This window comes from Sphingobium ummariense RL-3, from assembly GCF_000447205.1.
In the GTDB taxonomy this organism is placed as follows: Bacteria; Pseudomonadota; Alphaproteobacteria; order Sphingomonadales; family Sphingomonadaceae; genus Sphingobium; species Sphingobium ummariense.
Map to the genome: position 1 here is coordinate 1 of NZ_AUWY01000054.1, position 40,568 is coordinate 40,568.

Annotated in this window: 42 protein-coding genes and 2 pseudogenes; 27 read left to right on the forward strand and 17 right to left on the reverse strand. The window is 67.8% G+C overall.

Features of this window, described 5'->3' with window-relative positions; translation table 11 throughout:
- The 3 genes and pseudogenes from M529_RS50245 to tnpA all read left to right on the forward strand — a co-directional run.
- Positions 1–205 (forward strand): hypothetical protein (locus M529_RS50245; protein ID WP_040600474.1); only part of this gene is annotated, 205 nt, incomplete at its 5' end.
- A 5-nt stretch (positions 206–210) separates the two neighbouring features.
- Entirely contained in the window at positions 211–873 is a 663-nt protein-coding gene (locus tag M529_RS31470) for a hypothetical protein (protein ID WP_031294683.1), read from the forward strand.
- A gap of 151 nt (positions 874–1,024) precedes the next feature.
- Positions 1,025–1,443: pseudogene (gene tnpA / locus M529_RS31475) on the forward strand (IS200/IS605 family transposase).
- A 257-nt stretch (positions 1,444–1,700) separates the two neighbouring features.
- Here tnpA and M529_RS0124385 read toward each other — a convergent pair.
- A complete protein-coding gene (locus tag M529_RS0124385) occupies positions 1,701–2,156 on the reverse strand; it encodes a peptidylprolyl isomerase (RefSeq protein ID WP_031294684.1) in 456 nt (151 codons plus the stop codon).
- Positions 2,157–2,327: 171 nt separating this feature from the next.
- Between M529_RS0124385 and mgtE the strand changes: the two genes are divergently transcribed.
- From mgtE to M529_RS31490, 3 genes are read left to right on the forward strand one after another with little or no spacing between them, the layout of a single operon-like run.
- On the forward strand, positions 2,328–3,767 hold the full coding sequence (gene mgtE, locus M529_RS31480) for a magnesium transporter (protein WP_021317236.1): 1,440 nt from the start codon (positions 2,328–2,330) through the stop codon (positions 3,765–3,767).
- Between the two features lie 23 nt (positions 3,768–3,790).
- Positions 3,791–4,195 (forward strand): DUF1489 family protein, encoded by a 405-nt coding sequence (locus tag M529_RS31485; protein ID WP_021317237.1) that lies wholly within the window; start codon positions 3,791–3,793, stop codon positions 4,193–4,195.
- Between the two features lie 29 nt (positions 4,196–4,224).
- Positions 4,225–4,410, forward strand: a complete 186-nt coding sequence (locus M529_RS31490; protein ID WP_021317238.1) for a DUF4169 family protein — start codon at positions 4,225–4,227, stop codon at positions 4,408–4,410.
- A gap of 23 nt (positions 4,411–4,433) precedes the next feature.
- Here the strand turns inward: M529_RS31490 and M529_RS31495 are convergent, their stop codons facing one another.
- The 4 genes and pseudogenes from M529_RS31495 to M529_RS31510 all read right to left on the reverse strand — a co-directional run bounded on the left by M529_RS31495 (position 4,434) and on the right by M529_RS31510 (position 8,035).
- The gene (locus M529_RS31495; protein WP_021317239.1) at positions 4,434–5,831 is read right to left on the reverse strand and encodes a UdgX family uracil-DNA binding protein; all 1,398 of its coding nucleotides are present in this window, start codon (positions 5,829–5,831) and stop codon (positions 4,434–4,436) included.
- Positions 5,832–5,838: 7 nt separating this feature from the next.
- A complete protein-coding gene (locus tag M529_RS31500; protein ID WP_021317240.1) occupies positions 5,839–6,303 on the reverse strand; it encodes a hemerythrin domain-containing protein in 465 nt (154 codons plus the stop codon).
- A gap of 61 nt (positions 6,304–6,364) precedes the next feature.
- A complete protein-coding gene (locus tag M529_RS31505; protein ID WP_152522552.1) occupies positions 6,365–6,700 on the reverse strand; it encodes a hypothetical protein in 336 nt (111 codons plus the stop codon).
- 55 nt (positions 6,701–6,755) lie between these two features.
- Positions 6,756–8,035 (reverse strand): annotated as a pseudogene (locus tag M529_RS31510) (putative DNA modification/repair radical SAM protein).
- 104 nt (positions 8,036–8,139) lie between these two features.
- Between M529_RS31510 and M529_RS31515 the strand changes: the two are divergent.
- A complete protein-coding gene (locus M529_RS31515; RefSeq protein WP_031294686.1) occupies positions 8,140–9,297 on the forward strand; it encodes an FAD-dependent oxidoreductase in 1,158 nt (385 codons plus the stop codon).
- Between the two features lie 30 nt (positions 9,298–9,327).
- Positions 9,328–12,942 (forward strand): hydantoinase B/oxoprolinase family protein, encoded by a 3,615-nt coding sequence (locus M529_RS31520; protein WP_021317243.1) that lies wholly within the window; start codon positions 9,328–9,330, stop codon positions 12,940–12,942.
- Here the strand turns inward: M529_RS31520 and M529_RS31525 are convergent.
- From M529_RS31525 to M529_RS31540, 4 genes are read right to left on the reverse strand one after another with little or no spacing between them, the layout of a single operon-like run.
- Positions 12,926–14,473, reverse strand: coding sequence for a C1 family peptidase (locus tag M529_RS31525; RefSeq protein WP_021317244.1), 1,548 nt, complete (start codon positions 14,471–14,473; stop codon positions 12,926–12,928). The genes M529_RS31520 and M529_RS31525 overlap by 17 nt on opposite strands.
- Before the next feature lie 13 nt (positions 14,474–14,486).
- Positions 14,487–15,401 (reverse strand): hypothetical protein, encoded by a 915-nt coding sequence (locus M529_RS31530; RefSeq protein WP_021317245.1) that lies wholly within the window; start codon positions 15,399–15,401, stop codon positions 14,487–14,489.
- Positions 15,402–15,460: 59 nt separating this feature from the next.
- The gene (locus M529_RS47670; protein WP_021317246.1) at positions 15,461–17,059 is read right to left on the reverse strand and encodes an SUMF1/EgtB/PvdO family nonheme iron enzyme; all 1,599 of its coding nucleotides are present in this window, start codon (positions 17,057–17,059) and stop codon (positions 15,461–15,463) included.
- Between the two features lie 17 nt (positions 17,060–17,076).
- Positions 17,077–17,610, reverse strand: coding sequence for a hypothetical protein (locus M529_RS31540; RefSeq protein WP_021317247.1), 534 nt, complete (start codon positions 17,608–17,610; stop codon positions 17,077–17,079).
- 329 nt (positions 17,611–17,939) lie between these two features.
- On the opposite strand from M529_RS31540, the gene M529_RS31545 reads away from it, so the two are divergent.
- Positions 17,940–19,511 carry a caspase family protein gene (locus M529_RS31545; protein ID WP_236617660.1) on the forward strand — a complete coding sequence of 524 codons (1,572 nt, stop codon included), beginning with the start codon at positions 17,940–17,942 and terminating at the stop codon, positions 19,509–19,511.
- 9 nt (positions 19,512–19,520) lie between these two features.
- Here the strand turns inward: M529_RS31545 and M529_RS31550 are convergent, their stop codons facing one another.
- The gene (locus tag M529_RS31550; RefSeq protein WP_021317249.1) at positions 19,521–20,282 is read right to left on the reverse strand and encodes a class II aldolase/adducin family protein; all 762 of its coding nucleotides are present in this window, start codon (positions 20,280–20,282) and stop codon (positions 19,521–19,523) included.
- A 226-nt stretch (positions 20,283–20,508) separates the two neighbouring features.
- Between M529_RS31550 and rpsU the strand changes: the two genes are divergently transcribed.
- Both rpsU and M529_RS31560 read left to right on the forward strand, forming a co-directional pair.
- A complete protein-coding gene (gene rpsU / locus M529_RS31555) occupies positions 20,509–20,715 on the forward strand; it encodes a 30S ribosomal protein S21 (RefSeq protein WP_004208618.1) in 207 nt (68 codons plus the stop codon).
- Between the two features lie 73 nt (positions 20,716–20,788).
- On the forward strand, positions 20,789–21,340 hold the full coding sequence (locus M529_RS31560) for an FKBP-type peptidyl-prolyl cis-trans isomerase (RefSeq protein WP_021317250.1): 552 nt from the start codon (positions 20,789–20,791) through the stop codon (positions 21,338–21,340).
- Between the two features lie 52 nt (positions 21,341–21,392).
- Here the strand turns inward: M529_RS31560 and M529_RS31565 are convergent, their stop codons facing one another.
- From M529_RS31565 to pyrE, 5 genes are all read right to left on the reverse strand, one after another.
- Positions 21,393–22,484 (reverse strand): AI-2E family transporter, encoded by a 1,092-nt coding sequence (locus M529_RS31565; RefSeq protein WP_021317251.1) that lies wholly within the window; start codon positions 22,482–22,484, stop codon positions 21,393–21,395.
- Between the two features lie 22 nt (positions 22,485–22,506).
- Positions 22,507–23,394: a signal peptidase I gene (gene lepB, locus M529_RS31570; RefSeq protein ID WP_031294695.1), complete on the reverse strand. Its 888-nt coding sequence runs from the start codon at positions 23,392–23,394 to the stop codon at positions 22,507–22,509.
- A 46-nt stretch (positions 23,395–23,440) separates the two neighbouring features.
- Positions 23,441–23,842, reverse strand: a complete 402-nt coding sequence (acpS, locus tag M529_RS31575) for a holo-ACP synthase (protein WP_021317253.1) — start codon at positions 23,840–23,842, stop codon at positions 23,441–23,443.
- 142 nt (positions 23,843–23,984) lie between these two features.
- The gene (locus M529_RS31580; protein ID WP_021317254.1) at positions 23,985–24,719 is read right to left on the reverse strand and encodes a pyridoxine 5'-phosphate synthase; all 735 of its coding nucleotides are present in this window, start codon (positions 24,717–24,719) and stop codon (positions 23,985–23,987) included.
- Positions 24,720–24,723: 4 nt separating this feature from the next.
- The gene (gene pyrE, locus M529_RS31585) at positions 24,724–25,305 is read right to left on the reverse strand and encodes an orotate phosphoribosyltransferase (protein WP_021317255.1); all 582 of its coding nucleotides are present in this window, start codon (positions 25,303–25,305) and stop codon (positions 24,724–24,726) included.
- A 283-nt stretch (positions 25,306–25,588) separates the two neighbouring features.
- On the opposite strand from pyrE, the gene coxB reads away from it, so the two are divergent.
- From coxB to M529_RS31635, 11 genes are all read left to right on the forward strand, one after another.
- Positions 25,589–26,617, forward strand: a complete 1,029-nt coding sequence (coxB, locus tag M529_RS31590) for a cytochrome c oxidase subunit II (protein WP_021317256.1) — start codon at positions 25,589–25,591, stop codon at positions 26,615–26,617.
- A gap of 15 nt (positions 26,618–26,632) precedes the next feature.
- Positions 26,633–28,315, forward strand: a complete 1,683-nt coding sequence (gene ctaD / locus M529_RS31595; RefSeq protein WP_021317257.1) for a cytochrome c oxidase subunit I — start codon at positions 26,633–26,635, stop codon at positions 28,313–28,315.
- Between the two features lie 86 nt (positions 28,316–28,401).
- Positions 28,402–29,310 carry a heme o synthase gene (locus tag M529_RS31600; protein WP_021317258.1) on the forward strand — a complete coding sequence of 303 codons (909 nt, stop codon included), beginning with the start codon at positions 28,402–28,404 and terminating at the stop codon, positions 29,308–29,310.
- Positions 29,307–29,441, forward strand: coding sequence for a hypothetical protein (locus tag M529_RS50540; protein WP_021317259.1), 135 nt, complete (start codon positions 29,307–29,309; stop codon positions 29,439–29,441). Before M529_RS31600 ends, M529_RS50540 begins: the two co-directional genes overlap by 4 nt.
- Positions 29,441–30,016, forward strand: coding sequence for a cytochrome c oxidase assembly protein (locus tag M529_RS31605; RefSeq protein WP_021317260.1), 576 nt, complete (start codon positions 29,441–29,443; stop codon positions 30,014–30,016). The genes M529_RS50540 and M529_RS31605 overlap by 1 nt, the downstream gene beginning before the upstream one ends.
- 35 nt (positions 30,017–30,051) lie before the next feature.
- Positions 30,052–30,882: a cytochrome c oxidase subunit 3 gene (locus tag M529_RS31610; protein WP_021317261.1), complete on the forward strand. Its 831-nt coding sequence runs from the start codon at positions 30,052–30,054 to the stop codon at positions 30,880–30,882.
- Between the two features lie 14 nt (positions 30,883–30,896).
- On the forward strand, positions 30,897–31,418 hold the full coding sequence (locus M529_RS31615; protein WP_236617659.1) for a DUF3291 domain-containing protein: 522 nt from the start codon (positions 30,897–30,899) through the stop codon (positions 31,416–31,418).
- 22 nt (positions 31,419–31,440) lie between these two features.
- Entirely contained in the window at positions 31,441–31,806 is a 366-nt protein-coding gene (locus M529_RS31620) for a DUF983 domain-containing protein (RefSeq protein WP_021317263.1), read from the forward strand.
- A complete protein-coding gene (locus tag M529_RS31625) occupies positions 31,803–32,441 on the forward strand; it encodes an SURF1 family protein (protein ID WP_021317264.1) in 639 nt (212 codons plus the stop codon). Before M529_RS31620 ends, M529_RS31625 begins: the two co-directional genes overlap by 4 nt.
- Before the next feature lie 44 nt (positions 32,442–32,485).
- Positions 32,486–33,886, forward strand: a complete 1,401-nt coding sequence (gene thrC / locus M529_RS31630) for a threonine synthase (RefSeq protein ID WP_021317265.1) — start codon at positions 32,486–32,488, stop codon at positions 33,884–33,886.
- 6 nt (positions 33,887–33,892) lie between these two features.
- Complete coding sequence (locus tag M529_RS31635; protein WP_021317266.1) at positions 33,893–34,762, forward strand: class I SAM-dependent methyltransferase; 870 nt, start codon at positions 33,893–33,895, stop codon at positions 34,760–34,762.
- Between the two features lie 190 nt (positions 34,763–34,952).
- Here the strand turns inward: M529_RS31635 and M529_RS31640 are convergent, their stop codons facing one another.
- Positions 34,953–35,699 (reverse strand): hypothetical protein, encoded by a 747-nt coding sequence (locus M529_RS31640; protein WP_021317267.1) that lies wholly within the window; start codon positions 35,697–35,699, stop codon positions 34,953–34,955.
- A 157-nt stretch (positions 35,700–35,856) separates the two neighbouring features.
- On the opposite strand from M529_RS31640, the gene M529_RS31645 reads away from it, so the two are divergent.
- Both M529_RS31645 and rarD read left to right on the forward strand, forming a co-directional pair.
- Positions 35,857–36,078 carry a hypothetical protein gene (locus tag M529_RS31645; RefSeq protein WP_021317268.1) on the forward strand — a complete coding sequence of 74 codons (222 nt, stop codon included), beginning with the start codon at positions 35,857–35,859 and terminating at the stop codon, positions 36,076–36,078.
- 41 nt (positions 36,079–36,119) lie between these two features.
- On the forward strand, positions 36,120–36,989 hold the full coding sequence (gene rarD / locus M529_RS31650) for an EamA family transporter RarD (RefSeq protein WP_040600481.1): 870 nt from the start codon (positions 36,120–36,122) through the stop codon (positions 36,987–36,989).
- A gap of 9 nt (positions 36,990–36,998) precedes the next feature.
- Here the strand turns inward: rarD and M529_RS31655 are convergent, their stop codons facing one another.
- Entirely contained in the window at positions 36,999–38,330 is a 1,332-nt protein-coding gene (locus tag M529_RS31655; RefSeq protein ID WP_021317270.1) for a dihydroorotase, read from the reverse strand.
- Positions 38,331–38,402: 72 nt separating this feature from the next.
- Here M529_RS31655 and ygfZ point away from each other — a divergent pair, with 72 nt between their 5' ends.
- The 3 genes from ygfZ (at position 38,403) to crcB (ending at position 40,533) form a co-directional block, all read left to right on the forward strand.
- Complete coding sequence (ygfZ, locus tag M529_RS31660; protein WP_021317271.1) at positions 38,403–39,140, forward strand: CAF17-like 4Fe-4S cluster assembly/insertion protein YgfZ; 738 nt, start codon at positions 38,403–38,405, stop codon at positions 39,138–39,140.
- Positions 39,137–39,907: a glutaminyl-peptide cyclotransferase gene (locus M529_RS31665; protein ID WP_021317272.1), complete on the forward strand. Its 771-nt coding sequence runs from the start codon at positions 39,137–39,139 to the stop codon at positions 39,905–39,907. Before ygfZ ends, M529_RS31665 begins: the two co-directional genes overlap by 4 nt.
- A 242-nt stretch (positions 39,908–40,149) precedes the next feature.
- Positions 40,150–40,533 (forward strand): fluoride efflux transporter CrcB, encoded by a 384-nt coding sequence (gene crcB / locus M529_RS31670; protein ID WP_021317273.1) that lies wholly within the window; start codon positions 40,150–40,152, stop codon positions 40,531–40,533.
- Positions 40,534–40,568: the final 35 nt, after the last annotated feature.

A 40,568-nucleotide genomic window follows, 5' to 3' on the forward strand; every position in this document is an offset into this window, starting at 1 on the left:
CGGCGGGGATCGCATGGGCCAGCCCCCTGCAGGTCAGCCCAATGTGTCGCGCGGCAACCGCTACACCCAGCCGAGGCAGGCTCCCGCGCGGCGGGACTGGGGCGCGCGCCCCGCGCCTGGCGCCAGCGTGAGGCAGGCGCCGGCCACGCGCGGCGACGGCCCCCGCGGCCGCGGCTTTTCGGGCGGACGGAGCCGGCCGGACTGATGCGGATGGCAAGGGGGACCATCGCCGCGCTGGCGGCGCTGATGCTGCTTCCCGCCTGTGACGGGCGGGAGGAGAGCGCGATCGACAATCTCGCCAACGGGGCCAATCCCACGCAGGTCGAGAATAATCTGAAGGCGGAGGCGCAGGCGGTGCTCGAGCCGCTGGTGCCGCCCGCGCCCGGCATGCCCGGCGGACTGCCGGTTCCGACCGAACCGATGGGCGAGGGGGCGATCGACCCGAGAGGCGCGCAGGGCGCAGCGCAGGTCGTGGAAGGCTATTATGGGCTGCTGGAGGAACGGCGCTTCGACGATGCGCAGGACCTGTGGAACCAGAAAAGCGCGATCGGCATGGAGGACGACGACCGATTCGCTGCGCGCTTCCGCGGCTTCAGCGAGATCCACGCGAATATCGGCGCACCCGGACCGGTAGAGGGCGCGGCGGGATCGCTCTATGTCACGGTGCCGGTTCAGGTCTTCGGACGCCTCACCGCGACCGGCAAGCCCTGGTATGCGCTGCGGCAGGTGACGCTTCGGCGGGCCAACGATGTCGACGGATCGACCGAGGAGGAACGCCGCTGGCACATCGAATCGATCGGGCCCTATCAGCCGCCCGCGCAGGCGCCGCTGCAGGCGATTTCCGCCACGGACGGAATGGCCGCGAAGCGGTGATGGCGGGTTTTAGAGTCCCCTTGAGGGAGGAACCCCTCCGACTTCAGTCGGATGCTGGCTTCAGCCACAGACTCGGCCAGTAGCCTGTACCCTCGGAGAAAAATGAACAGCCCAAAGGGCGAGGGTTCATTTTTCTCCGAGGGTACAGGCTATGGGCTACAGCAGCGGTTGTCACACGACATTTCATCATCGCTACCATCTGGTCTGGGCGCCGAAATATCGGTTCAAAGTGCTGCATGGCGAGGTGCGCTTGCGGGTCCGGGAGATCATTCGACAGGTTTGTGCCGAAATGGGCGTGACGATCGTTCATGGCGTACTGTCGCGCGATCATGTCCACATGTTCGTGGAAATCCCTCCGCATGTCTCGGTCAGCGACTTCGTTCGCCGTGCCAAGGGGCGATCGTCGCGCAAAATCCAGCAGGAGTTCGAGCACATCCGCAAGCGCTATTGGGGCCACGCTTCTGGCAGCGCGGTTACTTCTCCACCACGTCCGGCAACATCACCGATGACATCATCCTGCGTTACCTCGACAAACATGGCCACAAGAACGGCTTCAGCCCCTCGCCATGATCCTACCGGCGTCAGCCGGTCAGTCATTCAGCCGGAGCGGCCAAAGAAAACCGTTCGGGCTGAGCTTGTCGAAGCCCCGTACTTTTCTTCAAGGCGCTGGATCTGAAGAAGAAGGGAAGCCCTTCGACAAGCTCAGGGCGAACGGAGGATGGGTTCGCTCCCCACCCTAAGCCGCCCCAAATGAAAAGCCCCGCCTGACCCGGATGGGTCAGGCGGGGCTTTCCTCGATACGGTTCCTGACGCGCAGGTCCGAAGCCTTATGCCACCGTCGCCTTGACGATCTTGCCCGGCATGCGGGGCGGCTCGCCCTTGGGCAGGGCGTCGACATATTCCATGCCCGACGTCACCTCGCCCCAGACGGTGTACTGACCGTCGAGGAAGGTCGCATCATCGAAGCAGATGAAGAACTGGCTGTTGGCGCTGTTGGGGTTCGACGCGCGCGCCATCGAGCAGACGCCGCGGACATGCGGTTCGCGGCTGAATTCGGCCTTCAGGTCGGACTTTTCGGGATGGCCGCCCATGCCGGTGCCGGTCGGATCCCCGCCCTGCGCCATGAAGCCGGGAATGACGCGGTGGAACACGACGCCGTCATAGAAGCCTTCCTTGGCATTCTCGACGATACGCGCCACATGGCCGGGCGCGAGGTCCGGGCGCAGCTTGATCACGACGTCGCCGCCGCTGTCTAGAGTAAGGGTAAGCGTCTCGTCGGCCATGATGATCCTCTCATGTCGGGAAGGAATGTCAGCGACCATATAGAGGCTGCTGCGCGCGATGGAAGCGCTACCGACCGGAACGCCGCGGAGTTCCGGTCGCGCATATTGCATTTCCATGCTGCATGGGCGAAAGCAGCCGGATGATACAGGATCCGGACAGTTGGGGACGCCATGAGCGAGCGAGCCGATACGGCCGAACCCCGGCCGGACGAAGAGCGGATTGACGACCTCCCGCTGGAGGAAGCCGAATCCAGCCATGACGAGGACGACCGGCTTAAGCCCGAATTCGTCGCCGCCGTGCGCGAGGCGGCGGAGGAAGGCGATGGCGAGCGCGCGCGCGAGCTGGTGTCGCCGCTCCATCCCGCCGACATCGCCGACCTGCTGGAACTCGTCCCGTCGGAGGAGCGCGGCGCGGTGGCGGCGGCGCTGGGCGACCTGGTCGGCGCCGAGGTGCTCTCCGAGCTCAATGACTATGTGCGCGACGACCTGCTGGGCGCGCTGGCGCCGCGCCAGGTTGCCGAGTTCGCAGCCGAGCTGGACACCGACGACGCGGTCGCGATCATCGAGGACCTGGAGGAGGAGGACCAGCAGGCCGTCCTCGACGCGCTCGACCCGGAGGATCGCGCCGCGATCGAGAGCGCGCTGTCCTATCCCGAGGAGTCCGCCGGCCGCCTGATGCAGCGCGACCTGGTCGCGGTGCCCGAGCATATGACGGTCGGCCAGGTCATCGATTATCTGCGCGACAATCGCGACCTGACGAGCGACTTCTGGGAAATCTTCGTGGTGGACGAGCAGCACCGGCCGATCGGCACCTGCCAGCTGTCCTGGATCCTCACCTGTCCGCGCGCCATCGCCATGGCGGACCTGATGAAGCGCGAGCAGACGCTGATTCCGGTCGATATGGATCAGGAGGAAGTGGCGCTGCGCTTCCAGAAATATGCGCTGATCTCCGCCGCGGTGGTCGATGCCAGCGGGCGGCTGGTCGGCATGATCACGGTGGATGACATCGTCCACATCATTTCCGAGGAAGCGGGCGAGGACATATTGCGCCTGTCGGGCGCGGGCGAGGGCGACATCAACGAGCCGGTGATGGACAGCTATCGCGCGCGCGTGCGCTGGCTGCTGACCAACCTGCTGACCGCGCTGGTCGCGTCCACGATCATCGGTATCTTCGAAGGGACGATCGAGAAGATGGTGGCGCTCGCCACGCTGATGCCGATCGTCGCGGGCGTGGGCGGCAATGCCGGCAGCCAGACCATGGCGGTGACCGTGCGCGCGCTCGCCACCAACCAGATCACCGGGACCAACACCCGCCGCACCATATTGCGCGAGATTCGCGTCGCGCTGCTGAACGGGGCGACGGTGGCGCTGGTGCTGGGCATCGGCGTGTCGCTGGTCTTCTGGAATGGCCATCTGGGCGTGGTGATCGCGGCGGCGATGATGACCAATATCGTGACGGCGGGCCTGGCGGGGGCGGCGGTGCCGCTGGCCTTCGACCGGCTGAACCTCGACCCGGCGGTCGCCTCCTCGATCTTCGTCACCATGATCACCGATTCGATGGGATTCCTCGCCTTTCTCGGCCTCGCGACGGCGGCGGGATTGACCGGCTGAGCTTGCGCCCCATCTAGGCTGCGATGCCCCTTCACCTCACCAAGATCGCCTTCCGCAGCGAAAGCCCCGACAGCCTGCGCGCCTGGCTGGAAAGCCATGCGGACGAGGGCGAGGCGCGGATGACGACCCGCTACCTGCCCAAGCGGGTCGAGGAGCTGGCGGGCGGGTCGCTCTACTGGATACACGGCCATATGCTGGTCGGCCGCAGCCCGATCCTGGGGTTCCAGGAGACCGGGCAGGGCCGTTACTGGATCCGGCTGGAGCCGCGCCTGATCGCCGTGCGCTCCATGCCCAAGCGGGCGCATCAGGGCTGGCGCTATCTGGCGGAGGAGGACGCGCCGCCCGATCTCGCGGCGGGCGAGGTCGACGACCTGCACGCCATGCCCAAGGTGCTGCGCGGCGAGCTGGCGCGGCTGGGGCTGGTGTAGCGTCCGCCTTCGCCGCTATAAGGCCGGCCATGGCGGACATCATCAACCTGCGGATGGCGCGCAAGGCGAAGGCGCGGGCCGATGCCGAAAGGCAGGCTGCCGCCAATCGCGCGAAGTTCGGCCGCAGCAAGGCGGAACGCCAGCAGACCGAACGGGAGGCGGCGAAGCTGGCCAAGGCGCTGGACGGCGCCGAGCGGGACCGCGGCGACACCTAGAGGCTGTTTGCGCTGCTGCGAACTCACGCCAACGCTTTTGCGCGCTCGCCGATCGTTCGCAATTCCTCCACGAACCGTGCCCGCTCCTCTGCCTTGCGCGCCGGATCCGGCAGGCGCAGCAGGAAGCTGGGATGCACCGTCACCCAGCCTTCCGCGCCACTTTCGAGCGCGATCGGACTGCCGCGCGTCTTGCCGATCGTCACCGCCTTGCCCAGCAGCGCCCGCGCCGCCGTTGCGCCCAGCGCCACGACCAGGCGCGGCCGCAGCAGGTCGATTTCCTGCGTCAGCCACCAGCGGCAGGCGTTGATCTCGGGCGTCTCGGGCGTCTGGTGGATGCGCCGCTTGCCGCGCCGTTCATGCTTGAAATGCTTGACGGCGTTGGTGACATAGGCCCGGCCGCGGTCGATCCCGGCCTCCTCGAGCGCCCGGTCGAACAATTGCCCGGCGGGGCCGACGAAGGGGCGCCCGGCCAGATCCTCCTGGTCGCCCGGCTGCTCGCCGATAAAGACCAGCGGCGCGTCGAGCGGGCCTTCGCCGAACACCGTCTGCGTCGCGTCGAGGTAGAGGGGACAGCGGGTGCAGCCCATCGCCTCCTCGCGCAGGGCGGCCCAGGCCGTCGCGGCGTTGCCGGGCCGTGCGGGCGGAGCGGGGGACGCCGCGATCATGGCTGCCTCGCGGCCCTGCGCCCCTGCCACAAGGCCGGGGATGAGCGCCGCTTCGGGTAGGTTGCGCCAATATTTGCGCGGCATTTCCGACAGCATGGCGCCGACCTTGAGCCGGGCGGGGTTGAAGATCGCGGCATAATAGCCCTTCCAGATGTCCTCGACCGGGTCTTTCGCCGGCGCGTCGCCGCGCGTGGCGCCCGGCCCCTCCGTCAACGTCTCGCCGTCCCAATGGATGCTGAGCTCCGGCGTCAGGATCGACCAGCGCATCGAGGCGAAGCGGCGGACGAAGAAGCCGGCATTGGCGCGGACGATATGGTGATCGGGTTCGAACCAGGCGACGAAGCGTGATCCGCCATCGTCCTCCACCTCGCGGAAGCGGACGAAGGCGCGCATCTTGTGGATGTCCCGCCGCACCGCCTTCGCCAGCTGCTCCACCCGCCGCAGCAGCGGATCGGCGCGGTCCTCCATCATGCCGGGCCGCGCCCTGACCGCGATCAGCAGCGCATAGAGCAGCCCGAACCGTTCAGGGTCACGATGCAGGATCGCGCTCTCCGCAAGCTCGACAAAGGGGCGCGGCACCGAAAAGGCCGCCGCTCCGGCGGGCGGCGGTGGCGCATCCGTGGCGAAGAGATCGTCCGCCTCGCCCCGCACCTGCCAAGCTATCGCGCCGGGCTTCACCCCCGCCAGGGCGAAGCCGCGCGCTGCCTTACGCCAGCCCTCGAAATCGTCGGGCGCGTCGAGCAGCGCGCGAACCATTCGGCTCCTAGTCCTGCTGTGCTGCCCGCTCCAGTTCGGCGGGCTTGCGGCGCGCGAACACCGCCGCGAGCTTCTGTTCCTCTGCGTCGCTCAGTTCCTTCGCGGCGTCGGGGAACATTTCCTCCTCTTCCTCCTCGATATGGTGGAGATAGCGCTTTTTCAGCTGGGAAAAGGTCTCGCGCCATTCCGGGCCGTTGAAGGCCTGATCCTCCATCTCCTCCAGATAGTCGTCGATCTCCTTGTGCTCGGAGACGCTGTGCTGCGCATCCTCGCGCAGGTCGGGGCGCGCCAGCATCGTGGCGTAGAGCGTCTCCTCCTCCGCGGCGGCATGGGCCGTCACCTCGACCCGGAACTGCTCGAACAGCTTTTCCAGCCGGTCCGGCTCATCGGCGGCATCGTCCATCTTCGCCAGCAGCTGGCGGTGGGCGTCATGATCCTGCTTCAGGCGATCGAAAATCGTGGCGTCGGCCATGGGCAATGCTCCTCAGCTTGTGGAGGAGACAACGAGGCCGCGCTGATTTGGGTCCGGCCGGTCAGCCGAACAGTGCGCGGAAGATGATCGCCACCGGAATCCAGAGCAGCGCGCCCAGTATGCTGGCGCCCCATATCTGCAGCAGGTCGCGCCGGTAGCGCAGCGCGAGGCCGCTGCGTGACAGGTCGCTCGCGTCCAGCAGCTCCCAGCGCCGCTCCAGCCCGCGCGCCGCGATGGCGAAGCCGCCGATCGCGACGACGATGCCGAGATGGAGGACCAGCGATCCCCCCATCCTGGCCACGATGCCGATCTGCAGGAGACAGAAAATGACGAGCGCTGCCGCGAGATGCGAACTGATGCGCTTTGCGAAGCCGATCCGCCGACCGGCCGGTTCCATGGTATAATGCGTCGCCAAGACCCAGACCCCCTTGAAGACTGCTGCACGCAGAATTTCACGAAGATGTCACAGGATCAACCGGAAATTGCGCGAACAGTTCCAGTTGTTGGTCCGGGGGCGTGGGCCGCAGCGCCAGGTCTGCCCGATCGGCGAGTTGCACCGGGCGCCAGTCTGCTGCAACCAGGAAGGGCCTGATCCGGGCAATGGAGCTGGTGAGCCGCGCGACGTCGTCCAGCCGCAGCCGGCGGTGCCGGCGGCTGGCAAGGATGCGGCCCACCGCTTTCACGCCCAGCCCCGGCACGCGCAGCAGCAGCTCGCGCGGCGCGCGATTGACGTCGACCGGAAGGCGTGGCGGTGGCGCAGCGCCCAGGCGAGCTTCGGATCGATGTCGAGCGGCAGGCAGCCCGTCGCGGCATCGGTGGCGGCGGCCACCTCGCCGGCGGAATAGCCGTAGAAGCGCATCATCCAGTCCGACTGGTAGAGGCGATGCTCGCGCATCAACGGCGGGCGTCGCAGCGGCAGTACTGCGCTGGCCGAGGGGATGGGGGAAAAGGCGCTGTAATAGACGCGGCGCAGGCGATGGCGATCGTAGAGCAGGCTGGCGCGGCCGATGATCGCGCGGTCGTCCGCCCCGTCGGCGCCGACGATCATCTGCGTGGATTGTCCGGCAGGCGCGAAGCGGGGGGCGTGGCGGTAGCGCTTCCTTGCGTCCGTCCCGTCCTCGATCGCGCTCTTCATCCGCGCCATCGCGCCTTCGATGCGGCCGCCATCCTTTTCCGGCGCCAGGCGCTTCAGTCCCGCCTCGCTCGGCAGCTCGACATTGATCGACAGCCGGTCGGCATAAAGTCCGGCTTGCCGCGCCAGTTCGGGGTCGGCGTCGGGAATGGTCTTGAGGTGGATATAGCCGCGGAAGTCATGCTCCTCCCGCAGCGCGCGCGCCACCGCGACGAGCTGCTCCATCGTATAGTCGCAGGACCGGATGATGCCGGAGGAGAGGAACAGTCCCTCGATATAGTTGCGGCGATAGAAGCTGAGCGTGAGGTCCACGACTTCCTTCACGGTGAAGCGCGCGCGCCGGACGTCGCTCGACCGCCGGTTGATGCAGTAATGGCAGTCGAAGATGCAGCTGTTGGTCAGCAGGATCTTCAGCAGCGATATGCACCGGCCGTCCGGCGCATAGGCATGGCAGATGCCCATGCCCTCGGTCGACCCGATGCCGCTGCGCTTTCCCGACCGGCTGTCGCGCTTCGTCGTGCCGGACGAGGCGCAGGAGGCGTCATATTTGGCCGCATCGGCCAGGATTTCCAGCTTCTGCCGGGTGGAAAGGGAGGACATGAGTTCATGATATGTTCCTCCCCTCCTCTTGTCCATCCGCCTGAAGGAAAGGTGGAAAATCGCCGGTCGCTCGTCCTATCATTGCTGCAACAGGGAGGCACGGCATGGACAGACGGTCATTTCTGACTCGGGGCACGGCGGGACTGGGGGCGTTGTCGCTGATGCCGGGCGGCCTTGCCTCGGCAGCGGAGGCGTGGCGTGCGCCCGGCCCGATTCGTGCGACCCCCGATCGCCTGTTCCGCATCACCGTGTGCCTGCGCCCCTTCCGCGCCGCGGGGCCGCGGATCGAAGTCGAGCAGGTCGGGCGCAAGCGGGTCGTCCACAATTACGGCCATGGCGGCAGCGGCTGGTCGCTGTCCTGGGGGTCGGCGGAAGTGGCGGTCGCGATGGCGCTGGCGGACGGGGTGCGGGAGGTCGCGGTGATCGGCGCGGGCGCGCTCGGCCTCACTGCCGCGCTGACGGCGCAGCGCGCGGGCGCCGCCGTCACCATCTACGCCAAGGAGCAGTTCCCCCATGTCCGTTCCGCCCGTGCGACCGGCACATGGTCGCCCGATTCGCGCGTGGCGATGGAAAAGGCGGTCGATGCCGGCTTCGGTGACCGCTGGGAACGCATGGCCCGCACGTCCTTCTCCATGTACCAGAGCCTGCTCGGCCTGCCGGGCGACCCGGTGGAATGGACGGATCGCTACACCCTGTCAGACACGCCTTCGGCGCCCCGGCGCGCCGCGCCGACTGTGGAGCGGCCCGACGATTTCCTACATCTGGAGGATCGACTGGCCGACATCAGCCCGCGTCCGGTCGAGCTGGCGCCGGGCACGCATGGCTTCGCCGCGCCCTTCGTCCGCCGCAACAGCTCGCTGACCTTCAACGTCGCCGACCTCGCGCATCAACTGATGACCGACTTCCTGATCGCGGGCGGCCGGATCGTGCCGATGGAGTTCCACGAGCCGGGTGATCTGTCCGCCCTGAAGCAGAAGGTCGTCATCAACTGCACCGGTTATGGCGCGCGGGCGCTGTGGCGCGACGAGAGCATCGTGCCGGTGCGTGGGCAGATCGCCTGGCTGATCCCCGAGCCCGGCGTGACCTACGGCGTCTATTACCACTCGCTCTCCATGCTGGCGCGCCGCGACGGTATCGTGGTGCAGGAAACCGGTGCCGACGAATGGTTCGGCTATAATGATGCGAACGAAGAGCCCGACCGCGCCGCCGCCGAAGCCTCCGTTCGCCAGCTGGCCGGATTCTGGGCGCCAGCCGCCTTGTAAAGACGCGGCCGCGCCGTCATCAGGGGCGCCATGACCTGGCAATTCTGGATCGACCGTGGCGGCACCTTCACCGATGTGGTGGCGCGCGACCCCGACGGCGCGCTGCATACGGCCAAGCTGCTGTCGAGCGATCCGGGCCGCTATGCCGACGCGGCGGTGGAGGCCGTACGCAGGCTGACCGGCGCGGCGGATGGTGCGATCCCGGCCTGCACGCTGCGCATCGGCACGACGATCGCGACCAATGCGTTGCTGGAGCGGAAGGGCGAGCCGGTGCTGCTGGCGACGACGCGCGGCTTCCGCGACGCGCTGCGGATCGGCACGCAGGAACGGCCGGAGCTGTTCGCGCGGCACATCGTCCTGCCCGACCCGCTGCATGCCGATGTCGTAGAGATCGACGAGCGGATCGACGCCGAGGGCGAGGTCGTCCGGCCGCTGGACCATGTGCAGGCGCGGGCTGTGCTGCGCGCCGCCTTCGACCGGGGGCTGCGCGGCGTCGCGATCGTGCTGATGCACGGATACCGCCACAGCGCCCATGAGCAGGCAGTGGCGCAGATCGCGCGGGAGATCGGCTTTACCGAGGTCGCGGCGAGCCACGCCACAGCGCCCCTGATCAAGCTGGTCGGGCGGGGCGACACCACGCTGGCCGACGCCTATCTGTCCCCGACGCTGCGGCGCTATGTCGACGGGCTGGGCGCCGCGTTGGGCGAGGGCGCCGACCTGCTGTTCATGCAGTCGAACGGGGGCCTGACGCGCGGCGACGCCTTTCGGGGCAAGGATGCGGTGCTGTCAGGCCCGGCAGGGGGCATCGTCGGGCTGGCGCGGACGGCGGAGCAGGCGGGCTTCGGCCAGGTGATCGGCTTTGACATGGGCGGCACATCAACCGACGTGTCGCATTATGCCGGCAGCTATGAGCGCGACAATGAGGCGCGGGTCGCCGGGGTGCGGTTGCGCGCGCCGATGATGCGCATCCACACCATCGCGGCGGGCGGCGGGTCGGTGTGCAGCGTGGTCGACGGCCGCTTCCGCGTCGGGCCGGAATCCGCCGGGGCCGATCCCGGCCCGGCCTGCTACCGGCGCGGCGGGCCGCTGACCGTGACCGACTGCAACCTGCTGCTCGGCAAGGTCCAGCCCGCTTTCTTTCCCGCCATCTTCGGACCCCAGGGCGACCAGCCGCTGGACCGCGCCGCCGTGGAGGCGCGCTTTGCCGACCTGTGCGCGGAGGTCGAGGCGCAGACCGGCCACAGCATGACACCGCAGCAGGCAGCCGAGGGTTTCATCGCCGTGGCCGTCGCCAACATGGCCAACGCGATCAAGCGCATCTCCGTCGCGCGCGGGCATGATGTGACCCGCTACACGCTCGCCAGCTTCGGTGGGGCCGGGGGGCAGCATGCCTGCCTGGTCGCCGACGCGCTGGGCATGGACCGGGTGATGATCCATCCGTTGGCCGGCGTGCTTTCGGCCTATGGCATGGGCCTGGCCGACCGGCGCGCGGTGGTGGAGCGGACCTTGGCGATCCCGCTGGAGCCGGCCCATGCCGAGGCGCTGGATGCTGCGCTTGCCGCCATGGCCGACGCGGCGAAGGCGGAGCTGCCCGAGGCCGACCGGATCGAGACGGTGCTGCGTCTGCGCTATGCCGGCGCGGACAGCCTGTTCGACGTGCCGCTGGGCAATCTTCCCGACATGCTCGCAGCCTTCGCCGCGCAGCATCGCGCCCGCTTCGGCTATGAGGGCGCGGGGCAGGTGGTCGCCGACATGGCGCGGGTGGAGGCGATCGCTCCGACGTCGGAGGAAATGGGTCCGGTCGCCGCTTTCGCGCCCGTTGCCGCTCCGCCGCTGGCCGAGGTCGACTTTGCGTCCGCCGGCGCCGTGCTGCGCGCGCCGCTGTTCGACCGGGCGGGACTGGCGCGGGACAGCATCATCGACGGGCCGGCGCTGATCGTCGACCCGGTCTCCACGACGGCGGTGGAACCAGGCTGGCGAGCGCAGCTCGACGCGATCGGCAACCTCATCCTCACCCGCCATGCGCCGCGCATGATCACGGCGGTACAGGACGGCACCGCCGCGGATCCGGTGCGGCTGGAGGTGATGAGCGGCCTCTTCATGGCGATCGCCGAGGAAATGGGTGCCGCGCTCCAGCACAGCGCCTCCTCGGTCAACATCCGCGAGCGGCTCGATTTCTCCTGCGCCTTGTTCGACGCGCAGGGCAATCTGGTGGCTAACGCCCCGCACATGCCGGTGCATCTGGGCAGCATGGGCGAAAGCATCCGCGCGGTCATGCGCCGCCGGGGCACGGGGGCGGACGGCGCGCCGCTCGACGGGCGCGGGATGCTGCCCGGCGACGTCTATGCGCTCAATGCGCCCTATGACGGCGGCACGCATCTGCCCGACGTCACCGTGGTCATGCCGGTGTTCGCCGACGGATCGGCCGCGCCCGACTTCTATGTCGCCGCGCGGGGCCATCATGCCGACATCGGCGGCATCACGCCCGGGTCCATGCCGCCCGGCAGTCGCACCTTGGCTGAGGAAGGCATCGTCCTCGAGAATGTGCTGGTCGTCGACCGGGGCACGTTCCTGGAGGCCGACGTCCGCGCGTTGCTGGCGAGCGGTCCCTGGCCCGCGCGCGCCATCGACCGCAACATCGCCGACCTGTCGGCCCAGATCGCCGCCTGTGCGAAGGGCGCGTCGGAGCTGCGCCGCATTTGCGCCGATTATGGGAAGGAAATCGTCGCCGCCTATATGGGCCATGTGCAGGACCATGCCGAAGCGGCCGTGCGCCGCCTGATCGGCCGCCTGTCCGACGGCACCTTCGCCTATCCGATGGACAATGGCGCGGTCGTCCGGGTCGCTGTCCGCATCGACCGTAAGGCCGAGGAAGCGACGATCGACTTTGCCGGCACCTCCCCGCAATTGCCGGGCAATTTCAATGCGCCGCTTTCCGTGGTGCGCGCCGCCGTGCTCTATGTCGTGCGTACGCTGATCGACGAGGCCGTGCCGATGAACGACGGCTGCCTGAAGCCCGTCACCATCCTCGTCCCCGAAGGGTCCATGCTGCGCCCCGATCCCGATGCCGCCGTGGTGGCGGGCAATGTCGAGACCAGCCAGGTGGTGACGGACGCCCTGTTCGGCGCGCTCGGTGTGATGGCGGGATCGCAGGGCACGATGAACAACTTCACCTTCGGCAACGACCGGTATCAATATTATGAGACGATCGCGGGCGGGTCCGGCGCGGGTCCGGACTTCGACGGCACCGCCGTGGTCCAGACCCACATGACCAACAGCCGCCTGACCGATCCGGAGATATTGGAGACCCGCTTCCCCGTGCTGTTGGAGGAATTCTCCATCCGTGCCGAATCGGGCGGGGAAGGGGCGCAGCGGGGCGGCGACGGCGCGACCCGGCGGGTCCGCTTCCGCGAGGCGATGACGGCGGGCATCCTCGCCAACCGGCGCACCGTCCCGCCCTTCGGCATCGCGGGCGGCGCGCCGGGAGCGCCCGGTCGCAACTGGGTGGAGCGCGCGGACGGCAGCGTCGAAGCGCTGGGCGCCACCGCCACGGCAGAGCTTCAGCCGGGAGACGCCTTCGTCATCGAGACGCCTGGCGGCGGCGGCTTCGGCGCGCCGTCCGGACGCTTCAGTCGCGGGTCTTGAGCCGCACCAGCGCGGCCGAGACATTGTCGTCGCGACGGGCGGCGAGCCGCGCGCGCAGCCGCGTCAGGAACTGGCGCTCGGTCCCGTCGATCACCTCGCCGTCCGCGAACAGCGGCCGGGCGGAGGCGATCGCGATCAGCAGCTCGTCGCCATAGGGCGGCGCCACCGCGAAGCGCTGCTCGGTCCTGCTGAGGCCGATCGTCATGCGCCGTTCGCCCTTGCCGTCGGGCTCCGGCCGGCCGCGCCGCAGCTCGACCGCGCTGCCGTCCGCCTGCAGATAGATGATGCTGAGCCAAGGCCGTTCCGCCGTGGTCGTCGCGCTGACGCCGAACAGGTCGCCTTCCCGCATCGCCACCGGATCGCCCGGCCGGGTGTCCCCGGTGGCCGAGAGGGTCGCGATGGCCGTGCCCGGCCGCGCCATCGACGGCGCCAGCGTCAGCGCCGCCTCGCACTGGGGCCAGGGCAGGTGGCGCACCTGCCACCGGGTGGCGGGATCCGCCTTCAGCGCCAGCGCGTGCAACGCTTCGACCGCGGAAGCGTCGCCGGAAAAGCCGGACACGAGCATGCCCTGCGCCGATGGCGTCACCGTCACCGCGCCGCAGGGCATGGCCGACACGGCTTCGGCGAAGCGTTGCTGGTCGCTCTTGGGCGGCGGCGGCAGTTCGGGGGCGGGTGCCGCGGGCGCTTCCAGCGAATAGGCCTCGCCCGCCATCAGCTTGAAGGTGTCGTAGTCCATCCAGGCATAGCCCTTGTCGCCCCAGACCGGACCCCAGCTGTTCATGATGCGTAGCGCCTGGCGGTCCTCGTCATAACCGACGATCGCCATCGCGTGGTACAGGGCTTCGGGTTTTTCGGCCCGGCGATAGATGCCGTCGCCCCGGAACGCCTTGAAATCGGTGGGCGCGGGCATGGCGAAGATGACCGGCGCGCCGCGCGACAGCGCGCCCTTCACATCGTCCAGGATGATCGGCGTGCGCCAGTCGTCCTTGACCTCGCGGTCCACCGCCCGCCAGTCGAGCAGGCGATAGTTGCTCGCCCGCGTCTTCAGCTCCTCGGGCGCTGGGATGGCGCATTTGCTGATGTCGTCGGGGAAGTCCGCGAGGCTCACCGTTCCTTCGTTCTGCAGCAGGGTCAGCGCCTGGACGATGGAGATGGTACCGGTGCAGGGCGAACCGGGTGGGCGCAACCGGTTATAGACATAGGCCGGGCTCATCTGGTCCGACGGGGAAGCGGGCTGCACGTCCCGGTCGCGGAAATTGAGGAAGGTACGGGCCGCATAGGTCGTCGCCCAGGCGACGCAATTGGGCTGACGCCCCTGCGACCCGGGCGGCGGATAGGCGTTGGACAGGTCGACCCGCTTGGGAAGATAGGCGCGGAAGCGCGCCTGCTTGGGCAGCTTCGCATAGGCTTCGGGCGACACCGGCTCCGCGCCGGTCATGAACACCGGTTCCTCGGCCGGCTGCGCACTCAGCGGCATGGCGCATAGCGCCAGCAACAGCGGCGCTCCCCCGTTCAGCAGACGACGCTTCATGGCTCCCCCTCCGTCAGAAGCGATATCCGACCGTGAGCGTCACCGCGTCATAGTCGAAATCGTGGGAGAAGCTGTTCGTGCCGTGGGTGTAGATCAGGCCGATGCGCAGCTGCTCGGCGCGGCCCCGCTGCTCGGCCTCGCGCGTGCGCACGCCGATGCTGATCGCCGCCTCGTGCACGTCTTCATAGGATTGCGGGTCGTCGGTGAGCTTGGTCCAGACATAGCTGACGCGGAGCGACCCCTGCCGCCCGCCGAACATCCGCCCCTTGAACGGCAACTGGTAGGCGAGGCCGTTGCGGAAGGTGACGACATTCTCCTTCACATAGACCGCCGGATCACGGCCCAGGCCCCAGTCGGTCGTGGTCGACCAGGCGACCATGTTGCCAATCGTCAGGTCGCCGCGTCCCACCTGCGCCAGCTTGTAGCGACTGGTGGCGGACAGCGTCAGGATGTCGCTGCTGGTCGATCCGAAGCTGGCGCCCGCGTCGGTCACGCCATAGGCGATGCGCGGCGTGATCAGCCAGTTGGGCTGCACGGGCAGCTCGATCCCGGTCGACAACGTCCCCATCGTCGCGGTGCCGACGTCATTGGCGTGAAGGATGTTGAGCACGGGATCGACCAGCACCCGCGCCCGGCTGCCCTCGAAGGGCCGGAACGCCTTCTGGTAGCGCAACTCGTAGCGCTGTCCTTCCTGCCCCGCCGAGCCCCAGTAGGTGAAGGCGCCGCCGATCGTGTCCGCGTCGCCCTCCATGTCGAAGCCGGACGAATCGACCGTCTCCACCGGATCCAGGTCACTGAGGTTGAGCGCGGTGCTGACCGCTGTGTGCTGCAGGCTGTTGGGACTACCCACCGTTGCCAGATAGGGCGCCGCACCCGCCGTTGCGGGCAGGATGGCCAGCGTCGCGCCGGCCGTCAGAAGCATCTTCATTTCATTTTCCCCCATTTTATCGGACCCTCACCCTCTTCGGGTCCGCATTCCCCTCATCGTCAGGACGCGTTGCCCGCCTCGTCCGCCTCCAGGTCGCGCACAACGCGCAGTCCCGCATCCTGCCGTCGCTTTCCCGGCGGCAGGGTGAAGCGGTTCGCCGACCGCAGTTCCCCCGGCGCGCTCTGGAAGGATCCGCCGCGGATGATCCGCGCGCGGCAGGACGGGTCGGTGCATCCCGACGTCCATTCCCACACATTGCCCTGCATCTGGTTGAGACCGAAGGCATTGGGCGGATAGCCGCTCACCACCTCCGGGTAACCGCGATAGGGCGCCGTGTCCGACCCCCGATAGCTCGCGGTGTGATCGTAATTGGCCTGGGACGGGCCGATGTCGTCGCCCCAGGGAAAGGCTGTCTGCGCGCCACCGCGATCGGCATATTCCCATTCCTGCTCGGTGGGCAGGCGATAGGCGCGGCCCGACTGAACCGATATCCAGGCGAGGAAGGCCTGCGCATCCTCATAGCTGATGTCCGTCGCGGGGATCAGCGGGTTGGGATTTTCCTTCGCCCAATTGCCCAGTTTCGGACAGGCATTGTCCCTCACGCAGGCGGACCATTCGGCGACGGTCACCTCATAGACGCCGATGGCGAAGGGGCGGTCGATCTTCACGTCCGCCTGGACGGGCTCGTCGCCGCCGCGCCCCGGTTCGGACGGGGGCGAGCCGTAGGCAGTGATTCCGGCGGGAATCGCACGCATCCACGGGCAATTGGCGCAATCGTAGAAGCGGTCGTTCGAGGACCGGTCGCAGGAAATGAAGCAGGGCGGCGCACCCTGGAGGCCATAGTCGAAGGTCGGCTTCTGGAAATTCTTGCCGGAGGAGAGCGCCACCCGGTCCGACACGCGCTTCAGCGCATCGGCGATGTTCTGTTGCGGCCGGCGCATCTCCTCTGCCAGCACCTTGGAGAAGATGCCGTCGTCGAAGGCGACCTGATCGGGGCTGGTGGAGAAGGCGACCAGATAGCCCTGGTCCGGCCGAATCGCGGCCTGCGGCGCGCGCACCATGCGACGCAGCCCCTTGCTGCCCGCCAGTTCGCCCACCGCGCCGGCATCCACCCCCGTTTCCGTCGCGATCGTCTGGACGAGGGCGGGGGGTGGCGCCGACAGCACGTTGCGGCACATGTCGAGCACGATCAGCACGGTCTTCGCACCCGATTCCAGCAGGTTGCGGGTCAGGGCCGCGCGGGTCAGGGTTGCGGTCTCCGCGCTCACGTCGCGGCTGGCATCGACCGGCAGCAGCATCACGTCGCCATAGCTGCCCAGGGCCGCGCCATGACCGGAGAAATAAAGCGTGCCGAACGCCTTGGGGCCGGCTGCTGCCAGCTTCTCGCGGAATTGCGCGATCGCCTGCAGCATCGCCTCCCGCGACAGGTCGCGGCGGACCTGCACCGGCCCTTCGCCCGACGCATCGACGAAGCCGGTGGCATTGAGCGCCGTCGCGATCTTCTCGCCGTCGGCATAGGTTGCGCCCAGCCGGTCGAAGGACTGGTAAGCGCCGTTGACGATCACCAGCGCCAGGCGAGGCTCGTCCGCCGCCCTGGCCTGGCCGGCGAGCAGCAGGGCGCAGGCAAGCACGAGCAGGCGGAAGCCCCCGCGTCGCAATAAGCCGGGCACCCCTGTCATTTCTTGCTTTTGCGCGGGGTGAACTCGACCTGGGTGACGACCTGGTCCAACGCATCGACATGCAGCACGGCGTCATATTTGCGTGCCGCCTTGTACGGTTCGGCGGGGCCGCCGCCGAACAGCTTGGCGAAGAAGCCGCCGAAGCCGCGCCCCTTCTGGCAATAGGGGCTGACGCTGACCGATCCGCCGCTCTGCGCGACCTCGTTCAGCCACGCGCCGAGCGGCGCGGGCGCCTCCTTCGCGGCGGGATAGGGCGTGTCCATGTCGACCACCACGGCCCGTGATCCGCGCAGCTTGGTGCGGAGCATCCGGTCGAAACCGGCGGGGTCGCCGAAGCGCAACGCCGGTTTCGCCACAGGGCGGTCGCAGGGCTTGAGGACCGAGGGGGTCGCCGCCGGCGTGCGTGTGGGCGCGGTCCCGCCCGTTACAGCCGTTCGGGCCGGTTCAACGGCCTGCGCGCTGGCAGGAGTCACCTGCGGCGGGTGGGCGATGGGCGCTGGCGACGGCGGTTCCGCTGCGATGATCCGCACGCCGCGTCCGCTGGCGCTGGTGGACGGCTTTTCCGCCGGATCGGCGGCTTGCGCCCAAGCGCCGGGTGACGCGGAAGTCCATGAAAATACAACAGAAACAATAGACAGGGTCAGCAACCGAGTGCGCCCCGATCCACTCCGAGTCTTCATATAGTTATTGCCCCCTACAGCATGCTCTGATTATGGTCATTCGTCTGGGGAGGCAACAGAAAAGCGTGGGGGAACAAATGCCAGTAGTCCGATGGGGGCGATGGGTCACAGTAATTTACACCCTTCTTCTATCGTTTCTTAACCCAGGTTATGCGCTGGCGGAAACGCGTGCCTTGCTGGTGGGCGCGTGGAAGTTCGGATCGGCGCAGATCATGGACCTCGCCGGTCCCGAAAACGACCTGCAGGCGATGGAGATGCTGGTCCGGGGCCAGGGCGCCACCGACGTCACCGTGTTGCGGAACGAGGGGGTGAGCCGCACCACGGTGGAAACGGCGCTCCATGCGCTGGGCCTTCGCTCGAAGCCGGGCGACTGGATCTTCTTCTACTATACCGGCCATGGCGCGCTGGCCGATGCGGCGGTCAAGAACACGCGCGACGGTGACACCGATCAGTTCGTGCCGCTTCCTGGCTTCGACCCCGATCGCGAGGATCCGGAACGCTACATCGTCGACAAGGACTTCTACAGCTGGCTGGCTCGCTATGTCCCGCGCGGGGTGCAGGTGCTGATGATGGCCGACACCTGTCATTCGGGCACCATGCACCGATCCGCCGACCCGCGCGCGATGGGCATGACGCCCCGGCTAACGCTGGGCAGCCGCACCATCGCCTTGGGCGCCCGGCCGGCGCCCCGATTCGCGAGCGTGCTGGCCAGTGCGGACGGCACGGCCAGCACAGTGGACAGGGACGACCTGCCCAACCTCTTCTTCATCGCCGCCGCCCGCGACGACCAGATCGCCTGGGAAGACAGCCTGCCGGCGGCCGGCGCGCCGACGCGCGGCTTCCTCACCTGGTCCTTCGAGCAGGGGATGACCACAGCCGGCGCGGACGGCCGTACCCTGGCGGCGGATCAGAACGCCGACGGCACTGTATCGATGGGCGAGCTCGGGGCCTATCTCAACCAGCAGGTGCGGATGCTGAGCGGGCAGCGGCAGGAAAGCAACATTGTGATCCCGCCCGGCCGGGAAGGGCAGGGCCTGTTCGCCACCGCCCCGCCACCTCCCACCCCGCCCGTTCCGCCGCCGCTTCCCGGCCTTTATGTCGCAGACCTCAAGGCGCGCGCCTCCGTGACGGGCGACCACCCCTGGCGCATCCTGCCAGACGGCAAGGGCGCGGATTTCGTGTGGGACGCGGCGCAGCAGACCATGCTCCGCCGGACCGGCGATGTCGTGGCGCAGAATGTGAAGGGCGCGGCGCAGGTGCGCGGCGTGATCGACAAATGGGGCGCGATGCAGGCCCTGCGCCCCTTCCTGACGGAGGAGCGCGCCCGGCTGATGATCGGCCCGCTGGAAAATGGCGCGCGCTATCCGTCCGGCGCGCCCGTCACCCTCGCCCTCGTCCAGCGCCCCCCGCAGGAGGACGCCGCCCCATCGGACCGCTATGCCACCGTCTTCAATGTGGCGTCCGACGGCACCGTGCAGCGGCTTTATCCCGTAACGCCGGCCGACGGCGACGGGAAGCTGGCGCCGGGCCAGTCGCTGCCGCTGCTCGAAAGTCAGGTGGTGGCGCCCTATGGCGCCGACCATGTCGTGGCGCTGCTGACCCCGCAGCCGCCCGAATCGTTCCGGCTGCTGCTGCGCACCGTGGAGAACCAGCGGTCGGCCATGCGGCTCGTCGATCCGATCAAGGTGCTGCTCGCAGCGCCCGGTCGCCAGGCGAGCCTGTCGATCGGGGAACTTTATACCGGCAACTGAGCGGCTCCCTTATTCCTTCCAGCCCGGATCGATCCGGTCGATCACGCGCACCATTGCCTCGAAATCGGGCACCCCCGGCCCCGTCGGCAGCTGCATGCCGGCCAGGTCGCGCTGGTGCACGGCGATCACCTCGTCCGGGATATCGACGGGCGTGCCGGCCGACCCGGTCGCAACCTGGATCTCGCAGGCGCGCTGGAGGATCCAGTACATCAGGAAGGCGGCGGGCAGGGTCGGCGCCATCACCAGCGCGCCGTGGTTGCGCAGCATCATCACCCGCCGCTGGCCGAGATTGGCGATCAGCCGTTCGCCTTCCTCCGGCCGGATCGTCACCCCTTCGAAGTCATGATAGGCGATCCGCCCCGCAAAGGCCGCGGCGTAGAAATTGGTGGGACGCAGCCCCTCCCGCGTGGCGCTCACCGCCATGGCTGCCGTGGTGTGGGTGTGGATGATGCAATGGGCGTCGGGCAGGTGGCGGTGAAACACGCTGTGCTGGACGAATCCCGCGCGGTTGACCGGATAGGGACTGCCGTCGAGCACATTGCCGTCGAGGTCGATCTTCACCAGGTTCGACGCCGTCACTTCCGAATAATGCAGGCCGAACGGGTTGATCAGGAACGCGCCCTCCTCGCCTGGTACGCGCAGGGTGATGTGATTGTAGATCAGTTCCGACCAGCCCATATGGTCGAAGATGCGATAGCAGGCGGCGAGCTGGCGGCGTGCCTCGCGTTCCTGCGCGGACGGCTGGGCATGATGCTGTATGGCTGTGGCCATGGCGATCCTCCTTTGTCTTTATGCGACGGGAGTATCGCGCCGCACGCCGCGCAAGTCGAGCGAAATGGCTTTGGGGTTGAATTCGCGCGACTCTGCTGTTAGGGCGCGGGCCGCACGGCGCAGGATGACCTGCGACGACTCATGGCTATTGTATTTCGGTAGGCCCGTCGGGAAGGGCGTTCGTCCCCGGCGCACCGCCCGTATTCGACTGGAGATTGACTGGCTTATGCAAATCATCGTTCGCGACAATAATGTCGACCAGGCCCTGCGCGCGCTCAAGAAGAAGCTGCAGCGCGAGGGCGTGTATCGCGAGATGAAGCTGCGCCGTCATTACGAGAAGCCGTCGGAAAAGCGTGCCCGCGAGAAGGCGGCGGCGGTTCGCCGCGCGCGCAAGCTGGAGCGCAAGCGCGCCGAGCGCGACGGCGTCCGTTAAGGACATCCTGCCGGGGCGCGGTGCGTCCCGCGCTTCCTGTCGAGCCTGACTCCATCCTTCCGAGGCGTATCCCATGTCCACGACGGCCGTTCCCCTTCGTCCTATCGCCAAGGGGTCGCTGACGCGGCTCTGGATCGGCGTCGCCGCCGTGGCGCTCGCCGCCGCCGGTCTCGCCTGGGCGGGGCAGCAGGGCGTGAAAATGTCGCCCGCGGGTTTCCTGGCGCACAACAGTGGCGAGGCAGGCGTGATCACGACTCCGTCGGGCCTGCAGTACAAGGTGCTGGAGGAAGGCGAGGGGCCGAGCCCCACGACCGCCGACGTCGCGCTGGTGGGCTATAAGGGCACGCTGCTCGACGGCACGGTGTTCGACGAGAACCCGCAGGCGCCGATGCCGGTCGACGGTGTCGTGCCGGGCTTCTCCGAAGGCCTGCAGAAGATGAAGAAGGGCGGCAAGTACCGCCTGTGGATCCCGCCGCAGCTCGGCTATGGCGAGCAGGCGACCGGTCCGATCCCGGCCAATTCCGTGCTGGTCTTCGACATCCAGCTTCACGACTTCAAGTCGCGCGCCGACATCATGCGCATGCAGCAGATGATGCAGCAGCAGGGCGCCGTCCCCGCGCAGTGATCGTCCCTGAAGGGGAGCATCGAGGGGTCCGCCTTGCGGACCCTTTTTTGCGTCAGGGCCGGCCCGGCGCGACCTCGATCAGGCTGCTCCCCTCTCGTTCCGCCTCCAGTGCCTTGGACCGTTCCTCCAGATAGACCTTGAGCATCGCGACGATGGGGTCGGCCAGGAACAGGCCCAATATGCCGAACAATGCCCCGAACAGGATCTGCGCGCCCAGTACCAGCGCGGGGGCAAGGTCCGTGGCACGCTTCGCCACCATCGGCACGATCAGATAGCCGTCGATGATCTGCACGGCGAGATAGACGCCGAACGCGTAGAGCCCCGTGTCCGACCCGGCGGAAAAGCCGACCAGCACGATCAGCACGCCCGAAATGATCGACCCGATATTGGGCAGGAAGGCGAACAGCCCCGTCAATATGCCCAACAGCGCCGCCATCGGCACGCCGCCCGCCCAGAGCAGCAGCCAGGTGCCGACCCCTTCGACCGTCATGCCGACGATCCGCCCGAACATCAGCCGCCGCAGGGTCCACGCCATGCGGTCGGCGATCCGGTAGAAGCGGGTGCGCCTTCCCATCGGCAGCATCCAGGCGACGCCGCGCTCGTAGAGCTTGGGCTCCACCGCGATGAAGATGGCAAGGACCAGCATCATGACCCCGCTGGTGACGACGCCCACGACCGTCCCGACCGCCGCGGTCACCCGTCCCAGCGAACTCATGGCCTGCTGCGCGAGGCTCTTCAAATCCCCCGGGGTGGTTGTGACGCCGATCTGTTGGAGCCAGCCGCCGATGCGGCTGACCTGCGCCTCGACGATGACCCGCATTGCCTGCGCCTGCGCCCCCAGGCTGGAACCGGTCAGGTAGAAGGTGTAGGCGAGGAAGGCGAAGGCGGCGAACAATATGATGGCGAGGCGCCACCCGCGCCCCACCGGCAGCACCCGGCCCAGCAGGCGCGTGCCCCCGTCCATCATCGACGTCAGCACCAGAGCGCCCAGGATCAGCATGATCGGCTGGGCCAGCAGCACGACCAGCGCGACCGCGATTCCCATGCCGATCCACACGCCGGCGCGCTTCATTTCGTGCTGGACGAGGGGGCTGCGCAGTTCGCTCGGGCCGGGTTCCTCGATATGGATATGCTTGCCGCTCAAGCCCCGGCCCCGCTGATGACTGCTAGGATGCGGGGGTAACGCTCGCGGGTCTCAGGCTGTTCCCCGCGCGGCCGCCGCGCAGCGAATGGAACCAGCTGATCGGGTTCCAGGTCGCGTCGCCGTCCAGGCTGAAGGTGATGAACTCCGCGCGCCCGCCGATCGCCTCCCACGGCACCGGGCCGCCCAGGCCGTTTTCCTCCAGCGGCGCGCGGCTGTCGGCGCTGTTGTCGCGATTGTCGCCCATCAGGAAGACATGGTTTTCCGGCACGCGCACCGGACCGTACCAGTCGAGCGGGCTCGGCCCCATGTCGATCGTGATATAGGTCTTGCCGTTGGGCAGCACTTCCTGCCGCACGGGAAGCTCGCAATAATCCTTGCCGTCCTTGCCCGTGACCCGGGCGCCGGGGAACTGGAGCGGCGGGCAGGGGGCGTTGCCGTCCACCGGGATGCGCATCGGCTTCAGCGCCTTCTGCGGCACGGGGACGCCGTTCAGGATCACCTGTCCGCCGCGCACCTCGATCACGTCGCCGGGCAGGCCGATCACACGCTTGATATAATCCTCGCGCCGGTTGGCGGGCGATACGATGACGATGTCGCCGCGTTCGGGCAGATGGCCGAAGATCCGGCCCTTCAGGAAGGGCAGGGGGTGGAAGCTGGGCGAGACATAGGACCAGCCATAGGGGAATTTGCTCACCACCAGCCGGTCGCCCTTCAGCAGCACGGGCATCATGGATTCGCTGGGGATGTAGAAGGGCTTGGCGACGAAGCTGTGGAAGGCGAGGACGGCGAGGATCAGGAGCAGGATGCTCTTCGCCTCCTGCCACCAGTTGACGCCCTGCTTGGGCGCATCGGCCTCGGGCGTGGGCGTCGTCGAGGCGGGATCGGTTTCGGACATGGGGGCTGCCGTCATGATGGGCCTTGCAGGATAGGGAATGGGACGCGCGGTGCAACCGCCCTTACAGCGGCAGCGCCTCTATGATGACGAAGGCCTGGGCCCATGGATGGTCGTCGGTGAGCGTCAGGTGAACGACGGGGCGGTACCCGGCGGGGACCAGCGCCTCCAGTGCGGCCAGCGCGCCGCCCTCCAGCGCCAGCGTCGGAGCGCCGCTGCGCGCGTTCACGACGCCGATGTCCTTCATGAAGACGCCGCGGTTGAAGCCGGTGCCGACGGCCTTGGAAAAGGCCTCCTTGGCAGCGAAGCGCTTGGCGAGCGTGCCCGCCTTGGTGAAGGGCCGGCGGTTCGCCTTGGCCCGCTCGACATCGGTGAAGCAGCGCCGCTCGAACCGCTCGCCGAACCGGTCGAGCGAATTCTGGATGCGCTCGATATTGCAGAGGTCGGAGCCGAGACCGATAATCACGTGGTCATCCTCCCCTGCAAGGGGAGGTGGCAACCCGAAGGGTTGACGGAGGGGTGTCCCCCTCTCGATAGGGCGACACGCACCCACCACCCGCTGCGCGGGCGGTCCCCCTCCCCTTGCAGGGGAGGATGTTGGAGAAGATTCACCGCGCCAGATCCATCTGCCGCCGCATTTCGCGGATGCTGCCCTCCAGGCCGCCGAAGATCGCTTCGCCGATCAGGAAATGGCCGATATTGAGTTCGGCGATCTGCGGGATGGCGGCGATCGGCGCGACATTGTCGAAGGTCAGGCCATGGCCGGCGTGGGGCTCTATGCCGTTCTTCGCCGCCAGCGCAGCCGCATCGGCGATTCTGCGCAGTTCGGCGGCCCGGGCGGAGCCGTCGAGATGGGCGTAGGCGCCCGTGTGGAACTCCACCACCGGCGCACCCAACCGGATCGCGGCGTCGATCTGCGCGGCGTCGGGTTCGATGAACAGGCTGACGCGCACACCCGCCTCGCCCAGCGCGGCCACGATCGGGCGCAGTGCATCGAACTGGCCGGCGGCGTCCAGGCCCCCCTCGGTCGTGCGTTCTTCCCGCTTCTCCGGCACGATGCAAGCGGCGTGCGGCCGATGCTTCAGCGCGATGCCGAGCATTTCCTGTGTCGCCGCCATCTCCAGGTTCAGCGGTACGGTGAGAGCCGCCATCAGCGTGGCGATATCCTCGTCGCGGATATGGCGCCGGTCCTCGCGCAGATGTGCGGTGATGCCGTCCGCGCCCGCTTTCACCGCCAGCAGCGCCGCCTCGACCGGATCGGGATGGGCGCCGCCGCGCGCGTTGCGGATCGTCGCCACATGGTCGATATTGACGCCCAGGCGCAGGGGCGATGCGGCGGCCAAGGCGCTACTGCTTCCGGCTGCCGGGCTTGATCGCCGGGATCGCCGCCAGCTCGGGCGGCAGGGCGTCGGCGTCGTAGACCGGGAAGTTGATGCTGACGAGCGGATAGAAGGGCACGCCCAGATCGACCTCGCCCGCGGACCGGTCGACCAGCGCCGCCTCCGCGATCACCACGCCGCCGGCCTCCGCCACCGCATCGATCGCCTGGCGGGAGGAAAGGCCGGTGGTGACGACGTCCTCCACCATCAGCACCTTCTGCCCCGGCGCGATGGTGAAACCGCGGCGCAGCTCGAACGTGCCCTCGGGCCGCTCCAGGAAGACGGCGTCCTTGTCCAGCGCCCGGCCGATCTCATGGCCGATGATCAGGCCGCCCATCGCGGGAGAAACCACCAGTTCGATCTCCTGCCGCAATTCGCGCGGCAGCTTGTGGACGACGGCGCGGGCGAGCCGCCCCGCCCGCTCCGCGTTCATCAGGACGCGCGCGCATTGCAGGTAGTTGGCGCTGCGCCGGCCGGAGGAAAGGATGAAATGCCCTTCGAGCAGCGCCCCCGCCGCCCTGAATTCCGCCAGTACTTCCTCGTCGGTCATCCGATAATCAATCCGTTGCTGTGCGCTTCGCCGGGTCGTCCGGACGTGATGTGCACTTCCTTATTAAGGGAGCCTGAGCGGCGCCCGCCGCGCCCCTGTGCGCGAGACAGCGGAATAGGCGGGCGACGGAGGCGTTGCAACAGCGAAGAAAATCTGCTCCTGCATGCTTGAGGCGGGAAAAAACCCTGCCTATAAGCCGCGGCAGACCGACCGGGCGGGGAGGAGCGCGTCTGCGCCTGTTCCGTTGCAGCGGCGCCAAGGGGTTACGGGGTAAGAAGACGCTATGAAAAAGGTGAAATCGCTCGTTCTAGCCGGGTTGCTGGCCTTTGCGCCCGCACTGGCGATGAACAGTCAGGCGCTGGCGCAGGACAATGCTGCTGCGGCGGCGGCTGAGGCCGCGCCGGCCGATTCGGCGGCTGCGAACGCCACGGCCGCCACTCCGGCGCCGGCTGCAAAGGTCGCTGCGCCGCCCCGGATGAAGCCGACCGAAGGCATCGGCATGCCACGCCCGGGCGAAATCACCCTGCAGGAACAGTTCAGCCCCACCGGCCACACCGCGCGCTGGCTACACGACAAGATGCTGCTGCCGCTGATCACGATCATCTCGCTCTTCGTACTGGGCCTGATGCTCTACGTCATGGTCCGCTTCCGTCGCTCCGCGAACCCGACCCCGTCGAAGACCGCGCACAACACCGTGATCGAGGTGATCTGGACGGTGGTGCCGGTGATCATCCTGCTGGTGATCGCGGTGCCCTCGATCGGGCTGCTCGCCGACCAGTACAAGCCAGCGCCCAAGGATGCGCTGACCGTCAAGGTGACCGGTTACCAGTGGTACTGGGGCTATGAATATCCCGACGCCGGCATCCCCGAATTCGTGTCGAACATGCTGCCGAAGGACAAGGCCGAGGCGAATGGCGAGCCCTATCTGCTCGCCCCCGACAATCGCTTGGTCCTGCCGGTCGGTCGCCCGATCAAGCTGATCATCACCGGCGCCGACGTGATCCACAGCTTCGCCGTGCCCTCGCTCTGGGTGAAGATGGACGCGGTTCCCGGCCGCCTCAATGAGAAGAGCTTCACGATCGAGAAGCCGGGCGTCTATTACGGCCAGTGTTCGGAACTGTGCGGTGCCCGCCACGCTTTCATGCCGATCGCGATCGAGGCACTGCCGCCGGCCCAGTTCGACCAGTGGGTGCTTTCGCAGGGCGGCAAGCTGGCGGGTGCCACCGCCGCACCGGCCGGAGAGATGGGGCCGCAGCAGGGCAGCGTGCTGCCCGGGCCGCCGGCCGAAAACGCCGGCACGTCGACGCTTTGATTTAGGGGCAACGCCATGACCACCATCACCGCAGATCATCACGGCGACCACGCCCACGATCATCATGATGCCGATCACAAGCCGGCCTTCTTCCAGCGCTGGTTCATGTCCACCAACCACAAGGACATCGGCACCCTCTACCTGATCTTCGCGATCGTCGCCGGCATCATCGGCGGCGCGATCTCGGGCCTGATGCGCGCCGAGCTGGCGCAGCCGGGCATCCAGTATCTCCAGGCTTGGGCGCAGATGACCGACGGGCCGGACGCGACGCTCGACCAGGCCTATCATCTGTGGAACGTGCTCATCACCGCGCACGGCCTGATCATGGTCTTCTTCATGGTCATGCCCGCGATGATCGGCGGCTTCGGCAACTGGTTCGTCCCGATCATGATCGGCGCGCCGGACATGGCGTTCCCGCGGATGAACAATATCAGCTTCTGGCTGCTCATCCCTGCCTTCGCCCTGCTGCTCGGCTCGACCTTTGTCCCCGGCGGCACCGGCAACGGTGCGGGCACCGGCTGGACCGTCTATGCGCCGCTGTCGACCAGTGGTTCCGCGGGTCCGGCGGTCGACATGGCGATCCTGTCGCTGCACATCGCGGGCGCCAGCTCGATCCTGGGCGCGATCAACTTCATCACCACCATCCTCAACATGCGCGCGCCGGGCATGACCCTGCACAAGATGCCGCTGTTCGTGTGGTCGGTGCTGGTCACCGCCTTCCTGCTGCTGCTCGCGCTGCCGGTCCTGGCCGCCGCGATCACCATGCTGCTGACCGACCGCAATTTCGGCACCACCTTCTACGATGCGGCCGGCGGCGGCGATCCGGAGCTTTACCAGCACCTCTTCTGGTTCTTCGGCCACCCCGAAGTCTATATCATGATCCTGCCGGGCTTCGGCATCATCAGCCAGATCGTCTCGACTTTCAGCCGCAAGCCCGTCTTCGGCTATCTCGGCATGGCCTATGCCATGGTCGCGATCGGCGTGGTCGGCTTCGTCGTGTGGGCGCATCACATGTTCACCACCGGCATGTCGGTCAATGTGAAGATGTATTTCACCGCCGCCACGATGGTCATCGCGGTGCCCACCGGCGTCAAGATCTTCTCCTGGATCGCGACGATCTGGGGCGGCTCGATCAGCTACAAGACCCCGATGGTCTGGGCGCTGGGCTTCATCTTCCTCTTCACCGTGGGCGGCGTGACCGGCGTCGTGCTGGCGAACGGCGGCGTCGACGACGTGCTGCACGACACCTATTATGTCGTCGCGCACTTCCACTATGTGTTGTCGCTGGGCGCGGTGTTCGGCCTGTTCGCCGGCTTCTACTACTGGTTCCCGAAGATGTCGGGGAAGATGTACAACGAGTTCCTCGGCCAGCTGCACTTCTGGGTGTTCTTCGTCGGCGTGAACCTGCTGTTCTTCCCGATGCACTTCCTGGGTCTCAGCGGCATGCCGCGTCGCTATCCCGACTATCCGGAAGCCTTCGCCTACTGGAACGGCATCGCCAGCCATGGCTATGAGATCATGGCGGCGGGCATGCTGATCTTCTTCGTCAACCTGATCTGGTCGCTCGCCGCCGGCAGGAAGGCGGAGGGCAACCCCTGGGGCGAGGGTGCGACGACGCTGGAATGGACGCTGCCCAGCCCGCCGCCCTTCCACCAGTTCGAGACCCTGCCGGTCATCGACGATGCCGCGCATCATTGAAGCCAGGCTGAACTGACAGAGACGGGGGCGGGCTTCCGGTCCGCCCCTGCGCTATTATGCCTCCCCGGAAGGAGGCCGGAACCGATATGACGACCGTGACCCTCGACCAGACCCGTCTTCCCGCCCACTGGCGCGATTTCGTCGCGCTGACCAAGCCGCGCGTGATGACCCTGGTCGTGTTCACGGGCCTGTGCGGCCTGCTTGCCGCACCGGGGCACCTGCACCCGGTGCTGGCCTTCACCGCCATCCTCTGCATCGCACTCGGCGCAGGCGCCGCCGCCTCGCTCAACCAGTGGTATGAGGCGGACATCGACGCGAAGATGAAGCGCACGGCGTCGCGCCCGCTGCCTGCCGGCCGCATGGATCGCCAGTCGGCGCTGCATTTCGGTGTCGGCTTGTCCTTCTTCTCGGTCATCCTGATGGGCGTCGCGACCAACTGGCTCGCGGCCGCGGTTCTGGCCGTCTCGATCCTCTTCTACGTCTTCATCTACACCATCTGGCTGAAGCCCCGCACCGCGCAGAACATCGTGATCGGCGGAGCGGCCGGCGCCTTCCCACCGGTGATCGGCTGGGCGGCGGTGACCGGAGACATCTCGGCGCTGCCGGTCGCGCTCTTCATGCTGATCTTCTTCTGGACGCCGCCGCATTTCTGGGCGCTCGCGCTGTTCGTGAAGACCGACTATGCGGCCGCCGGCATTCCCATGCTGCCCGTCGTGTCGGGCGAGGTCGCGACCCGGCGCCAGATCTGGTTCTACACCGCGATCATGGCCGTCGCCGCCATGGCGCCCGTGCTGCTGCGGCTGACCGGCCCGCTCTACGGCACCGTCGCCCTGCTCGCGACAGCGCTTTTCGCCGCCATGGCCTTTCAGGTGCTGCGCCGGCGGGAAACCGATCCGGCCCGCATGGGACCGGAAAAGCGGCTGTTCAAATATTCGGTCCTCTACCTCTTCCTCCTGTTCGGCGCGGTGGTCGCCGACCGCTGGCTGTTCGCATGACCCCGGAGGAAGAGAAGCAGGTCCGGGCCCGCCAGAAGTCGCGGGCCATCGTCACCGGGCTGCTGCTCGGCGCGCTGGTCATTCTCTTCTACGCGATCACCATCGCGAAGATCGGCGGGGGAGGGCAGTGATGGCCAGCCTGCCGCCCTCACCCTTCGACAGCGCCCGGCGCAACCGGCGGACCTTCGCCGCCATGGCGGTCGTGGGGATCGCGATGCTGGCGCTGGGCTTCGCCTCGGTACCGCTCTACCGCATCTTCTGCGAACGCACCGGCTTTGGCGGTACGACCCAGCGCGCGGACGCGGGCGTGCAGGTGGAGGTGGCGACCGGCCATCTGATGTCGATCCGCTTCGATTCCAACGTCCAGCCCGGCATGCCCTGGCAGTTCCGCCCCGAAAAGCCGACGCAGACCGTCACCGTGGGCGCGCGCAACATGGCGATCTTCCTGGCGAAGAACATGTCGGACAAGCCCGTGACCGGCACCGCCAGTTTCAACGTCACGCCGACCCAGGCCGGGGCCTATTTCACGAAGATCCAGTGCTTCTGCTTCACCCAGCAGACGCTGAAGCCCGGCGAGGAGGTGCGGATGCCCGTGATCTACTTCGTCGATCCCAAGATCCTGGCCGATCCGGACAACAAGGACACGCAGCAAATTACCTTGAGCTATACCTTCTATCCTGTTGAGCAGGACCGGAAGCCAAGCTAAGGCAACCAACGATAACGCGAACAGGGAAGAGAACCATGGCAGGCGCCAAGAACCACGATTATCACATTCTCCCGCCCAGCATCTGGCCCATGTTCGGATCCATGTCGGCGCTGGTGATGGCGTTCGGCGCGATCATGTGGATGCACCCCGATGCGCTGCCGGCTGGCGGCGGCTGGGTGTTCCTGATCGGCCTGGCCGGCGTGCTGTTCACCATGTTCAGCTGGTGGAGCGACGTGATTCGCGAGGCGCATGCGGGCGACCACACCCCGGTCGTGCAGCTTCACCTGCGCTACGGCATGATCCTGTTCATCGCGTCGGAAGTGATGTTCTTCGTCGGCTGGTTCTGGGCCTTCTTCGACTTCTCGCTGTTCCCCAGCGCGCTCGCGCCGATCGAGGGCCTGTTCCCCTCCAAGGGCATCGAGGTCATGAACGCGTTCGAGTTGCCGCTGCTCAACACGCTGATCCTGCTCTGCTCGGGCACCACCGTCACCTGGGCGCACCACAGCCTGATCCATGGCGACCGCGAGGGCCTGAAGACCGGTCTTTGGCTGACCATCATCCTGGGCCTGCTCTTCTCCTCGATCCAGGCCTATGAATATGCCCATGCGCCGTTCCCGTTCGGCGGCAGCCCCTACAGCTCGGCCTTCTACATGGCGACCGGCTTCCACGGCTTCCACGTCATCGTCGGCACGCTGTTCCTGATCGTGAACCTGATCCGCGCCTATCGCGGCGATTTCACCCCGCGCCAGCATTTCGGCTTCGAAGCGGCCGCCTGGTATTGGCATTTCGTGGACGTTGTCTGGCTGTTCCTCTTCGTCGCCGTCTATGTCTGGGGCGGCTGGGGTGCACCGGTCCACGGCGGCTGACGCACGGTTCTGACATGACGGGGCGCCCGATGGAGCAGGATTGGCATCTCGCTCAGATCAACATCGGGCGCCTTGTCGCGGCCAAGGGCGATCCGCGGGTCCAACCCTTTTTCGACGCGCTTGACCGGATCAACGCGCTGGCCGAATCGTCGCCGGGCTTCGTCTGGCGGCTGAAGGACGACGCCGGCAATGCGACCGCGATCACCTACTCGCCCGACCCGCTGCTGATTCCCAACATGTCGGTGTGGACCGACGCCGACAGCCTGTTCGCTTTCGTCTACCGCAGCGCCCACACGCCGGAGATGGCGCGGCGGCGCGAGTATTTCGACCGCTTCGAAGGCGCCTATCAGGCGCTCTGGTGGATTCCGGCGGGCACCTTCCCCACGATCAACGACGGGCTCTCGCGGCTCTGGCTGCTCGATCGGTTCGGTCCCTGCCCGCAGGCCTTCACCTTCAAGGCGCGCTTCCTCGCCCCTGACGGTGCCGGGCCGCCGGTCGATCACCGCCCCGATCCCTGGTGCATCGGTCGTGCCTGAACCGCAGGCCCCGGCCACGGGGTTGGGGGCCCTCGTTCTCGCCTCCGCGCGCGGCGACTGTCCGCGCTGTGGCGCGCCGGGGCTGTTCGCGGGCGCCGTGCGCTTCGCGTCCAACTGCCGGAAATGCCGCCTCGACTATGGGCAATTCAATGTCGGCGATGGGCCGGCGGCCTTCCTGACCTTGATCATTGGCGCGCTCATGGTCGCCCTCGCTGTGACGCTGGAACTGAAGGTGCATCCGCCGCTCTGGCTGCATGTGGTGTTGTGGACGCCGCTCACGATCCTTGCCGTCGTCGGCAGCCTGCGCGTTGCCAAGGGTGTCCTCCTCACCCTGGAATACCGCAACCGGGCTTGTGAGGGACGGATCGCCGGAGGGGGCGGCGAATGACCCGCCGCATTCCCGTCCTGCCTACGGTCCTGGTGGCCATCGCCGTGCTCGCGATGATCGCGCTGGGCCTGTGGCAGTTGCAGCGCCGTGGCGAAAAGGAAGCGATGCTGGCGCTTGCCGCGGCCAATCCGGCGAAGCCCGCCATCGCCTTCCCCGCGCTCGCGCCGGTCGATGCGACGCTGCTCTTCCGTCCCAGTTCCGTCCACTGCCTCCGCGTCGTGGGCTGGCGTACCGAGGCGGGGCGCGCCGCCGACGGCACCACCGGCTACCGCCTGATCGCCGAATGCGTGACCGGCGCGGAAGGCCCCGGCGCGCTCGTGGCGGTGGGCGTGGCGGGCAAGCCGGACCAGAAGCCGCAATGGACGGGCGGGCAAGTATCCGGATGGCTTTCCGAAGAGCCCGATCATCGCGCCGTCCTGACCCGCATCGGCGGAAAGGCCATGCCGCTGCGCCCGATGCTGATCGCCCGCGCCGCGCCACCGGGGCTCAAGCCGCTGGCGCCGCCCAGCACCGCCGACGTGCCCAACAACCATCTGGCCTATGCCGTCCAGTGGTTCTTCTTCGCGGCGGTTGCCGTGGTGATCTATGTCCTGGCACTGCGCCGCCGCGCCGCTCCACCCGGCAATCCCACCTAAAGGCTTGCCCGCGCGGCCCGGCGTCGTTACCGCACCGGACCATCATGCACTATGTGAGCACCAGGGGGAGCGCGCCTGCGCTCGGGTTCGAGGATGTGACGCTGGCGGGGCTGGCGTCCGATGGCGGACTCTATGTTCCGGAAAGCTGGCCGTCCTTCACGGCGGCGGACATCCGCGCGCTGGCCGGCCTTTCCTATGTCGACACGGCGGTGCGGGTCATGGCGCCCTTCGTCGCGGGATCGCTGGACGAGGATGAGCTGCGCGGCCTGTGCGAAGCCGCCTATGGCCGCTTCAGCCACCAGGCCGTTACCCCTCTGGTCCAGCTCGACCACCGCAACTGGCTGCTTGAACTGTTCCACGGCCCGACGCTGGCTTTCAAGGACGTGGCGCTCCAGCTGCTCGGCCAGCTGTTCGAGCGGTTCCTGTCACGCCGGGACGATCATCTGACGATCGTCGGCGCGACCTCGGGCGACACCGGCTCGGCGGCGATTGATGCGGTCGCGGGCCGCGCCAAGATCGACATCTTCATGCTGCACCCCGAAGGCCGCGTGTCCGACGTGCAGCGGCGGCAGATGACGACGGTGCTGGCGCCCAATGTCTACAACATCGCCATCGACGGCAGCTTCGACGATGCGCAGGCGCTGGTGAAGCGCATGTTCAACGACACGGACTTCTCCAGCCGTTTCAACCTGTCGGCCGTCAACAGCATCAACTGGGCGCGGCTGATGGCGCAGGTCGTCTATTATTTCTACGCCGCCGTACGGCTCGGCGCGCCCGACCGCCCGGTCGCCTTCTCGGTCCCCACCGGCAATTTCGGCGACGTGTTCGCCGGCTATGTCGCCGCGAAGATGGGCCTGCCGGTGGCGAAGCTGATGGTCGCGACCAACGTCAACGACATCCTGCATCGCGCGCTGGCGGACGGCGACTACAGCCAGGGCCAGGTGCAGCCGACCGCGACCCCCAGCATGGACATCCAAGTCAGCTCCAATTTCGAGCGGCTGCTGTTCGATGCGGGCGGTCGCGACGGCACGGCGCTGGCGGAACAGATGCGCGGGTTTGAGGCGACGCGTGCGATGCGCCTTACCAACGCACAGCGCGAGGGCGCGGCGGCGCTCTTCACCTCGGCGCGGATCGATGCCGACAGCATGACCATGGCGATGCGCTGGGCCTATGATGGGGCGGGGCAGGTGATCGATCCGCACAGCGCCATCGGGCTGGCGGCCGCGCGGACGCTCGACCTCGATCCGGCCGTGCCGGTGGTGACGCTGGCGACCGCCCATGCCGCCAAGTTCAGCGACGCGGTGGAGCGCGCCACCGGCACCCGCCCGCCGCTGCCGGCGCGCGTCGGCGACCTGTTCGCCCGCGAGGAACGCTATGCGAAAATGCCCGCGACCTTCGAGGCGATCACCGCCTATGTCGCGGAGCGGGCGACGCCGCGGGCCTAGGCGGGCGTGCAGCTCCAGTCCCTCATCGGCGAACCCTGGGCCGACTATGGCCTGCTCGATTCCGGCCATGGCCGCAAGCTGGAGCGCTATGGCCGCTTCCGCTTCATCCGGCCCGAGCCGCAGGCAATGTGGGCGCCCGCCATCGCCGACTGGAAGGCAGACGGCGAGTTCGTGCCCGGATCGGACGAGGAGGGCGGCGGCCGCTGGTTCTACGAGCGCCCGGTGCCGGCCGAAGGCTGGCCATTGCACTGGAACCAGGTGACCTTCCAGTCGAGCTGCACCCCCTTCCGCCATCTCGGTTTCTTCCCCGACATGGCCCCGGTCTGGGACTGGATGCGGGAGCGGACCGCGGACAAGGCCGAGCCGGAGATCATGAACCTGTTCGGCTATACCGGCGTCGGCACGCTGGCGATGTCGGCTGCCGGGGCGCGGATGGTGCATGTCGATGCGTCGAAGAAATCCGTCGCCCAGGCCCGCGCCAATGCCGCGCTGTCGGGCATGGAGGACCGCCCGATCCGCTGGATCGTCGAGGATGCGGCGAAGTTCGTCGCGCGCGAGGTCCGGCGCGGGCGCCGCTATGACGGCATATTGCTCGATCCGCCCAAATATGGCCGCGGCCCGGATGGGGAGGTCTGGCGGCTGGAGGAGGACCTGCCCGGCCTCATCGCCAATTGCCGCGCGCTGCTCGACGCGGACAGCCGCTTCCTGTTCCTGACGGTCTATGCCGTGCGCATGTCGGCGCTGGCGATCGGCGAACTGCTGCGCCAGGCCTTCGCCGGCCTGCCGGGCGAGGTCGAGGCGGGCGAACTCGCCGTGCGCGAGGAAGCGCGGGGCCTGCTGCTGCCGACCGCGATCTGGGCGAGGTGGAAGCGCTGATCAGAGGGTAATTCCGGAGAGGGATCACCCTCCTCCCCTGGTAGGGAGGTGGCAGGCGCCTCAGCGCCTGACGGAGGGGTGTCCCGCTATCGAGAGGGCGACACCCCTCCACCCCTTCGTGGTCCCCCGCCCCTACCAGGGGAGGATTTCTAGATGCGTCATCGACCCCTGCGTGGAGATCGACGCAATCCTATTTCCCGTTGTCCGCGATGATGTCCACCGTGGTCCGGCCGCCGGCCGCATCGGTGAACAGGATGAAATAGGCGCTGCCGTCGCCGTTGCGCGTGCCGCCCAGAACATGGTCGCCGCCCAGGATCTTGTGCTCGCCGTCATAGCCGGCGCGCCGCGCCAGCGTGTAGTAATAATCCATCACGCTCTGCCGAGGAGCCGGCGTCACGAAGCTCGCCGCGCGCAGGGTGCAGCCGTTGCGTTCCGCGCCGGCCGCCTCCATGAGTTGCGCCCCGGGATAGAGGGTGAAGGGATCGGGCAGGCGGCTCGCCCACTGCATGTCATAGGCGAGCTGCTTCGCGCAATCGGGCTTGCCGCCCTTGCGCTGACCCTGCTCGCGGGCCAGCGCGCCCAGCGTCACGGTCGATTCCATCGCTTCGCCCTCGGTCGGTGCGGGCGCGGCGAGAAGCTTGCCGCCCGCCAGCCTCAACGCCTCGGCCTGCGCCTTGCCGGCATCGCCCTGCAGCACCGGAAGCTGCGCCTCGGCCGGACGATCGGCCGGACGGACGGCGTTGCGGTTGGACTGTTCGGTCAGCTGGGGATCGACGACGATCTGGTCCGCCAGCGCGTTGCGTCCGGCCGGGTCCACCGCGTTGTTGGTGAGCTGCGCGTCGAGCGCGGCGAGATCGGCCTCCTTGTCGCCCTTGCCGCATGCGGCGAGCGGCAGTGACAGCAGGATCGCCGCGGTAACAGTTCTGGAAAGCGCCATGCCCAACTCCTTTGTAAAGAAGGGATGAAGAACAGGCGTTAATTTTCCGTTAGGGTTTTTGGTGAATCGCGGGATTATTTCCTGCGTGGGGCCATTTCGCGCGCGCTGGCCTGCCCGGCGGCTTGCGGCGGGGGCGCAAAATCGCCATGTCCCGGCCATGCTCAACATCCTGTCAGCCCTGATCGGCCTTGTCACGCTCCTGATGATGATCCCGGCGGTCTTTCCGCTGCTGGGGGCGCTCAACTGGCTGCTGGTACCGATCGCGCTGTTCGGCGCGCTGATCGGCATGATGTCGTCCCGCAATGGCGGGCGCAACTTCTGCCTGCTGGTCGCCGCCTTCGGCGCGCTGCGGCTGTTCCTGGGCGGAGGCATCCTCTGAGCCAGCCCGTTTCCTCGGCCGACGCCAGCCTGCGCACCGGCCTGACGGCGGCGCTTGCCGCCTATGGCCTGTGGGGCCTGCTGCCGATCTTCTTCAAGCTGCTGCACCATGTCGATCCGGTCGAGGTGGTGACGCAGCGCATCCTGTGGTCGCTATTGCTGATCATGGGAATTCTCGCCGCGCGCGGAGGAATGGGGCCGTTCCTCGCGATTCTGCGCCAGCCGCGCCTGCTCCTCGCGCTCGCGGCGTCGGCGCTGTTCATCGGCGCGAACTGGACCACCTATGTCTGGGCAGTCAACGCCGACCATGTGATCGCCGCGAGCCTGGGCTATTTCCTCAACCCGCTGGTCAGCGTGGCGCTGGGCGTGGTGGTGCTGAAGGAAAGGCTGCGGCGCGGACAGATGGTGGCGATCGCCTTTGCGGCGGCCGGCGTCACGATCATGGCGGCAAGCGCGCTGACGACGCTGTGGGTCAGCATCGTGCTGGCGGTGTCCTTCGCCTTCTACGGGTTGATCCGCAAGATGACCCCGGTGCCGCCGATGGCCGGGCTGGGCGCGGAGACGCTGCTGCTGGCGCCGCTGGCGGTGGCCTATCTTGCCTGGCTGTCGAGCCATGGCGGCATCGGCTTCGGCCGCGACACGACGACGACGGCGCTGCTGATCGTGTCCGGAGCGGTCACGACCGTCCCGCTCGTTCTCTTCGCCACCGCGGCGCAGCGGCTGCCGATGGCGACGCTCGGCCTGCTGCAATATATCGCGCCGACATTGCAGTTCCTGTGCGGCGTACTGCTGTATGGCGAGACACTGAGCCACGGCCAGATGCTGAGCTTCGTGCTGATCTGGGTCGGGCTGCTGCTCTTCGCCACCGACGGCATCACCGCCGCGCGGCGCGCGCGGATGGCGACGGCCTGAAAAAGCGCCTCAGGCGAACTCGGTCGCCTCGAATCGCACGGGCTCGCCGATCGCGGCGTTGGCAAGAGTGTCTTCCCACATCACCCGATGGCCGCGCACGATCGTGCCCACCGCCTTGCCGGTCAACTCCATCCCCTCGAAGGGCGACCAGTCGCAGCGCGAAGCGAGCCACTCGCTTCCGACGGTCCACTGTTTTTTGAGGTCGACGACCGTGAAGTCGGCGTCATAGCCGAGCGCGATCCGCCCCTTGCCGACGAGGCCGAACACGCGCTGCGGCCCTGAGGAGGTCAACTCGATGAAGCGCCGCAATGTCAGGCGTCCCTCCGCCACATGGTTCAGCAGCAGTGGCACCAGCGTCTGCACGCCGGGCATGCCGCTTGGGCTGGCGGGATAGGGCTTCGCCTTCTCCTCCTTCGTGTGCGGCGCATGGTCGCTGCCCAGCACGTCGGGCACGCCCTGGTTCAGCCAGTGCCACAGGCCGTGCCGGTGCGAGGCGGATCGGATCGGCGGGTTCATCTGCGCATAGGTGCCGAGGCGCGGATAGGCGTCCTCCGCCGCCAGCGTCAGGTGCTGGGGCGTCACCTCGCAGGTGGTGATGTCCTTGTTCTGCCCGATATATTCCAGTTCCGCCGGTGTCGTGACGTGCAGGATGTGGATACGACGCCGTGCCTTGCGTGCCAGGTGGATGATGCGCCGCGTCGCGATCATCGCGCTTTCGTCGTCGCGCCAGACCGGATGGGAGGAGGGGTCGCCCTCCACACGCAGATCCTTGCGCGCGTTCATCCGCGTCTCGTCCTCGGCATGGATGGCCACGCGCCGCCAGCCCGACGCCAGCACGCGGGACAGGGCATCGTCGTCGTCGACCAGCAGGCTGCCGGTGGACGCGCCCATGAAGATCTTGACACCGGCCGTGCCCGGTATGCGCTCCAGCCGCTTCAACTCCTCGGCATTGTCCGCGGTCGCGCCGACATAGAAGGCATGGTCGCACCACATGCGATGATGGGCGCGGGCCAGCTTGTCGCGGATGCGTTTCTCGCTGTCGGTGTTGGGGTTGGTGTTGGGCATTTCGAACACGGCGGTGACGCCGCCCAGCACCGCGGCGCGGCTGCCCGATTCGAGGTCTTCCTTATGCTCCAGCCCCGGCTCGCGGAAATGCACCTGGCTGTCGATGCAGCCCGGCAGCACGTCCAGCCCGGTGCAGTCGATCGTCTCGGCCGCATCGCCCAGCCCCGTGCCGATGGCGGCGATCCGTCCCGCACGCACGCCGATATCTGTCCGTTCCGACCCGCCGGGGGTGTGGACGGTGCCGCTCTTCAGGATCAGATCGAATGTGTCGGCCATGGCTCTTGTCTTTCTCCGCGCGCCCGGTGCGGACGTCTTGGCTGTCGTGCCAGTCTGTCCTACCTAAAGCCGATGACCGGCACCACCCTGCGCGACCGCGCATTGCTCCGAATTTCCGGCGAAGAGGCACGGCCCTTCCTCCAGGGCCTGCTGACTCGCGACGTAGTGGGGCTCGAACCGGGCGGGCCGCGCTGGGGTGGGCTGCTGACGCCGCAGGGCAAGGCACTGTTCGACTTCATCCTGTGGGCGGACGGCGACGACGTGCTGATCGACTGCGAGGCGGGTCAGGCGGACGCGCTGGCGAAGCGGCTGGCCCTCTATCGCCTGCGCCGCAAGGTGGTGATCGCGCGCGAGGAGGGTCTGGCGGTGCACTGGGCGCTGGAAGCGGAGGGCAAGCCCCTCGACCCGCGCCTGCCCGCGCTCGGCCACCGCTGGCTCGCTCCGGCGGACGAGGGCGACGCCTCTGCCGACTTCCGCGCGCATCGCCTTCCGCTCGGCATATTCGAGGGCGCGGCCGAGCTGGGGCAGGACCAGACCCTGTGGCTGGAGACCAATGCGGAGGAACTGCACGGCGTCGACTATGACAAGGGCTGCTATATCGGGCAGGAGAACACGGCGCGGATGCACTATCGCAGCAAGGTGAACCGTCGCCTGGTCGCCGTGCCGCTGGCGCAGGCGGACGAAAAGCGCCAGCGCGCGGCGCTGCCGGACATGGGCCTTTCGGTCGAGCTGCGGCGCGTGGAGGACCTTGACCCCGCAACGCTTCCCGGCTGGCTCGCGGATGCGCTTGCGAAGCAGGGCGCGGAATGAACCCGGTCGCCTTCCGCGATCTTCTCCGGTCGGTGCTGTTGTCCGTTCTGGTGCTGGCATTCGCCGCACCGGCTCGCGCCGACACGCCCTGGAAGCTGGTCGCAGCCTATCCGCATGATCCGGCCGCCTTCACCGAGGGACTCTTCTATCTCGACGGCGTGCTCTACGAGAGCACCGGGCTGGAGGGGCAGTCCGAAATCCGCAAGGTCGCGCTCAAGACCGGCGAAATCCTCCAGCGCCGGGTCATCGATCCGCCCTATTTCGGCGAGGGCATCGTCAACTGGGGCGAGCGGATCGTCAGCCTCACCTGGCGCCATCGGCTGGGCTTCGTCTGGAAGCTCTCCGACTTCACGCCGCTTTCCGACTTTCGCTACGAGGGCGAAGGCTGGGGCCTGACGCAGGACGGGCACAGCCTGATCATGAGCGACGGCAGCGCACAGCTGCGCTTCCTCGATCCCGACACGCTGGCCGAGCAGCGGCGCATCACCGTCACCTGGAACGGCCGCGCGGTCGATAGGCTCAACGAACTGGAATGGGTGCGCGGCGAAATCTGGGCGAACATCTGGTACGACACGCATATCGCGCGGATCGACCTGGCGACCGGCGCAGTGATCGACTGGATCGATGTCGCGCCGTTGTTGAAGCAGGCGGGGGTGAGCGACAGCGAGGCTGTCGCCAACGGCATCGCCTATGACGCGAAGACGGACCGGGTGTTCGTGACCGGCAAGAACTGGCCGAAGCTGTTCGAGATCAAGGTCGGGAAATAGGGCCGCGCGCGGGCCGGAAGCATGGGTGGCTTGCGGTCAGAGGCGGCCGTAAGAAATCGTTCGGGCTGAGCTTGTCGAAGCTCTTACTTTCTTTAAGGCGCTGTGCCTCAAGAAGAAGGGGAGCCCTTCGACAAGCTCAGGGCGAACGGAGGGTGCGTCCGCTCCTCACCCCGAACCAGCCCATCGCAATGATCGCCGCCATGCACCTTCCCCCAGGCCCCAAATCGCTATAGGACGGGGCGATGACCAACATTCTTCTCGTCATGGGCGGCGGCGCGGTCGGCTCGCTGGCGCGCTACCTGCTGGGGCGGGCGGCGGGCGTGCTGCTGCCCGGCGCGGCCTGGCCCTGGGGCACGCTGTCCGCCAATATCCTGGGCGGTTTCGCCATGGGGCTGCTGGCCGGCTGGCTGGCGCGCTTTTCGCCGGCGTCGGGTGAGCCCTGGCGGCTGCTGATCGGCGTCGGGCTGCTTGGTGGCTTCACCACCTTCTCCTCCTTCAGCCTCGAAACCGTGCTCATGGTCGAGCGGGGGCAGGCCGGACTGGCGCTTGCCTATGCGCTCGTTTCCGTCGCGGGCGCGGTGGGCGCGCTGTTCGGGGGCCTGATGCTGATGCGGAGCGTCGCATGAAGGGCCGTCCTCCGGGGAAGCCCTCCGGCCCGCCG

Excerpts from the sequence above, each read along its gene's own strand:
- M529_RS31470 (WP_031294683.1), top strand. The coding sequence starts at position 211 with ATGGCAAGGGGGACCATCGCCGCGCTGGCGGCGCTGATGCTGCTTCCC.
- M529_RS0124385 (WP_031294684.1), bottom strand. The coding sequence starts at position 2,156 with ATGGCCGACGAGACGCTTACCCTTACTCTAGACAGCGGCGGCGACGTC.
- mgtE (WP_021317236.1), top strand. The coding sequence starts at position 2,328 with ATGAGCGAGCGAGCCGATACGGCCGAACCCCGGCCGGACGAAGAGCGG.
- M529_RS31485 (WP_021317237.1), top strand. The coding sequence starts at position 3,791 with ATGCCCCTTCACCTCACCAAGATCGCCTTCCGCAGCGAAAGCCCCGAC.
- M529_RS31490 (WP_021317238.1), top strand. The coding sequence starts at position 4,225 with ATGGCGGACATCATCAACCTGCGGATGGCGCGCAAGGCGAAGGCGCGG.
- M529_RS31495 (WP_021317239.1), bottom strand. The coding sequence starts at position 5,831 with ATGGTTCGCGCGCTGCTCGACGCGCCCGACGATTTCGAGGGCTGGCGT.
- M529_RS31500 (WP_021317240.1), bottom strand. The coding sequence starts at position 6,303 with ATGGCCGACGCCACGATTTTCGATCGCCTGAAGCAGGATCATGACGCC.
- M529_RS31505 (WP_152522552.1), bottom strand. The coding sequence starts at position 6,700 with ATGGAACCGGCCGGTCGGCGGATCGGCTTCGCAAAGCGCATCAGTTCG.
- M529_RS31515 (WP_031294686.1), top strand. The coding sequence starts at position 8,140 with ATGGACAGACGGTCATTTCTGACTCGGGGCACGGCGGGACTGGGGGCG.
- M529_RS31520 (WP_021317243.1), top strand. The coding sequence starts at position 9,328 with ATGACCTGGCAATTCTGGATCGACCGTGGCGGCACCTTCACCGATGTG.
- M529_RS31525 (WP_021317244.1), bottom strand. The coding sequence starts at position 14,473 with ATGAAGCGTCGTCTGCTGAACGGGGGAGCGCCGCTGTTGCTGGCGCTA.
- M529_RS31530 (WP_021317245.1), bottom strand. The coding sequence starts at position 15,401 with ATGAAGATGCTTCTGACGGCCGGCGCGACGCTGGCCATCCTGCCCGCA.
- M529_RS31550 (WP_021317249.1), bottom strand. The coding sequence starts at position 20,282 with ATGGCCACAGCCATACAGCATCATGCCCAGCCGTCCGCGCAGGAACGC.
- rpsU (WP_004208618.1), top strand. The coding sequence starts at position 20,509 with ATGCAAATCATCGTTCGCGACAATAATGTCGACCAGGCCCTGCGCGCG.
- M529_RS31560 (WP_021317250.1), top strand. The coding sequence starts at position 20,789 with ATGTCCACGACGGCCGTTCCCCTTCGTCCTATCGCCAAGGGGTCGCTG.
- lepB (WP_031294695.1), bottom strand. The coding sequence starts at position 23,394 with ATGACGGCAGCCCCCATGTCCGAAACCGATCCCGCCTCGACGACGCCC.
- pyrE (WP_021317255.1), bottom strand. The coding sequence starts at position 25,305 with ATGACCGACGAGGAAGTACTGGCGGAATTCAGGGCGGCGGGGGCGCTG.
- coxB (WP_021317256.1), top strand. The coding sequence starts at position 25,589 with ATGAAAAAGGTGAAATCGCTCGTTCTAGCCGGGTTGCTGGCCTTTGCG.
- ctaD (WP_021317257.1), top strand. The coding sequence starts at position 26,633 with ATGACCACCATCACCGCAGATCATCACGGCGACCACGCCCACGATCAT.
- M529_RS31600 (WP_021317258.1), top strand. The coding sequence starts at position 28,402 with ATGACGACCGTGACCCTCGACCAGACCCGTCTTCCCGCCCACTGGCGC.
- M529_RS50540 (WP_021317259.1), top strand. The coding sequence starts at position 29,307 with ATGACCCCGGAGGAAGAGAAGCAGGTCCGGGCCCGCCAGAAGTCGCGG.
- M529_RS31605 (WP_021317260.1), top strand. The coding sequence starts at position 29,441 with ATGGCCAGCCTGCCGCCCTCACCCTTCGACAGCGCCCGGCGCAACCGG.
- M529_RS31610 (WP_021317261.1), top strand. The coding sequence starts at position 30,052 with ATGGCAGGCGCCAAGAACCACGATTATCACATTCTCCCGCCCAGCATC.
- M529_RS31615 (WP_236617659.1), top strand. The coding sequence starts at position 30,897 with ATGACGGGGCGCCCGATGGAGCAGGATTGGCATCTCGCTCAGATCAAC.
- M529_RS31625 (WP_021317264.1), top strand. The coding sequence starts at position 31,803 with ATGACCCGCCGCATTCCCGTCCTGCCTACGGTCCTGGTGGCCATCGCC.
- thrC (WP_021317265.1), top strand. The coding sequence starts at position 32,486 with ATGCACTATGTGAGCACCAGGGGGAGCGCGCCTGCGCTCGGGTTCGAG.
- M529_RS31640 (WP_021317267.1), bottom strand. The coding sequence starts at position 35,699 with ATGGCGCTTTCCAGAACTGTTACCGCGGCGATCCTGCTGTCACTGCCG.
- M529_RS31645 (WP_021317268.1), top strand. The coding sequence starts at position 35,857 with ATGCTCAACATCCTGTCAGCCCTGATCGGCCTTGTCACGCTCCTGATG.
- M529_RS31655 (WP_021317270.1), bottom strand. The coding sequence starts at position 38,330 with ATGGCCGACACATTCGATCTGATCCTGAAGAGCGGCACCGTCCACACC.
- ygfZ (WP_021317271.1), top strand. The coding sequence starts at position 38,403 with ATGACCGGCACCACCCTGCGCGACCGCGCATTGCTCCGAATTTCCGGC.
- M529_RS31665 (WP_021317272.1), top strand. The coding sequence starts at position 39,137 with ATGAACCCGGTCGCCTTCCGCGATCTTCTCCGGTCGGTGCTGTTGTCC.
- crcB (WP_021317273.1), top strand. The coding sequence starts at position 40,150 with ATGACCAACATTCTTCTCGTCATGGGCGGCGGCGCGGTCGGCTCGCTG.